We start from the raw sequence: 49940 nt of genomic DNA on the forward strand, positions 1-49940 counted from the left end.
CGCTCACCCGGGCCGCCCCGGCCACCGGGCCACCGGGCCCCCGGGCCGCCCCGGCCACCGGGCCGCCCGCTCACCCGGGCCGCCCCGGCCACCGGGCCACCGGGCCCCCGAGCCGCCCGGGCCCCCGGCTGTCCGGGCCATCCGGGCCACCCGGCATGCCGCCCCGGGTCGGCCGATGCCCCGGTCGGGCGGCTGGGCGGGACGGCGCGAGTCGGCGGGACGGGGGCGTCGGTCCTGTCGGTGGCGACAGCGCGGAGGCCTCTCAGGTCGCGACGGTCGCGTCAGCCGCGTGAGCCGACTCAGCTGCCTCAGCCCCGTGAGCCCCCTGAGCCCCCTGAGTCCCCTGAGCCGTCTCAACCGCGTGAGCCGTGTCAGGTGTCTCGGCCCCGTGAGTCGTGTCAGCTGTCTCGGGGGTGATTGCCGCGTTCAGGTCTGCCAGCAGCAGTTCCCCGTTGATTGCTGCGGCGGCGCGGTAGCCGCGGCTGGCTGCGTTCACCACCTGTTCGGCGAAGCCGGAGACGTTGCCCGCCGCCCACAGCCCGGGGACGGTCGTGAGGCCGCGTGCGTCGATGACCGGGTACGCGCCGAACGGCGACTCGGCCAGTTCCGCGCCCAGCTGCTCCAGCAGGCCGTTCTGCGGGACCGCGCGCGGCGCGACGAACAGGACCTCGCGGTCGTACGACTTCCCGTCCGCGAGCCGGACCCCGGTGAGCCGGTCGTCCTGGACCGTCAGCCCGGCCACCTCGCCGGGTACGACCCGCACCCCGGCCGCCGCCAGCCGGCGCAGGTCGTCGTCGGCCAGTTCCTTCTCGGCGACCGTGTGCAGGAAGAACGTCACGTCCTTCGACCACTGGGTCACGATCAGCGCCTGGTGCACGCTGAGCGGCGTGGTCGCCAGCACGCCGAACGCCTGGTCGCGGACCTCCCAGCCGTGGCAGTACGGGCAGTGCAGCACATCCCGGCCGAACCGCTCGGCGACGCCCTCGACCGGGGGCAGCTCGTCCTTGAGGCCGGTCGCGAGGACCAGCTGCCGGGCGCGTACGGTCCTGCCGCCGGCCAGATCGACCGCGAAGTCCTCAGCCTTGCGGGCCGCCACCGCCCGGTCCCGGACCAGCTCCACGCCGTACCGCGCGATCTCCTCCCGGCCCTTGGCGAGGAACTCGGCGGGCGGCATGCCGTCCCGGGTCAGATAGCCCTGCATATGGGCGGCGGGCGCGTTGCGCGGCTCGCCCGCGTCGACGACCAGTGTCCGGCGCCGGGCCCGGCCCAGGACCAGGGCCGCGGACAGGCCCGCCGCACCGCCGCCGATCACGATCACTTCGTATGCGTGTACGTCCGCATCGGTCATGGTGACCACCTCCACCGAGACCGTGCCCCGGACCCTTCGGGATTGACAAACGTCTTTGCCGATCCTGCAATACGGGGTATGAGTGCCGACGACGTTCTCGCTGAAGTGGGCCCCCGACTGCGCCGGATCCGGAAGGAGCGGGAGGTGACCCTGGCGACGCTGTCCGAGGCGACCGGCATCTCCGTCAGCACGCTGTCCCGGCTGGAGTCCGGGCTGCGCAAACCCAGCCTGGAGCTGCTGCTGCCGATCGCGCAGGCCCATCAGGTGCCGCTGGACGAACTGGTCGGCGCGCCGCCGGTGGGGGACCCCAGGGTGCGGGCCAAGCCCGTCGTGCGGCACGGGCGCACCTTCTGGCCGCTGACCCGGCAGCCCGGCGGGCTCCAGGCCTTCAAGGTGCTGGTGCCGCAGAGCGAGGAGGAGCCGGAGCTGCGCACCCACGAGGGCTACGAGTGGCTGTACGTGATGTCCGGGCGGCTGCGGTGTGTGCTCGGCGAGCACGACGTGGTGCTGACGGCGGGGGAGGCGGCCGAGTTCGACACCCGGGTACCGCACTGGTTCGGGTCGACGGGGGACGGGCCGGTGGAGTTCCTGAGCCTGTTCGGTCCGCAGGGCGAGCGGATGCACGTACGGGCGCGGCCTACGCGGGCGTGACGGACCCGACTGTTCCCCGACTGTTTCCCGATCGGCAAGCGACCGCTTAGTATGCCCTGGACCAGGGTCGGACGCAGCAGTCCCGTGGAGGCACCGCATGCAGGCATGGCAAGTGCACGAGAACGGCGAGCCCGGTGAGGTGATGCGGCTCCAGGACGTGGAGCGGCCCACTCCCGGCGACGGCCAGGTGCTGCTGAAGGTGCGGGCCGCCAACATCAACTTCCCGGACGTGCTGATGTGCCGGGGCCACTACCAGGTCCGCCCGCCGCTGCCCTTCACCCCGGGCGTGGAGATCTGCGGCGAGACCGAGGACGGCCGCCGCGTGATCGCCAACCCCGCGCTGCCGTACGGCGGTTTCGCCGAGTACGCCGTCGCGGACGCCGTCGGTCTGTTGCCCGCGCCGGACGTGCTGGACGACGCCGAGGCCGCCGCGCTGCACATCGGCTACCAGACCGGCTGGTTCGGCCTGCACCGGCGGGCCGGGCTCGAAGCCGGCGAGACGCTGCTCGTCCACGCTGCCGCGGGAGGCGTCGGCAGCGCCGCCGTTCAGCTCGGGAAGGCGGCCGGGGCGAGGGTCATCGGTGTCGTGGGCGGCGCCGAAAAAGTTTCCGTGGCACGGGAGTTGGGCTGCGACGTGGTCGTCGACCGGCGCGCAGAGGACGTCGTCGCCGCGGTGAAGGAGGCCACCGGCGGCCGGGGCGCGGACGTCGTCTACGACCCCGTCGGCGGCGAGGCGTACACGCAGTCCACGAAGGTCGTCGCCTTCGAGGGCCGGATCGTGGTCGTCGGCTTCGCGAGCGGCTCCATCCCCAGCCCGGGGCTCAACCACGCCCTGGTGAAGAACTACGCGATCCTCGGCCTCCATTGGGGCCTGTACAACACCAAGGACCCGAAACTGGTCCGGCACTGCCACGAACAGCTCACCGAACTGGCCACCCGGGGTGCCATCAAGCCGCTGGTGAGCGAGCGCGTGCCGCTGAGCGGAGCCGCGGCGGCCGTGCAGCGGGTCGCCGACGGGGTCACCACCGGCCGGGTCACCATCGTGCCGGTCTCGGGGAACGGAGCCGCGGCATGACCGACGCCGCTGAACTGGGGCGCCGCACCGCCGAGTTGCTGGCCGCGCACCCGCCCGCCACCACCGACCGCCTCGACTTCCTCAGGGCCCGCTTCGACGCCGGGCTCGCCTGGGTGCACTACCCGGAGGGCCTGGGCGGACTCGGCGCCCCGCGCTCCCTCCAGATCGTCGTGGACGCCCAGCTGGAGGCCGCCGGCGCCCCCGACAACGACCCGCGCCGCATCGGCATCGGCCTGGGCATGGCCGCGCCGACGATCCTGAAGTACGGCACCGAGGAGCAGAAGCGGCGGTTCCTCAGGCCCCTGTGGGTGGGGGAGGAGGTCTGGTGCCAGCTGTTCAGCGAGCCGGGCGCCGGGTCCGACCTCGCCGCCCTCGGCACCAGGGCCGTGCGGGAAGGCGACGACTGGGTGGTCAACGGGCAGAAGGTGTGGACGTCCAGCGCCCATCTCGCCCGCTGGGCCATCCTCATCGCCCGCACCGACCCGGACGTGCCCAAGCACGCGGGCATCACCTACTTCGTCTGCGACATGACCGACCCCGGCGTCGAGGTCCGGCCGCTGCGCCAGATCACCGGCGAGGCCGAGTTCAACGAGGTCTTCCTCACCGACGTCCGGATCCCCGACTCCCGCCGTCTCGGCGCGACCGGCGACGGCTGGCGGGTCGCGCAGACCACGCTGAACAACGAACGCGTCGCCATCGGCGGTATGCGGCTGCCCCGCGAGGGCGGCATGATCGGCCCGGTCGCGAAGACCTGGCGCGAGCGCCCCGAACTGCGCACCCACGATCTGCACCAGCGGCTGCTGACGCTGTGGGTCGAGGCCGAGGCCGCCCGGCTCACCGCCGAACGCCTGCGTCAGCAGCTCGTCGTCGGCCAGCCCGGACCCGAGGGCGCCGGCATGAAGCTCGCGTTCGCCCGCCTCAACCAGGAGATCAGCGGCCTGGAGGTCGAACTCCGCGGCGAAGAGGGCCTGTTGTACGACGACTGGACCATGCGCCGCCCCGAACTGGTGGACTTCACCGGGCGCGACGCCGGCTACCGCTACCTCCGCTCCAAGGGCAACAGCATCGAGGGCGGGACCAGCGAGGTCCTGCTGAACATCGTCGCCGAGCGCGTCCTGGGGCTGCCCTCCGAGCCGCGCACCGACAAGGACGTCGCGTGGAAGGACCTGTCCCGATGAGCACACAGGCCGATCTTCTCTACTCCGAGGAGGAAGAGGCGCTGCGGGCCGCCGTACGGGACCTGCTGGCCGACCGCTGCGACCCCGCCGGAGTCATCGCGCGCACCGAGTCGGACGCCCCGCACGATCTCTCGCTGTGGAAGGCGCTCACCGACGGAATGGGCCTCGCGGGCCTGCTGATCCCGGAGGAACTGGAGGGCCAGGGCGCCACCCACCGCGAAGTCGCCGTGGTCCTGGAGGAGTTGGGGCGAGCCGTCGCGCCGGTGCCGTATCTGACGAGCGCCGTCGTCGCCACGGAGGCGCTGCTGGAGTGCGGAGCCGACGATCTGCTCACCCGGCTGGCGTCCGCCACGTCGATCGGCGCGCTGGCGGTCGGACTGCACACCACTCCGGGCGCCGCCTTCACGACCGTACGACTCGAAAACGGAGTCCTGCACGGTGAGTTGACCGGCATCGCCGACGCGGCCGCCGCAGACCTGCTGCTCGTCCCCGCGGACGACGGCGGCCTGTACGCGGTCGAAGCCGCCGCTGTGACGGTCACCCCGCAGGTGTCCCTCGACCTGACCCGCCCCCTCGCGACCGTCACTCTGTCCGGTGCCCCCGGCCGCCGCCTCGGCGACGCGGGACCCGCCGTCCGCCGCGCCCTGCGGGCCGGTGCCGGACTGCTCGCATCCGAGCAACTCGGGCTGGCCGACTGGACGTTGACCGAGACGGTCCGCTATCTGAAGGAGCGCAAGCAGTTCAACCGGCCCGTCGGCGGCTTCCAGGCGCTCAAGCACCGGCTCGCCCAGCTGTGGCTGGAGACCGTCAACCTCCGGGCCGTCGCGCGTAACGCCGCCGACGCGCTCGCCACGGAGACGGACGTCGAGGTGGCGGTGGCCGTCGCCCAGGCCTACGCGGCGGGGGTCGCCCTACACGCCGCCGAGGAGGCGGTGCAGTTGCACGGCGGGATCGGCATGACCTGGGAGCACCCCGCGCATCTGTACCTGAAGCGGGCCAAGGCCGACTCGATCGCGTACGGAACGGCCGGCGCCCACCGGGAGGCGCTGGCCGAACTGGTCGACCTCCGGTCCCCGTGACCGTGACCGTGATTCGGTGAAGCCCGCCCCACCTGGGGCGGGCTTTTCCGTGCGGCTGCGCGGAAGGAGTGAACAAGCGACGGCCTTCCGGCCAACTCCTGGCATGTACAGGTTCTTTGGAGCCCGGACAGCCTCATACTCCCTGTGGTTCCGACCCGCCCCACAGGGAGGCAGAACATGGCCCTCATCACCCGCCGCGGTGCCCTCACCACCTTCGGCGCCACGCTCGCCGCCGTCCTCGCCCCGCCGGCCGGCAGTGCGTTCGCCGACAGCCGGAAGCACGGCCCCCGCCCGTTGCGGCGCGCCCACGCCCACAACGACTACGAGCACCCCCGCCCCCTCTTCGACGCCCTCGACCACCGGTTCGGCAGCGTCGAGGCCGACATCTTCCTCGTCGACGGCGAACTCCTCATCGCCCACTCCGCGGACCAACTCGACCCCACCCGCACCCTGGAGTCGCTCTACCTCGCCCCGCTCGCCGCGCGCGTCAAGGCCAACCACGGCTCCGTGTACCGGGGTTACCGGCAGCCGCTGCAACTGCTCATCGACATCAAGACCGAGGGCGCCGCCACCTACCTCGCGCTCGACGAGCAGCTCAAGCGCCACCGGCACCTCTTCACGACGTACGCCCACGGCCGGGTCCACCCCGGCCCGGTCACCGCCGTCATCTCCGGCGACCGCGCGGCCCGCGTCCCCATGGAGGCGCAGACCGTCCGCCGGGCCTTCTACGACGGACGCCTCACCGATCTCGGCACCAGCGAGGCCTCGTTCGCCTCACTGATCTCCGACAACTGGACGCTCAACTTCACCTGGCTGGGCGCCGGTACCTTCCCCGCAGCGGAGCGGCGGAAGCTGCGCGGGATCGTGGACACGGCACACGCACGCGGGCAGCAGGTCCGCTTCTGGGCCACCCCCGACCTCGCGGGCCCCGAGCGCGACGCCCTGTGGACGGAACTCCTCGCCGCCGACGTCGACTACCTCAACACCGACGACCTGGCCGGCCTGGAAGCCTTCCTCGACAGCCATCGGACGGCTTAGGCAACACCACCCGTTCGGCGGACGGGTCAGCCGCACGGACGAACCCTCCGTTACGCCACACTTGCGGCCGAATGCCGCGAAAGCGGACGTGGCGGAGGAGGTCGACGTGTTCGTTTCCATTTCCGTGGTGCTGTTGCTGCTGATCCTGGCGGTGGTCTTCACGCGCAGCGGCGGGCTGAAGGTGTCACACGCGCTGGTCTGTCTGCTGCTCGGCTTCTTCCTGGCCGGCTCGAGCATCGCGCCCACCATCAACAGCGGCCTCACAGCGACGGCCGACATCGTCGCCGGTCTTCGCCCGTGAGGCCGCTGCGGGTGCTGCGGGTGCCGTACGGCTGCTGACGGCTACTGGCTGAAGACGCCGACGCCGTTGGACACCAGACGTTCGGTACCGTCGGACGGATGGTTGCGGACCGTGACCCTGGTCGAACCCGAGGGCCGGGCGACCAGGGTCGACGAGCCGCCGCCGTCCAGGCTGAACCCCTCGGTCGCGCCGAGGCTCTGGAGGGCGGCGGCGAGTTCGGCGACCGTCATGCCCTTGCGGTACGCGGACCCGCCGTCCAGCGCGAGCAGGAACACCCGTCGGCCGCCGTCGCCGATGCCCACGGCGGTCCGTACCGTCGTGGCGGTCTGGTTCAGTCCCGCCAGCGGCCGGCCGCCCGCCAGGACCGGGGAGCCGCCGACGGCGAAGCCGAAGGCGGTGCCCGACCCGGACGCCAGTCCCTGACGCACCGTCACGGTGTCGCCCAGCTTGAACTGTTCGAGGCTCTCCGCGCCGGCCTCCCGTCCGACGAGCACCGTGGTGTCCGCGGCGATGGCCCCGCTGCCCGGGGTGGTCGAGACCGACACCACCCGGTCGTCCTTGACCGTCACCTCGTAGGTCTCGGAGCTGCACGGGTCGGCCCGCTTGGCGTCCGTGCCGCAGGTGGCCCGCCTGCGCGAGGCGGTGCCCCAGTCCGAGGTGAAGGCGCCGACCGAACCGACCGGCAGCGCGTACTGGTTGAGCCCGCCGAGGGCCAGCCGCTGCGTCGAGCGGGTGACCGTGCCGGTGAGGGAGAGCGTGTCCAGCCGGGCCCGGCCGTCGGTGCCGACGCCGACCACGGCCCTGGTGTCGGTGCCCGGCGGCATCTTCGGCCCGAAGCGCTGTCCGTTCGGCACCGCGCTCTTGAGCACCTTGCCGTCGGCGACCGCCGGGCCCACGCTGGAGTAGGTCGGGCTGACGCCGGGATGCTGGGTCTCGGAGATGTTGAAGAAGTCGCCGTTGATACCGCCGACCGCGTTCTGGCCGTTGGCCAGCGCGGACACGGCCGCGCGGGAGGCGACCTTCCCCGGGTACAACAGCCCGACGCGCACATGGGAGTTGGTGAGGTCGACGTTGAGTACATGCGCATGCGTGACCCCGGCCGTGGCCGGCACGTCGTACTGACGGTATGTCACGCCCGCCGCCACGGTCGTCCAGGTGTCGGCGGCGGCAGCTTGGCCCGCCCCCGCGATGCTCGCTCCGGCCAGTGTGCCGAGTGCCGTGAGCAGCGCAAACGTCGTCCTGCGTGCCCCGGACCAGTTCTGATGTGGTGTCACAGACGCCCCTGCGTAGTGATGGGCCGCAACTTTCTCAGGACAACGGTGCCAAGGGCCGGACGGTGAGGCGGGGGCATCACAAGAACGGGTGATAAGTCACATGACCGCAAGGGTATTTGTCGGTCATTCGGGTGCGCCGGGAGCCGGCGCGTAAGCGGTGAAGCGGACCGGCGCGTGGTCGATCGGCAGGTCCGGGCGCCAAGCCGTCAGGGACTGTGCGCTGCACACGAACAGGGCCGGCGGCAGACGGTCCAGCGGATACCAGCGCCAGTCGCCCACACTCTCGCCCGGCTGGTCGCCCGGCTCGCCCCGCCAGCGCTCGACGACGGCGCCGACCGTCATCCGTACGACCCCCTCGACCCGGTCCAGACTGTGCCCGAGCAGACGTACGTCGGAGGGCTCCGCCAGCAGCCCGGTCTCCTCCCGCAGCTCCCGCACGACCGTCTCCTCCAGTGACTCCCCGGGCTCCACCGTCCCGCCGGGCAGCTCCCAGGTGCCGCGCCGGTGACGGCCCAGCAGCAGCCCACGGGGGCCGTACAGGATGGCCCCGACCCCGATCGCCGCGTGCGCGACGGGCGGACGCGCGGTGCGTGGACGGGTGGAGATCCGCAGGGGGCGGCGGGCGCGGAACACACGGTAGGAGGCGGGGTTCGTCCGATCGGCGGGTGCGGTGACGGACTCGACGCGCTCGATGTGCAGCCCGTGCTCGGCGAGGAGTCCCTCCCACACGTCGGTCGCGAGCACCCACATCCGGACCGTGGCCTCGCCGCCGCCCGCGAACCGCAGGATCTCGGGGCGGGCGACGATCTCCGAAGTGGGCCCGTCACCACGGGAGTTGGTGTGCAGCACCGAGAAGCAGAGCGTGCCGCCCGGCGTGAGCGCGGTCGCCAGGGCCGGCAGCAGCCGACGGGGATCGACGTACGGGAAGGCGTTGACGGAGTAGATCACGTCGTACGGCTCCGAGGACCGCAGATGGTCGACGGCGTCGGCGTGGAGGAGCCGCAGCCCGGGCAGCGAGCCGTAGCGCGCGCGGGCCCGTTCGATCTGCCCCGGCGCGGAGTCGACCCCGTCGACGGTGGCGCCGTACGCCCGCACGAGCCGGGCGGCTTGCCGGCCCGTCCCGCAGCCGAGGTCGAGGACCCGCCGCCCGCCGAGTTCCCCGAGGAACTCCTCGTCCGGCCCCGCGCCGGGGAACCCCCAGTCGATCCGCTCCGCGTCCGCCAGGACCGTTCCGCGCCGCAGGTGGTGAGCGGCGTACGCCTGCCAGGCGGCGGTGTTGACGAACTCCGGGGAATCGCGTCCGACGCACGATTCGGAGTCGTCCGGGCTGGGGATCTGCGGCATCAAGGTACCTCCTGTGCGTCGTACGGGTGTGCGGCGTCTCCGCCGCCGGAGGTGGACGGCGGTCCCGGCGCTCGCCGCCGTGCCCGCGGCCCCGGACCGCCTTGGCTCAGCCCAGCGTGTCCATCAGAGTGGTGACATAGGCATCCAGCCGCTCCTCCACGGCTCGCGCCGTCAGTTCTGTCCTCCCTGCCTCCCGCCATGGCTGCGACACCGACCGCACTTCCTCGGAGAACGCCAGCCCGTCCCGCACCATCCAGTACAGCCGCTCGCTCGCGGCCGCGGCCAGCACCCCGCCGGCCTCCTCGTACGCCTCGGCGAACCGCAGACCCCACGCCGGGCCGTGCAGCAGCGCGAGATTGGCGGAGCAGTGCGCCACATCGAGATCCGCCGGGCCCCAGGAGGCAGTCGCCCAGTCGACGACGCCGGTGATCCGGGCACCGGCCGGCTGTGGGGGCGGCACCTCGAACAGCACGTTGCCGGGGTGGAAGTCCCGGTGCAGGAATCGCCCTTCATGGGGCGGCGCGGGCCCCCGGATCACGTCGATCGCCGCGGCCCATGCCGCCGCGTCGGCGCCCTTCGGAGTCACGACGGTGTCGGCGGTCGTCAACGTCACGTACTTCCGGGGCCGTTCGGCGGGTCGCAGCGCGTGGATCGCCACGAGTTGACGGGCCAGCAGAGGGATGCGCGCCTCCACTCCCTCGTCGTCGAGGACCGTCCGGCCCGTCAGATGGGTCATCAGGAGCGATGGATACGCGCAATGCGCGGCGGTCGGATCGACCGCGACCAGTCCAGGAGCCGGCACGTCGGTCCCCGTGAGCAGGGTCAGGGCGCCGGCCTCCCTGTCCAGCCAGTCCTCGGCGTGCTCCACGTCGACGAAGCTCCGCAGCACCAGGTCACGGGTGCCTCCGTCCGGCGTGCCGATGGTCAGCCTCCGCATTTCGGCAGTGATGCCGCCGTGCAGCGCCTCGGTTCTGACGATCCGTTCGCCGACATCCAGGTGTCGGCGCACCCAAGCCAGGGTCGACGGCCGGACAGCCGCCGCCTCGTCGTGGTTGGTCACCGTGCCACCCCACCATCCGGACGACGGCACGCGCAAAGGCTTTGCCGGGGCGTGCGCTGTGGGGTCCGGACTCGTGCGCTGACGGGCACGGCCGGTGCCTCGTGCGGTCCTAGCGTCGGTGGCCTGCGGCCGGGCGGACGGTCGTACGCACGAGGGCGGTACGAGAGGCGTGGGCATGAACGAACAGGTGGACGTGGATGTGGTCGTCGTCGGCCTGGGGCCGGGCGGCGAGTACGTCGCGGGCTCGCTGGCCGAGGCCGGTCTGGACGTGGTGGGCGTCGAGGCGGAACTGGTGGGCGGTGAGTGCCCGTACTGGGGCTGTGTGCCGAGCAAGATGATGATCCGGGCGGCGAACCTGGTGGCGGAGACGTGCCGGGCCCCCGCGCTGGCCGGTCCGGCGACCGTGCGGCCGGACTGGTCGAGGGTCGCCGACCGCATCCGCCGCGAGGCCACCGACGACTGGAACGACCAGGTCGCCGCGGAACGTCTGGAGGCCAAGGGCGGACGCCTGGTCCGGGGCATCGGACGGCTCGCAGGAGAGCGCCGGGTGACGGTCGGCGACCGTACCTTCGAGGCCCGCCGGGGCGTCGTCCTGGCCACCGGCGGACGCCCCCGGATCCCTCCTGTCGAGGGCCTGGCCCAGACGCCGTACTGGACCAACCGGGACGTGATGGCCGCGAAGGAGCTGCCGGGGTCGTTGACCGTCCTCGGCGGGGGCGCGGTGGGCGTCGAACTCGCCCAGGTCTTCGCCCGGTTCGGCTGCCGGGTCACCGTGGTGGAGGGCCAGGACCGGCTGCTGTCCCAGGAGGAGCCGGAGGCCGGGGAGTTGGCGGCGGACGCGCTGCGGGCGGACGGCGTGACCGTGCTGACCGGAGTGAGGGCCCGTCAGGTCACGTATGAGGGCGGTGGGTTCGGCGTCCACGTGGACGGCGAAGTACTGCGCGCGGAGCGCCTGCTGGTGGCCACCGGACGGTACGCGGATCTGGGCGCCCTCGGCGTGGAGACGGTCGGGCTCGACCCGGCGGCGCGGGCCGTCCCGACGGACGGGCGGATGCGGGCGGCGGACGGCCTCTGGGCGGTGGGCGACATCACCGGACGCGGGGCGTTCACGCATGTGTCGATGTACCAGGCGCAGATCACCGTCCGCGACATCCTCGGGCAGCCGGGGCCCGAGGCGGACTACCGGGCCCTGCCCCGGGTCACCTTCACCGACCCCGAGATCGCGGCCGTGGGCGTCACCGAGCGCCAGGCCCGCGAACGGGGTCTGCGGATCCGTACGTCACTGGTCCGGCTCTCCTCCTCGACCCGCGGCTGGATCCACGGGCCGGGCGGCGAGGGCTTCCTCAAGCTGGTCGAGGACGCCGACCGGGGTGTCCTGATCGGCGCGACCTCGGCGGGCCCGGCCGGCGGCGAACTGCTCTACGGCCTGAACGTTGCCGTCCACGCGGAGGTCCCCGTCGACCGGCTCCGGCACATGATCTACACGTACCCGACGTTCCACCGGGCGGTGGAGCCGGCACTGGCGGCTCTGGCCTGAGGTGTCGTAGGGATGTGCTAGCGCACCGGGTGTCTGCTCATCACGGACACCCGGTTGAACGCGTTGATGGTCACCGCGACCCAGATGACGGCCGAGATCTGGTCGTCGTCGAGCACCTCCCGCGCTTCGGCGTACGCGGCGTCCTGCGCGGCGGCGTCGGAGGGTGAGGTGGTCGCCTCCGCGAGCGCCAGGGCCGCGCGCTCCGGTGGGGTGAAGAGGTCGGTGTGCCGCCAGGCCGCCAGCACCCCGAGGCGACGCGTCGTCTCGCCCGCGCGCAGGGCCGCCTTGGTGTGCAGGTCGAGACAGAATGCGCAGCCGTTGACCTGCGATACGCGCAGATTGACCAGTTCCACGAGGGTGCGTTCCAGACCGGCGTCGGCGGCGGTCGCCCGCACGGCCTCGGACGTCTGGACCAGCGCCTGGTAGGCCTTGGGGCTCTGCTTGTCGATGAAGATCCGGTGAGGCGTCGTAGTCATAGTTGAATCATCCAACCACTGTTGCCGGTTCAGGTGAGCAGAGTTGGTCACAGGACGAGCAGAAGCTGACAGTCCGGCGACCAGAGTTCTGCTTGCTCGGGGGGCGGGCTACGGCCGAAGCCGTTCCGCTATGACGTCCGCGAGGGCGGCCGGCCGTGACAGGAACGGCGAGTGCGAGGTGTCGAACTCGACAACCGTCGTCGGCTTGGCCGAGAGGGCGTCGATCTCGCTGACGAAGAGACGCTGCAAGTCCGGCCGTATCGCGTTGTCCCTGGCACAGACGACGTAGCTGTGCGGGACCGGACCATACCGCTCGGCGGTCACCTCGTCGACGTCGTCGTTGTAGAACGTGTCACGGACGGCGGCACGCCGGTCGCTGTCGCCGGTGTCGTAGCGCAGCGCACCGACCGCGGCCGGGTCCGCCGAGAGACCGCTCGCCACGCGTTCTCCCGCGTTCTCCGGCAGGAAGGTGTACTGCACCGCGGGCACGCCGTTGACCGGGGCGAACGCCGTCACGTACATGAGTTCGGCGAGGAGTTCCGGCGCCTGCTCGGCGGCGGCGGTCGCCACGACACCGCCCATGCTGTGCGCCACGACCAGACACGGCCGGCCGGACCCGATCCGCCGCACCTGCTCGACCAGCTCCGCCGTGACCGTCGAGGTCCACGGCGACCGAGGCAGCGAACCGTCCACCGCCGCGCCCTGACGGTCGGCGGGCGTTGGGCTGGCAGCAGGCCGAGTAAGCGGATGCCCGTTCGATGGCGGTGCCCTGGCGGGTAGCCCTACACCCCGGGCGCCCTGCCGTCGTGGGACGGCGGTGCCGTCGAGTTGCGGACCACGAGGTGGGTGCCCACCTCCATGTGGTCCATGAGCAGCCGCTGCCCCTCGATGAGGGACAGCAGCGCGCGGGCCGCCTTCTGCCCCATGTCGTGCAGCGGCTGACGCACGGTGGTCAGCCCGGGGAAGCTCTGCGCGGCCTGCGGAAGGTCGTCGAAGCCGACGACCGAGAAGTCGGCCGGCACGGTGAGGCCGCACGCCCGCGCCGCGTCGATGGCGCCGAGCGCCATCAGATCGGCACCGGCGACGATCGCCGTCGGACGGTGATCGGTGATCAGCCGGGACGCGGCCCGGAACCCGCTGGCGTAGGAGAAGTCGCACGAGGCGACCAGCTGCTCGTCGACCTTCAGCCCGGCGAGCCGCATCGCGTCCTCGAAGCCCTGGAAGCGGATGGACGTGCTCTCCAGGTCCTCCTCGCCGCGCAGATAGGCGATCCGTGTGTGGCCCAGGTCGATCAGGTGCTGGGCGCCCTGGCGCATCCCGTGGTAGTTGTCGACGCTCAGCCGGGGCAGCGGTACGTCCAGGCGCCGCGGGTCGATGATGACGCAGGGCAGGTTCTGCCGGCGCAGCAGCCGCACCGTCTCGTCCTCCAGGACGGGAGCGATCATGAGCACCCCGTCGACGAGGCCGCGCGCCAGGAACTCGATCCGGTCCTTCTCCCGTACCGCGTCGTGGTACGAGGCGTTGACCAGCAGTTCCTGCTCGACGCTGGCCAGCTCGTCGGCGACGCCGCGCAGGATCTCCAGTCCGTACTGACTGGTCAGGTCCAACGCGATCAGGCCGATGAGCCCGCTGCGGCCGGCCTTGAGGTTGCGTGCCGAGACGTTCGGCCGGTAGCCGAGCCGTCCGGCCACCTCCATGACACGGCGCCGCGTCTCCTCGGACGCCCCCGGCTTGCCGTTCACGACGTTGGACACGGTCATCGCGGAGACACCGGCCTCCTCGGCCACCTGCGCGATGGTCACCCGCCCTGCCACCCCAACTCCTTCGCTAGGCCCGCGCTGACATTAGAGCCCGCGCACCCTCGTCCTCGCCACACAGTCGAGGAAACTTTAACGATAAGTTGCGGCGGCCGTCAATGAAGTCGGCCACGGAAAGTTACGTATAGATGTCAGCTAAGTTTTGCGTTACAGTCCCGGCCATCGGCGCGTAACGTTCGCCGCAACTCGGGTCGACCGGCCCCCTTTCGCACGTATCGGTGCGGTACCCACCCGGTGCCGGCCGAACGGCTCAAAACCCCTTCGGACATGACTAGTCGGTGCGTACCGACAGGTGAGGTGTGCAATGAAGCGCTCTGGGAGACGTCTCGCGGTCGTCACCACGGTCACCGCCATGGCGGTGTCGCTGGCCGCGTGCGGCGGCGGATCGTCCGGTGCCTCCGCCGACGGCACCGTGACCCTCCACGTGGAGGCGTGGAAGGGCGGCGGAGCGGAGCCCGCGAACGTCGCGGAGATCAACAAGGCCTTCGAGAAGGCCAACCCGAAGATCAAGGTCGACTTCGAGTACACCACCGCGGACCCCACCTACACGCAGAAGCTCCAGCCGGAGCTGCTGGGCGGCAAGGCCGGCGACGTGATCATGGTCGACGCGGACAAGATGAAGAAGTGGGGCGCCTCCGGCTACCTCGCCGACCTGTCCAGCGAGTCGTGGGCGAGCCGGATCACCCCCGACGCCAAGGCCTTCGCGCAGTCCGACGGCAAGACGCTCGCCATGCCGATGGAGCTGATAGGCATCGGCCTGTACGCCAACATGGACCTGCTGAAGAAGGCGGGCATCACCGAAGTCCCCGCCGACTGGCCGACGTTCCTCGCCGACCTCGCCAAGGTCAAGAAGGCCGGCATCGACCCGATCGCGCTGCCCGACAAGAGCGGCTGGACCGGCAGCTCCGTCTTCCAGGCCGCCGGATCGACCCTGGTCTACCAGCAGAACAAGAAGTGGGACGCCGACTTCCTGGACGGCAAGGCCTCCTTCGACCCCGACTGGAAGGCTTCACTGGAGCAGCTGAAGACCCTGGAGGACAAGGGGTACGTCGACTGGAAGAACGAACTCGGCGTCGACGAGTGGGCGCAGGGCCCGCAGGACTTCAGCGCCGGCAAGAGCGCCTTCTGGTACCAGGGCGCCTGGCAGGTCTCCAACATCAAGAAGGCCGGCTTCCCGGTCTCCTTCGCCCCCTGGCCGGGCGGCGCCGCGGGCACCAAGCCCAACGGCATGCTCTTCTCCGGCACGATGTGGGCCGTCAACTCCCAGTCCAAGCAGAGCGACGCGGCGCGTGAGTACGTCAAGTTCTGGTCGCAGAACCAGAACCTCTCCAAGTACCTCGAGGCCGAGCACGCGGAGTCGCCCTTCACCGGCGGCCTGACCCCGGAGAGCACCGAGACCACGGCCTTCACCACCGCCTTCAAGGACGGCCGTTACCGGATCATGCCGTCCAACTCCTGGTACGGCTCAGCGGCCGAGACCGCCATCGGCTCCAAGATCCAGGCCTATCTGCTGGGCAAGGCGTCCGCCGCGCAGACCCTCAAGGACACCCAGACCGCGGCGTCCGCGAAGTAACCCGGCACCCCTGATCGGTCGTGGCGGGTGGGGGGTGGGGCGGGGGCAGCGGTTCACCGACCGCCCCCGCCGCCCCCCAGCCCCCCACCCACGGCCCTTCCGGGCAAGAGGAGGATCCCCGTGTTCCACCGACGGCGCGCCACGATGGCCGCCTTCCTGCTTCCGGCGATCGTCGTGTACGGCGTGTTCATGCTGTATCCGCTGGCCCGTGGCGTCTATCTGAGCATGACCGACAGCCTCGGCGGCCCGATCGCCGATTTCGTCGGCACCCAGCAGTACCGCGCCATGGCCGACGACTCGGCCGTCTCCGCCGCCCTGTGGCACACCGTGCTGTACGCGGCCGTCGTCGTGGTCGTGCAGAACGGCCTCGGACTGCTCTTCGCGAGCATGCTGTTCCGCCGGCCGAAGGTCCGCAAGGCGCTGAGTGTCGTCCTGCTGACGCCGACGCTGATCTCCCCGGTGATGGCCGCCTTCATCTGGTCGTATCTCTTCGCCCCCACCGGCGGCATCAACGCGCTCCTCGACCTGGTCGGCCTGCACGGTCTGAACCACGTCTGGCTCGGCGACACCTCCACCGCCCTGTACTCGGTGGCCGCCGTCAACATCTGGATGTTCACCGGCTACTCCTGCGCGATCTTCCTCGCCAGCTACATGAGCATGCCCGCCGAACTCCTCGAGGCCGCGGCCCTGGACGGCGCGAGCGGCTGGCGGCGCTTCCTCAGCGTCGAGTGGCCGCTGCTCGCCCCCGCGCTCACCGTCAACGTGACGCTCAGCCTCATCGGCTCGCTGAAGGTCTTCGAGTTCCCGCTCGTCCTGACCAACGGAGGTCCCGCCGGAGCCACGGACACCCTGACGCTGCTGGTGTACCGGAACGTCTTCGGCGGCGGGAAGTTCGCCTACGGCGTCGCGCTGTCGGTCGTCCTCCTCGTGACGGTGGTCGTCCTGTCCAGCGCCACCTCCTCCCTGCTCCGGCTGCGCGAACGACGCATCTGAGGAATCCGATGAATCCGACGCATCTGACGTATCCGACGCATCTGACGGCAACTCACGGAATCTGACGGATCGCCACCATGACTTCAGACACCACCGCGCCGGACGTCCCGTCGGTCTCCGGGACCCGGCCCGCCACCCGCCTCCCCGCCGGGGGTACGACGTCCAGGGCGCCCGGCAACCCGCTGCGCCGGCTGACCGGCGGCCTCGGCACCGCTCTGCTCTGCCTGGGCACGCTGCTGTTCGTCCTGCCGTTCCTCTTCACGGTCGTCACCTCGCTGCGCACCGCGGCCGACGTGGCCCGCTCCCCGCTGGGCATCCCGCACTCGCTGACCCTGAAGAACTTCTCCGACGCCTTCAGCCAGATCCACTACGGCTCCAGCACCCTCAACACCCTGCTCATCACCACCCTCTCGTGTGTGGCGATCACCGTGATCGGCTCGCTCGCCGCCTATCCGCTCGCCCGGATCACCCAGCACTGGTCCACCGCGGTGTACCGGCTGTTCATCCTCGGCACCTCCGTGCCGGTGTTCGTGGTGGTGGCCCCGCTGTACCTGCTGATGCGCGATCTGAACCTGCTGGACACCTACACGGGCGTCGTCCTCATCTACACGGCCCTGAACCTCCCGGTCGCCGTGTTCTTCTACACCAGCTTCATCCGCTCCATCCCGGCCGACCTGGAGGAGGCCGCGGCACTCGACGGCTGCGGCGCGTTCCGTACCTTCTTCACGATCATCCTGCCGCTGCTGCGCCCGGTCACCAGCACGCTCCTGACCTTCGTCTCCCTGCAGATCTGGAACGACCTGCTGGTGCCCCTGGTCTTCCTCCAGGACCCGGGCAAGCGGACCGTCATGGTGAACGCGTACTCGTTCATCGACCCGCACACGGTGCAGCCGACCACCCTGTTCCCGGCGGCCCTCCTCGGCGTCCTGCCGCTGCTGGTCATCTTCGTCTTCTTCCAGCGCCAGGTGGTCGCCGGCATGTCCGCCGGCGCGGTCAAGTGACGACCCCCGCAGCGGCCCCCTGAACCTGCCTGCCCGCCGACCCCCCTGACGACCTCACCGTCCAGGGGCAGGCACCGCCCTGCCCTGAAGTCCCGGAAGGACCCTCCACCGATGTACGTGGTCTCCTACTTCACCAACGCCGAAGAGGCGCTCCACCTGGCCTACAGCCACGACGGCGAGGAATTCGCGGCGGTGAACGGCGGTCGGCCCGTGCTGCGCGGCACGGTCGGCACCGGCCGGCTGCGGGACCCGTTCATCGGGGTGGGCCCCGACGGTCTGTTCCATCTGCTGGCCACCGACGGCTGGACGAGCCCCCACATCGTCCACGCCACCTCGGCCGACCTGCTCACCTGGTCGGACCAGGAACTCCTGGAAGGCATGGCCGGCGTGGAGGGCGCCCTCAACGCCTGGGCGCCGGAGTTCTTCCTGGACCGCGGGACCGGGCTGTACCACCTCGTCTGGTCGTCGGTCGTCGAGGCCGGGAGCACGGCCGAGGGCCGCGACTTCGAGCACGTGGGCCAGAACCACCGCATCTGGCACTGCACCACCGAGGACTTCAGAGCGTTCTCGGCGCCCGGCCTGTTCTTCGACCCCGGGCACTCGGTGATCGACGCCACCGTGCGGGAGCGGGAGGGCGGCGGATTCCTCATGGCCTACAAGGACGAACGCGGCACCAACGACCTCGCCACCGCCCACAAGGACATCCATCTGACCACCTTCGAAACCCCCGGCGGTCCGTACACCGCCACCGCGGGACCGGTCACCCCCTCGGTGGTGGAGGGGCCGTCGATCTTCCGGCGCGGAGGCGAACTGGTGATGATCTTCGACCACTACCTCGAAGGGCGGTACGGGGCGGCCCGCAGCAAGGACGGCGTGGACTGGGAGCCGGTCGCCCTGGCCCTGCCGTCGGGCATGCGCCACGCCTCCGTCCTCGAAGCGCCCTCGCTGACCTCCCTCGCCCCGCGGTAAACCGGCCGCCCCGCCACAGTCCCCGGGCCGGCCCGCTTCGGCCGGCCGCCCGGTGCAGGAAGACCCGCGTCGCATCCCGCGGCGCGGAGGACACTCCACCCAGCAAGGAGCGCCGCAATGAAGCGTCGCAGATCGGACCGCCCGGGAGTCCGGGCGTCCCGGGTCCTCACCCTGCTCGCCACCCTGGTGGGCGCCCTCCTCCTCCCGGCCCACACCGCCCTGGCCGCGGGCACCGCCTACTACGTCAACTGCTCGGCCGCCAGCAACGGCAGCGGCACCCAGGCCAGCCCCTGGAACGCCGTGAGCAGCGTCAACGCCACCACCTTCGCCGCCGGCGACAGCATCCTCTTCGCCGCCGGCACCACCTGCACCGGCCAGCTCACCCCCGGCGGCTCCGGCACCTCCGGCAGCCCCGTCACCATGGGGTCGTACGGCAGCGGCGCCAAGCCGGTGATCGACGCGGCCGGCGCCACCGGACCCGTCATCCACCTCCTCAACCAGCAGTACTGGGAGATCGGCGGCCTGTCCCTCACCAACGCGGCCTCCTCGCCCGCGTACCGCTCCGGCGTCCTCGCCGAGAACAGCTCCGGCGGCGTCCTGCACCACATCCGGGTGCACGACATGAACATCCACGACATCAGCGGCTGGGCGGGCGGCTGGTACGCCACCAACGCCGGCGTCGGCGTCCAGACCGACCACACCACACCCGTCTCCACCTGGGACGACGTGGTCGTCGAGAACAACACCTTCGACCACGTCGACCGTATCGCCGTCGCGGTCACCCCGGACGGCGACGGCCAGGGCACCGGCCTGACCACGGGCACGGTCATCCGCGGCAACACCATGACCTACGACGGTGCCGACGACATCCTCGTCGTCAAGAACGACGGCGCCCTCATCGACGGCAACAAGGCCGGCTACGGCGGCGCGAAGAACACCTGCCCGCCCTCCGGCCAGTACTGCAACGGCGCCTCCGCCGGCATCTGGATGTCCGGCAGCTCCAACACCGTCGTCCAGAACAACGAGGTCTACTGCCACGTCAACGGCGCCGACGGCACCGGCTACGACGTGGACTGGGGCAACCACAACACCACGTTCCAGTACAACTACAGCCACCAGAACCTCGGCGGCTTCATGCTGGTGATGCCCCCCTTCACCATCGCCAACGAGCCCACCTCGACCGTCCCCAGCGACGGCACGGTGATCCGCTACAACATCAGCGAGAACGACGGAACCAACGCGGGCTGCCCCACCTCCGGCACCCCGACCCACGGCACCGGCGTCTTCCACTTCGTCGGCAACATCCCCAACCAGAGCGGCAGTTCGGTCGCCGTCCCGCTCATCTACAACAACAGCATCTACGTCAACAAGAGCGGCCTCAACACCCCGGTCCTCTACTCCCGCCGGGGCGGCAGCGTCACCGGCACACTCTCCTTCCGCAACAACGCGGTCTTCAACTACGGCACCGGCGGCTACTTCACCACCAGCTCCGGATCCGTCTACTCCAACAACCTCTTCTACGGCACCCACCCGTCCTCCGAGCCCGCCGACGCGGCGAAGGTCACGGCCGACCCCGAGTTCCGCAACCCGGGCAACGCGGGCACCGCGTCCTCGTACACCGGCGCCAACGCCTACCAGGTCCACCCCTCCTCCCCGGTGATCCGGGCCGGAGCCGTCATCAGCGGCAACGGCGGCAAGGACGCCTTCGGCAACACGGTCTCCGCGACGGCCGCGCCCAACATCGGCGCCTACAACGGCACCGGCGGCAACCTGCTCTCCAACGCCGGCTTCGAGACGGGCTCCCTGAGCCCCTGGACCCAGGCCAGTGGCAACTCCTCGTCCGTGACCGGTGCGGGCGCCCGCACCGGCGGCTACGGGCTGACCACCACGGCGAGCAGCAGCGGAGCCAACCAGGCCCTGACCGGCCTGAGCCCCAACACCGCCTATCTGCTGACCGGTTGGGCCAAGGTCGCCACCGCGGGCGAGACCCTCGCGGTCGGTGTGAAGAACTTCGGCGGCACGGAGACGTTCACCAACATCGCCACGACGTCGTTCGGCCAGGCGGCCGTCCTCTTCACCACCGGCTCCTCCAGCACGACGGCCACCGTCTACTGCTGGAAGAACGCCGGTGGCAGCGGGGCGGGTTACTGCGACGACCTCGCGGTGGAGCCGCTGTCCTCCGCCACCAACGCGGTCACCAACCCGGGCTTCGAGACCGGCGCCCTGACCCCCTGGACCCAGAGCACCGGTACGGCGTCCAGCGTGGTCGCGACCAACGCCCGCTCCGGCACGTACGCGCTACAGACCGGGGTCAGCTCCAGCGGTGCCATCCAGACGGCGAGCGGGCTCACCTCCAGCGGCACCTATCTGCTGGCCGCCTGGGCCAAGGCGGCCACCGCCGGTGAGGAGGTCGCGGTCGGCGTGAAGAGCTTCGGCGGCACGGAGACGTACCTGCGGACCTCGACCACGTCCTACGCCCAGCAGCCGATCTTCTTCACCACGGGCGCCACCACCACCTCGGCCGCCGCCTACTGCTACAAGAACGCCGGTTCGGCGGCCGGTTACTGCGACGACTACACCCTGGTCAAGCTTCCCTGACGGTATCCGCCCGCTGGGCAGAAAGGTTTCTCCTCCAGCTGGGTTCCCCCCACAGCAGGCGGGCCGGGTTCGCCCGGCCCGCCTGGTCGTGCCGGTCCCCGCGCCGGACTCAGGCAACGGCGTCGCGCAGCAGATCCCGCAGCGTCAGTGCCGCCGGCAGCGGGGCGGCGGGCAGCGCCACGTGGACGGTCCGGCGCACGGCCGGATCGGTGAGGCGGCACAGGACGAGTTCGTCGGGGACCGCCCGGGTGGCCAGCGAGGGGACCAGTGCCACCCCGAGCCCGGCGGCCGCGTAGCCGAACTTCCCGGTCCACTCCGCGATCCGGATGATCTTCCTGGGGGTGAAGCCCGCCCGCGCGCAGGCGTCGGCGAGCATCGTGGGACGGTCGCCGTACGCGCTGTGCAGCCATGCCTCGTCGCGCAGTTCACGCAGATCGACCGTCCCGGCTCCGGCCAGGCGGTGCCCGCGCGGGAGAGCCACGAACAGTTCGTCCTCGCACAGCACGGTCGTCGTGACACCGTCGGCCGACGGCAGACCGGACGGGTAGTCGCTGACGACGGCGAGGTCCAGCGCCCCGTCCGCGAGACGCTCCATCAACGTGTCGGTCCAGCCCTCGACCGCGACGACCTCGACATCCGGGCAGGAGTGCTGGAGCGCCCGCAGGGCGGTGGGCACCAGCGAGATGTTGGCGGTGGCGAACGCGCCCAGGTGCAGCAGCCCGCCGTGCCCCGCGTGCAGCACGGCCAGCTCCCGCTCCGCCCGCGACAGCCGGTCGAGCACCTCCAGGGCGTGCCGGTGCAGCGTACGGCCGGCGGGATTGAGCCGTACGCCCCGAGGGAGCCGGTCGAACAGCGGGCCGCCCGCCTGCTGTTCCAGCGCGGCGATCCGCCGGGACACCGCGGACTGCGTGTAGCTGAGCCGGACCGCCGCCTTCGTGAACGATCCGGTCCCGGCAACGGCCACGAGCAGCCGTAGCGCGTCGATCTCGAACATGTGCCCAGCGCCTCCAGAATCCCTCTCCGGCCGTCATCCTCCCCCGACACATTCCTCCGGCGCATGGGTTCCATGCAATCCAGTCGCTGGCGGAATGCTTCGCGGCGCCCTAACGTCGTTCACGCGGCGGGGCCCCGGCGGGGGAGGGGCTCCGCCGCTCCAGTGGCCCATCAGACGTGAGGGGGAAGTGTGTTGCTGCCATGGGGAGTTGGGACGGGGTGGCTCCGGTGACCCGGGGGTCCGGGCTCGCGTTGCCGGCGATGCTGGCCGATCTGGAGGCACTCGTGCGCTGCGAGTCCTTCTCGGCCGACCACGCGGCGGTGGCGCGCAGCGCCGAGGTGGTGGGCGCCCTGGGGAGGAGGCTGCTGGGGGCCGGGCCGGAGACGATCGTGATCGACGGTGCGACCCATCTGCGGTGGACCTTCGGCACCCCGCGGGTCCTGCTGCTGGGACACCACGACACGGTGTGGCCCATGGGCTCGCTCCAGCACCACCCCTGGTCCGTGGCCGACGGGATCGCCCGCGGCCCCGGCGTCCTGGACATGAAGGCGGGCCTGGTGCAGATGTTCCACGCACTGGCCTCCCTGCCCTCCCCGGACGGGGTGTGCGTGCTGGTCAACGGGGACGAGGAAGTCGGCTCCGCGACCTCCCGGGAGCTGATCGAGGAATCGGCGCGGGGACGCGTGGCCGCCTTCGTACTGGAGGCCGCCGCGGACGCCGGGGGTGCGCTCAAGACCGCTCGCAAGGGCACTTCGCGGTATGACGTCGTGGTGCGCGGCAGGGCCGCCCACGCGGGTCAGGAACCGCAGAAGGGCGTCAACGCGGCGGTGGAGGCCGCCCACCAGGTGCTGTCCATCGCCGGTATCGGTGCCTCGATGGGTGCCGTCGGCGGCGCCCACCCCGTCCTGGGCCTCCCGACCGTCACGCCCACCCTGCTGTCGGCGGGCAGCACGCGCAACACGGTGCCCGCGCTGGCGCGCGTCTCGGTGGACGTGCGGGTGCCGACGCCGGCGGCGCAGGACCGGGTCGACGAGCTCATACGGGGGCTCACCGCCCGGACGCCCGGAGCCCGGCTGGAGGTGCTGGGCGGCAGCCAACGGCCGCCCATGGAACCGGAGTCCTCCGCCGAACTGTTCGCCCTCGCCTCCCGGCTCGCCGCCGAACTGGGCCAGGAGCCGCTGCGCGGGCTCGCCGTCGGCGGCGCCTCGGACGGCAACCACACCGCGGCGGTGGGCTGCCCCACACTGGACGGCCTGGGCGCCGTGGGCGCCGGCGCGCACGCGGACACCGAGTACGTCGAGGTCGCGCGGATGGTCCCCCGCGCCCGTCTGCTCGCCCAACTCATCACACGGACACGGACACGGACACGGTGACGGCAAGGCCGTGACCGGCGTGGTCGGGCGGCCGTGTCGCGCGTCCGGTTCAGGCGAGGTCGACGTGGTGGCGGGGAGCCGACCAGTCGGCCGCCGCCCGCACCGCGCGCTCCACGTCCTCGTCGAGCAGCAGCCGCCCGGCCACGAGATCCTCGGCCGCGGCCCTGATCGCGGCGACGTAGCCCGCCGAGTCGCCGTAACGCTCCCGCACGCTCGGGCGTGGATCGCCGGTGATCAGCCGCTCGTCCTCGGTGGCGGCGAACGGCAGCGTGCTCCCGCTGAACTCGTGCAGCGCGCCGTGGCCCTGGCCGCGGGCACGGGTGTTCCACCCGGTGTGGGTCCCGAGCGGAGCGGCCACCATGGGGGCGCGGACGCCCGCCGTCTCGTTGCCGTCGGCGTCGACGGCCGGCACCAGCACCGTGTACCGGCGCGTGGGATCGGGCACCGGCGGCACGCGCGTACGGTCCACGAAGGGCAGCTCGCTCGGTCCGTGGGGCCGTAGGGCCGACGGCACCGCGGGGAACCGCCGTGACCACTCCGCCATGGTCACCAGGGTGCCGTCGGCGACGGTGGGCACCGCGCTCGGCGGCGGCTCCACGCCCTCGCTCACCCAGGCGTCGAGCGCGTCGAGGACGGCCCGGAACAGGGCCGAGGTGGCGACGACGTTCGAGAGGTGGTTGCAGACCCCCTTCGTCGGCGGCGCCGGCACCGGATCGGCGACATGCGGGCTCGACGACCAGAGATAGCCGCGCACGTTGGGCGGAAAGCCCAGGTCACGGCCGTCGGTCGTGGTGTGCGTCAGTGAGCCGCGGCGCTGCCAGTACTCCGTCGAGGTCTGGGTGTGCAGCACCTTGGGGTCACTGGCCCGCTTCATGACCGCGTCCCGGGCTCCGGTCAGATGGTCCACCGACTCGGCGTAGGCGAACGGGAAGGTGTCGGCCGGGTTGAGGTGGTCCTCGTACTGCTGACCGCCCGGGACGGTCAGGTTGGCGAACCGTCCGGTGTCCAGCCGGCCCGCACCGGAGACGTGCGGGAGCAGCCCGTCGAACACGCGTCGGCCGTCGAGGTCCTCGTTGAAGCCGTGGTGGACGAAGTCGCGGATGGCCCGGCCGGTCTGCGAACGCCCCCAGCCGTAGGCGTACTCGACCGGGCCGGCCGGCTCCGACGGGTCGTGGCGCAGATGCCCGACCAGGTCCCGGACGGCGACGAGGCCGAGGCCGAGGACGAGCGGCGCCTCGGCCTCGTAGGTGAGTTCGTGGATCCAGCCGGGCCGCAGCCCGCCCTCGACGTACAGATCGCCCCGGCTCGGCACGACGGCGAGGGCCTGGCCCTGCACGTCCCGCCCGCCGCCCTGGACCCGGGCGAACCGCCAGGCGGTACGCGGCACTTCCTCCGGCGGGCTGTACGGATAGCGCCGCCGGGTGAGCCGGGCGGTGCGCTCACCGGCCTCGCTCACCGGCGAGGAGCGGGTGTTCGCCCAGCGGGACAGCGGGAGCGACGCGGTGGGCTCCTGCACGATGAACTCGGCCGTGGTCAGGCCCCGTACGGGCTGCCCGCCCCGCGTCGCCACCGGGAGGTCGAGCAGCAGCCGGCCGTCTCCGGGCAGCAGGTCGCCCTGCCAGGCGCCGAAGACGACCGTGTATCCGCGCCGCATCAGATAGCCGTTGCCGGCGTCGGCGAGGGTGCGCGGACGGTTGGTGTGCGAGGCGTCGCAGAAGTACTGGACGGCCCGTTTGTTGCCCCGGTTGCCCCAGTCGAAGAACAGCCGCCGCCGCCCGCCGTCGACCGGCCGGAGGATCTCCACGTCCCCGGAGAACCGGACCAGGCCGGTACTGTCGCGCGGCGCGAGCCCGAGGTCGACGACACTACGGTGGGCCGGCGCGTCGGGATCGACCGCGTAGTGCGCCGTCGCGGTGATCACCTCGTACGCCCCGGTGCCGGTGAAGCGGTGACCGCCGGCGAACGGCTCGCGCGAGTGGATCTCCAGCCGGACCGGGCTCACCGGCCCGCCCCGTGCAGCTGTGCCGCCCGCGGCCGCCAGCCCAGCTCGGGCGCGATCAGATGCCGTACGTCGTGCAGGATCTGTTCGTAGTCGGCGCGCCGGAACTCGTAGGGCAGTTCGAGGCGCAGCTCCGGCACGGCGGCGACCGCCGGATCCGCCGTCAGCTGCTCCAGGATCTGCTCGGCGGTGCCGACCACGTCCGGGGCGAACAGGGTCCGCTTGGGTCCCTGCGGTGCCAGGGTGCGCGCGTGCCGGCTCGCCGCGTACTCCCGGTAGCGGGCCCGGGTGCTCGCGTCGGCGCTGTCGAAGGGGACGATCACCCGCCCCAGGGCCACCCGGGTCGCCGTCCGGCCCTCGGCGAGGGCGTGCCGGTACTCGGCGAGCAGGTGGAGCTGGGCGGTGGTGAAGTCGTCGGTGCCCTCGCCGGCGACGATGTTGCCCGTCAGCAGGTTCAGGCCCTGCTCCCCGGCCCACCGGGCGGAGCGCCGGCTGCCCGCGCCGTACCAGATCCGGTCCACCAGGCCGGGGTTGTGCGGTTGCAGCCGGGGCCGCTGGGTGTTGCCCGGCGACTGGATCACCGTGTCAGGGCCGCCGAGGTAGTCGCCGCGCAGATGGTCGACGACGCGGGCGATCCTGCCGTAGGAGAGGTCGAAGCCGCGCCAGTCGCCGTCGTGCACCAGGTCGCCGAGGAGTTCGGCGTGGGGCATGCCGGTGCTGAACCCGGCCTGGAGCCGGCCGCGGGAGAGCACATCGGCCAGCGACAGGTCCTCGGCGAGCCGGAACGGGCTCTCGTAGCCGATCGGGATGACCGCGGTGCCGAGCTCGACCCGCTCGGTGCGCTGGCCGGCCGCGGCGAGGAACACGGCGGCCGAGCCGACGCCGTGTTCGAGATGACGTTGCCGGATCCAGGCGCCGTCGTAGCCGAGCCGTTCGCCGTACTCGAACAGCTGGAGGGTCTCCTCCAGGCCGGGGTACGGGTCGTCGTCGGCGAAGTTGCCCGGCGTGAGAAAGGCCAGTGAACCGATTGTGGGCGTGCTCATGCCCCGCCTCGCTCGCGGGGGATCCGCTCCCCGGCCTCGATCGCCACGGGCAGCCTGTTCTCCGCCGGCGGCAGCGGGCAGGTGGCCAGGTCGGTGTAGGCGCAGGGCAGGTTCGTCGCCCGGTTGAAGTCCAGGACGACCGTGCCGTCGGCGGCGGGCGGTTCGAGCGCGAGTGCGCGGTTGGCGGCGTAGGTGGTGACGCCGGAGGTCGCGTCGGTGAACAGCACCAGCAGGCTGCCGGGGGAGTGCCCGGGGAACGCGGTCAGCGCCAACTCCCGCCCGTCCAGCTCGAATTCGATCCGGCCCGGTGCGTCGTACACATGCTCGAGGCCCTCGACCGCCGCGCCGACGGTCGTCGGCCGCGGCGCGTCGAAGGGCGTGTAGCGGCCGGTGACCGCCCAGCGGGGATGCGGCGGGTAGGCCGGCGTTCCGGTGAACGCGGTCCGCAGCGGGGCGTCCGGGTGGCGGGGGCGGACGATGTCGTGGCCGCCCCGCTTGGCCACCTCGATCACCGCGTCGCCCCACACCGCGTTCACCCCGCCGCGCTCCGGGAGCACCCCGAAGCGGTACTCGCCCCGGACGGGCGCGCCGTCGACGACCAGTTCCTCGCCCTCGTCGAGGACCACGACGACCCCCTCGGCGCCGGTCGTCCAGGCGCCGGGGGCGTCCGGGAAGCGCTGCGGCTCCTCTCCGAGCCAGTGCAGACCGGTGATCGCCAGGAAGCCGTGCGGAGCGGCGAGCCGTCCTTCCTGCCGGGTGTGCCACTCCTCCCAGCCGATGGTGAACGCGTGCAGGTCTGCGGGTGTGTCCTGAACGGTCATGCGTGCTCCTTGGTTTCCTGCGGCCCGGTGGCGGCCGACGCGTGGAGGCCGCCGGGGATCGCCGCGAGCAGTTCACGGGTGTAGGTGTGGGCGGGGCGGGTGAACAGGTCCTCGACGGCGCCCGTCTCGACGATCCGGCCCGCCCGCATGACGGCGACCTGGTGCGCGATCTGGCGTACGACGGCCAGGTCGTGCGAGATGAAGAGGTACGCCACCCCGATGTCGGCCTGCAGTTCGGCGAGCAGGTCGAGGACCTGGGCCTGGACGGACACGTCGAGCGCGGACACCGGTTCGTCGCAGACGACCAGGTCGGGGGAGAGGGCGAGGGCCCGGGCGATCGCGACACGCTGGCGCTGACCGCCGGACAGTTCCGCCGGGCGGCGGTCGAGCATCGAGGCGGGCAGCGCCACCCGGTCGAGCAGGTCGCGGGCCCGGTCCGTCCGGGAGGCGCGGTCGCCGACCTTGAAGGCGCGCAGCGGCTCGGTGATCACCTCGCCGATGGAGAAGCGGGGGTCCAGCGAGGCGTACGGGTTCTGGTAGACGAGCTGGGCCCGTCGGCGCAGCTGCCTGGCCTGGGCCCCGCGGGCGGTCGTCACGTCGTCGCCGTCGAACAGGACCTGCCCGGCGGTCGGGTCGGTCAGCCGCAGCACCAGGCGGGCGGTGGTGGACTTCCCGGAGCCGGACTCGCCGACCAGAGCCAGGGTCCGGCCGCGGTGGAGGGTGAAGCTGACGTCGTCGACCGCGCGGAGGGTGCGGGCCGAGCCCTCGGCGGCAGGGAGCTTGAACTCCTTGACCAGGCTGCGGACTTCGACCAGCGGCCTCGCCCCGGGGTCGGCGGGCGCGGCCACCGTGGCCCGGGGGCGGGCCGTGGTGAGGCTGGGGGCGCTGGCCAACAGCCTTCGGGTGTAGTCGTGTTGCGGGTTGTCGAGGATGTCGCGGGTCGGACCGGCCTCGACGACCCGGCCCTCGGACATGACCACGATCCGCTGCGCCCGGTCGGCCGCGACGCCGAGGTCGTGGGTCACCAGCAGGACCGCCGTGCCCGACTCCTCGGTGAGATGCTGGAGATGATCGAGGATCACCTTCTGCACGGTGACGTCCAGGGCACTGGTCGGCTCGTCGGCGATGATCAGCCGCGGTTCCCCGGCGATGGCCGTCGCGATCAGGGCCCGCTGCCGCATCCCGCCGGACAGTTCGTGCGGGTACTGCCGGGCGCGGGCGGCGGCGTCGGGCAGCCCGGCCCGGTCCAGGATGCCGACCGCCCGCGCCCACGCGGTACGGCGGGTGGCCAGCCGGTGGATGCGCAGCACCTCGGCGACCTGCTCACCGATGCGTTTGACCGGGTTGAGCGACACCGTCGGGTCCTGCGGGACCAGGCCGATCCCCGTGCCGCGTACGGCGCGCAGTTCGCGTTCCGTCAGCGCGGTGAGGTCGTGCCGGCCGAAGCGGACCGTGCCGGCGTCGATCCGGCCGCCCGCCGCCAGCAGCCGGATGACGGCGTGCGCGGTCGTGCTCTTGCCGGAGCCGGACTCGCCGACCACCGCGGTCACCTGGCCCGGCCACACGTCGAGGTCCACGCCTCGCACGGCCCGTACGGTGGTGCCGCGGGTGCGGTACGACACGGTCAGGCCGCGTACCTCCAGCAGTGCTGCTTCCTTCGTCACGGTCTCGTCCGTCCCGGCCGCGGCCGCGTTCGTCGTGGGGTCGGTCATCGCCGGCCGGCCCATTCGCCGTCGAGTGCCCGGGCGATGCGGTTGGTGGCCAGCCCCGTCGCGGCGATGGCCAGTCCCGGCAGCGCGGTGAGCCACCAGGCGTTGGCCATGTAGTTGCGTCCGTCGGAGATCAACGTGCCCCATTCCGGCGCCGGCGGTGGCGCCCCGTAGCCGAGGAAGCTCAGCGACGACACGGCCAGGATCGCGGCACCGAAGTCGAGGGTGGCCAGCACGATCACCGGTCCCGCCGCGCCCGGCAGCACATGCCGGCCGAGCACCGAGTACCAGCGGGCCCCGCACGAGCGGGCCGCTTCCACATAGACCGCCTGGCGCACCCGCAGCACCTCCGCGCGCGTCACCCGGGCGAAGCCGGCGACGCTGGCGATGCCGACCGCGACGGCGACCTTCACCGTGCCGTAGCCCAGCGCGGTGACCAGGGCCAGGGACAGGAACAGCGCCGGGATCGACAGCAGTACGTCGACGAAACGCATCAGCACGTCCTCGACCCAGCGGCCCACGAACCCGGCGACCAGACCGATCAGACCGCCGACCACGAAGGCGACCACCACCGCGATCAGCGTCGCCTTCAACGACAGCTGCGCGCCGTGCACCACCCGGGAGAACACATCCCGCCCCAGCTCGTCGGTGCCGAACCAGTGCGCGCCGCTCGGCCCACGGAAGTTCTCCGACGGCACCCCCTTCAGCGGGTCCTGGGAGGTGAACAGCCCCGGCCAGAAGGCGGCCAGCACCACCAGGACCAGCACGAGCACCGAGGCGACAAGGCCGGGGCGGCGCACGAGGAACGACAGCAACCGCCGCGGTCCGGCGCCACGCCCCGGCACCGGACCGGCCCCCGGTTCGTCGGCCGGCCGGGCCGGGCCGGGCACGGCGTCGGCGGAGACGCCGTCGGCGAGGGTCTGGCTCATGCGGGACTCACCTTCACCTTCCTGGCCGAGGCCACCACGATCCGCGGGTCGAGCAGCGGATAGACGAGGTCGACGATCAGATTGGCCGTCACGAAGATCAGCGCCCCGAACACCACCACGCCCTGGACCAGCGGGATGTCCTGGACGGTGACCGCGGCGGCCGTCACCCGGCCCAGGCCGTCGCGGGAGAACACCGTCTCGACGACCACCGAACCGGCGATCAGCTGCCCGGCCAGCAGACCGACGATCGTCAGCGCCGGCAACGACGCGTTGCGCAGCGCGTGCCGGAGATGGATACGCCACCGGCCGGCACCCTTGGCGCGGGCGGTCTCCACATAGGCCTGGTCCAGCGCCGTGAACAGGCTCTTGGCCAGCACCTGCGCGACCAGGGCGCCGGTCGGGATCGCCAGCGTCAGTGCCGGCAGCACCAGGCCCTTCAGTCCGTCGTTGCCGAAGGCGGGGAACAGCCGGGCCCGGAAGGAGAACACCTCGACGAGCAGCAGTCCGACCCAGAACGTCGGCACCGACACCCCCAGCGGGGGCAGCGACAGCAGCAGCTGCCGCAGCCACCGCCGCGTGGTGTAGGTCGCCAGCACCGCCAGGCCGCCGCCGAGGAGCACCGCGAGCAGCAGGGCCGCCCCCGTCAGTTGCAGCGTCTGGGGCAGTGCGTCGGCCAGGGTCTCGGTCACCGGCCGGCCGGTGGAGACGGAGTCACCGAAGTCCCCGCGTACCGCGCGGCCGAGGTAGTCGGCGTACTGCGCCAGGACCGGCTTGTCGAAGCCGTACTGGTGGCGGAGGGCCGCGAGTTGCGCCGGATCGACCTGCCCGGTGTCCGCGCCGGCGCCGGCCATCGCCGAGACCGGATCGCCGGGCAGGAAGTCCAGCACGAGGAACGTCACCGTGTAGGCCGCCCACAGCACGCCGACCGCCTGCGCGAGACGTGTGATCACATAGCGGCGCATGCGTCAGCCGATCCAGGTGTCGTGCAGCTGGATCCGGCTGGAGGCGTCGAAGTCCAGGTCGTGCACCTTCTTCGACACGCCCAGCTGCGTCTGGAGCTCCACCACGGGCACGACGTACGCGTTCTGCACGATCAACCGCTGTGCCTGCTCGACCAGTTGCTTGCGCTGGGCCGTGTCGGTCGTCGCCGCCTGCTGGTTCAGCGGGGCGTCCAGATCGCCGGCCGGCAGGTGATAGAAGTTGGCCAGCTGGGTGGAGTACTGGCTGCGCAGGATGTCGGGGTCGGCACGGGTCAGGTTGCCCCACACCGCGTCGAAGTCACCGGACTGCAGCGTCGTGGCGAACTGGGTGATCTGCACCTGCTGAAGCTTCACCTCGACACCCACGGCCTTGAGCTGCTGCTGGATCAGCTCCAACGCGGGCTGGTTGGTGGCCGAGTTGGGGAACCACTTGACGGTCAGGCTCAGCTTCTTGCCGTCCTTGGTCCGGACGCCGTCGCCGCCCGCCTTCCAACCGGCCGAGTCCAGCAGGGACTTGGCCTTCGCCACGTCGGTGGTCAGGTCCTGGCTCAGGTCCGTGTAGTCGGGGGTCGTGTGCGCCAGGATGCTGGTCGCCGGCTTGGTGCCGGTCGGGAAGACCGCGTCGACGATCTGCTGCCGGTCGATGGCGAACTCGATCGCCTGACGCACCTTCACATCCTTCAGTGCCGGACGGGAGTTGTTCAGCCCCAGGTTGAACACCACGCCGGGATTGGCCCGTTGCTGAAGGTTCACCTGGCCGCCCTTGAGAGCCGCCTCGTTGGCCTTGCCGACGCTGCTGATCGCGTCGACCTGGCCGGACTGCAGGCTGCCGGTGCGCACCCCGGCCTCGGGCACCACCTTGAACACCAGCCTGTCCAGGTACGCCTCGCCCTTCTTGCTCCACAGCGAGGAACCCCAGGCGTACTTGGCCCGCTTGGCGAGGGTGATCGACTGGTTCTGCACATACTGCTTCAGCACGAACGGCCCGGAACCGACCACGCCCTGGCTGCACTTGTCCTGCGGGTTCTTCTTCACGCTCGCCGAGGACTCGATGCCCAGCGAGTGGGTCGCGGTCGCCTGGAGGAACTGCGCGTTGGCCTGCTTGAACTTCACCCGGACCGTGAGCGGGTCGACCACGGTGGTGGACTCCACGCCGCTCAGATAGCCCTGCGCCAACTGGCCGAGCGCGCCGAGCTTCGGCACCGCGTCGAAGTTGTCCTTGACCACCTGGGCGGTCAGCGCGCTGCCGTCGCTGAAGGTGACTCCCGACCGCAGATGGAAGGTGAAGGCCGTGGTGTCCGCGCTGATGTCCCAGCTCTTCGCCAGCCAGGGCACGATCTTGCCGGTCTTGGGGTCCTGGTCGGTCAGGGAGTCGACGACCTGACGCAGCGAGTAGATGGTGTCGTTGCTGGCCACCTGCTGCGGGTCGACGCAGCCGGCGTCGGAACCCACCGCGAAGGTCAGGGTGCCGCCGGCCCTGGGCTGCCCGCCGCCGCTGCTCGAACTGCCGTTGTCGCCCGACGAGCAGGAGGTCAGCAGGACGCCGCTCGTCACGAGTGCGGCTATGGCGGTCAGAGGGGTCGATCGGGAATCCGTACGCGCTCTCACGGAATGGGTTCTCCTGCTCCGAGGGCATCTTTCAGCGCGCACGTACGGCGTGCCGAGCATGGCGATGCGTGAGGAAGGTGATGAAGGGGAAGGGCGCGTCGGCGTGGCCGACGGCAGCCCTGAGGAAGCCCGCAGAGAACGTCTGCCGGACTGGGAGAAAAGCAGGGGGAGAGAAGATCAGCTGTTACAGAGACAGCTGGTGATGCGCTGGAGGTCGATGTGGCGGCGCGAGAATCCGGAGAACGACGCCGTGACCACGATGGAGGAACCGGGGTAGCCGCTGTGCCGCATACCTGTCCTCTCGATGACACTCAATGCCACGTGTGATCTTACGGAGCGGTGCCGCTTTCCGTCAATATCGAGACTGAGGCGGACAACTAGCGGCACCGAACCGACTTGTTCTGACCGATTTTGATCGCCGCCCAGCTCGCGAGGCCCGCGCCGGTCAGCCACTCCTTGGCGACCGTGCTCGCGTACTCGTAGACCAGGGGCGTGAACCACAGCCCACCCCTTCTGGTTGGGTTCGGTTGATCCGGAGGGGAAATCATGTCGTTTTCAACCTTCACGTGCACTTGGTGTTTGTCGGGGTCCGTGTTCTGGTCCGCGTCCTACTTCGCGGGGTCCTGCGGCGGAGCACCGCTGAGCACCGTCAAGGACTACATCGACAACCAGAAGCGCCCAGCCTGACCGTCACCCCGAAGACACAGTGATCTCCGGCGCTTCGCGCCTCGGGGCCGAGGATCGCATTCCTGCCCTGCCTGAAGGCCGGGACCTCTGCGGAGAACAAGGGATGGACAAGATCGTCGTCGACGACTGGGGCCAGGCCCACGCCATGCTTCTCCGGCAGCGCCAACTGCTCGCCGTGGAGGCCGTGGTGGCCGCACAGGCCGTGGACCTGGCGGCACCGCCCACGCTGGGAAGGGGACCACGGCTCCTGCACCGCGCGATCCGGGACATCCTGGACTCCGACGAGGTCCGCGGCACACTGCGCGCCCTGGCGGCAGCAACGTCATGACGAACGCCCCCCTTCATCGGCTGCCCCGGGCAGGCTCGCCTCGACGCGGGAGAGCTGGGCGGTCAGGCTCGCCAGCCACACCTCCAGGTCGATCAGCGGCAGGGGCGGCAGGGGCGGCAGCGGCGGCAGGGGCGGCGCGGGCGGCCGTACGGGTTCCGTGGGCGGGCGGTCCGGCGGTGGCCGCTCCCCGAGGCACAGGGCGGCCAGCCGGTCGGCGGTCGCGGCCGCCGCCCGGGCATCGGCCCGGGCGCGTTCCACGACGTCCGGCGGCAGGGCGCTCGCGGGCAGGTCGAAGCGGGGCAGCGACTGGGCGCCGAGCAGCACCTGGTGGGCCGAGATGAGCAGACCGTGCCAGTCCGCGCTCACGGCCGCGCCGGCGGCCGGCTCGCTGCGGAACTGGGCGTAGGCCGACTCGGCCAGCCGCAGCCGGTGCAGCGCGGGGAACGTCGGCGGGGGAGACACCGATCCCGGCGGCACGGCCGTCAGCACCTCGGCCGTGCCGTTGATCAGCGGCCCGCACGCGCGCAGCAGCCCCGCCATCGTCCGGCGCACCTCCCGGCGGGCACCGGCCGGCCAGGCGAGCATCGCGCACAGCAGACCGATGACGCTGCCGGTCACCACGTCCACGATCCGCGCCTCCGCCAACTGCCAGGAGGCCGGGGCGATCTGGGCGAACGCGGTGGCCACGACCAGCGTGAACAGCCCCTGCGCCCAGGCGATGCCGAGCAGCGGCCCGAGCGCGAAGGCGGCCAGCATGCCCGGCGCGAGGAGCGCGGCGTCGACCTCGGTGTGGTGCCCGACCGCGACGAGCAGGGCGCCCGCCGTCACGGCACCGACGAGAGTGCCGGCCACCGCCTCGCGGATCGCCGCCCAGGTCTGCCCGACGGTGGTCCTGCTCAGGGTCAGCACCGCCAGCAGTACCCAGAACCCGTGGGTCAGCTCGAGCGAACCGGCGACCAGCCGTGCCGCGCCGAGGGCCAGGGCGATCCGGACGGCGTTGTGGAACTGCACCGAGCGGAACGTCATGTTGCCGACGATCCGGCGCAGCCACAGCCGGGACGTGGACGCCTCCGTGTACCAGAACAGCTCGCGCGGCTCGATCGGCCCGGTACGCCGCCCGTCGAGGGCGACCCGTACGGAGATCTCCAGAATCCGCACCGACTCGGCGACGGCCAGCAGCGCGCCCTGCCGCCGCAGCACCGACGCCTGTACCGACGTCTGCCCTACGCGCATCCCCTGGAAGGCGTCGATCGCCTCGTCCATGTGCTGCGGACCCGGTGCGGCCCGGCCCGTCCGCAGCCGGGAGACGGTGTCGTCGCACAGGGCCACGATCCGGGGAAGCAGCCACCGGGACGCCGTATCGGCGGGGGCCCCGAGGTGCCCTGCCTCGCTCAGGCGGGCCAGTTGTTCGAGCAGTCGGCGGGCCGCCGAACCCGCCTGGGAGAGGCCGCGGACCGCGCGGCCCGGCCCCGCGGGGCGCTCGGCGGACGGCACCTCGGACAGCCGCAGCCGCGCCCCCGCCGCGCGCAGCACCTCGGGCGGCAGGACGGCACGCCCGGCGAGGGTGTCGCCCGCCGTCGCCACGGCCGTCGCGAGGCTGCGCCGGTACGTCTCACCCCTGGGCCGTGGCAGCAGGAGCACCTCGCACAGCGCCAGCAGCACCACGCCCACGGCGAGCCCCGCCAGCCGCAGCCCCAGCGTCTGAGGTGCGTAGGGCGGGAAGCAGGCCAGGATGTAGAAGAGCTGGAGTCCCGGCGCCGCCCCGGCCGGCCGGGGGCCCGCGACGGCCGCGAAGGCCAGGAGGAAGCCGACGGCGAGCATCCCGAGCACCGCCGCCCAGGTCCGTACCGCCAGCACGGTCCCCAGCGTCACCAGCACCAGACCCACCGGCAGCGCCTTCAGCATCACCGCGGCCCGCTGCCGCCCGGACCCCGGGACCGAGGACAGCAGCCCGAGAGCGATGGGCGCGAACAGCGCGTACAGCGCCAGGACCGGTTCGTCGAGCCCGTAAAGGAAGCCGTAGAAGCCCGCGGACGCCGCCAGGGTCACCCGCAGCGAACGGCACAGGATCTCGGCCCGCTCTGCCCCGCCCTTCACGGCCGGCCCCTGCCCCGCGTCGCACGCGCCGCCAGGGCGTACCCGAGGGCCGGACCGTCGGCCAGGCCGAGCTGCCGGGGCGCCGACGGGTCTCGTGGGTCCGGGACGCACTCGTACGCCGCGGCCGGCGAAGACTCAGCGCGCATGAGCACGTTCCTCTCGGGCGGACCGCCCGCACGGCCCCGCCCCCTCATTGTCGGCCGACCCCGTGCGGGCCGCAGCCGGGACACCCGCCCCTGGTCGGCGCGATGGCCCGAGAAGCGCAGGCCGGGGCTCGGTGCCAGGCTGGAGGGACACCGGATCGCGAAAGGGCATCGCCATGATCACCACTGACTTCGCTCCAGGCTCTCCCTGCATGCTCGACCTCGGTGTTCCGGACGTCCCGGCCGCCGCGGTCTTCTACGGCGCGGTCCTCGGCTGGGACTACGAGTCCATGGGCGAGAGCGAGGAGATGGAAGGCGGCATGTTCCGGAAGGACGGCAAGATCGTCGCGGGACTCGGCAGACTCACAGAGGAGGGCGCGCGCCCGGCCTGGATGATCTACTACAGCGTCACCGACGCGGACGCCACGACCCGGGCCGTGGAGCGAGCGGGCGGCACGGTGCGGGTGGCGCCGCTGGACCTCGACGACTGGGGCCGTATGGCGCAGTACAGCGACCCGTTGGGCGGCCAGTTCGCGGTCTGGCAGCCGGGGAAGAGCCCGGGCGTCGAGCTGATGGACAAACCGGGCTCGCTGTGCTGGACCGAGCTGTACACGAGCGACGCGACGGCCGCGAAGGAGTTCTACGGCGGTCTCTTCGGCTGGCAGTTCGGCGACATGCCGCTCCCCGGCGGCGGGGCGACATACACCCTCATGACCCCCGCCGGGCTTCCCGAGGACCGTATGCACGGCGGCCTCATGGAGCTCACCCCGAAGGACCTCTCCCTGACGGACGGGCGCCCCTACTGGCACCCGGTCTTCGCGGTCACCGACTGCGACGCCGCCGTCGCCCAGGTCACCGAGAACGGCGGCAGCGTGCAGATGGGCCCGGAGAACGCGGAGGGCGTGGGCCGGCTCGCGGTCTGCCTCGACCCGGCGAACGCGGACTTCGTCCTGCTCGCGGAGAACTGAGGAGTACTGACGGAGAACTGAGGAGTACTGACGGAATACTGAGGAGAACTGAACAACTCGGTTTGCACAAACCCGGGTTACGCTCCTGGCTCGATCGTGAACGGTCGGTACCGACGGAGAGCAAGGGCCATGAGCACGGACTACGTCGCACTCGTCAGAACGCTGGGCGCGCAGGCCGATCCGGGGCGGCTGCTGCGGGACGTGACGACGCTGGCCGGCGAGCCGCGCAGCCGGCGGCGGGCGCCCGAGGCGATGGCCCGGGCCGAGGCGTATGTGAAGGACGAACTCCGTGCGGCGGGCTGGCACGCGGAGAGCCGCCCCTTCGTCCGCCGCTGGCAGTTCGGGGTCACCGACCACCGGGGAACGACCCCGCTGCCCCTACGCGTACGGCTGTATCCCGAACTGCGGGGCGCCAACATCGTCGCCGAACTCCCGGGCGCGGCGGCCGGCCCCCGGGTCGTCCTGGGCGCCCATCTGGACACCGTCGACGCGAGTCCGGGCGCGGACGACAACGCCTCCGGGGTGGCGGTCGTCCTGGAGGCCGCCCGGCTGCTCGGGAGACTGCCGGTCCCGCCGGACGTCACGCTCGTCCTGTTCGACATGGAGGAGATCGGGCTGGTCGGCGCCCGGGCCGCGGCCAGGGAGCTGAGCGCGGCCCGTCGGATCGAGGGCATGATCTGTGTGGAGTCGGTCGGTTACTACGCCGACGGGCCGGACACCCAGGCGTTGCCGGCCGGTTTCGGGCTGCTCTTCCGCGACGTGGCCGACCGGGTCCGTGCCGCGCGGCACCGCGGCGACTTCGCCCTCGTGGTGCACCGGCGGTCCTCGCGCGGGGCGGCCGAGTTCTGGCGGCGGGCGGCGGCGCGGTCCACTCCCGCGCTGCCGAGCCTCGCGCTGTGCGACCCCCGCCCGGACGGTCCGCTCGGCGCGCTCGCCGGACTGGCGGTGCCGCCGCTGAACAACCTCGGCCGCAGCGACCACGGCGCGTTCTGGGACCGGCGGATCCCGGCGCTGATGCTGACCGACAGCGCCAACTTCCGCAATCCGCACTATCACCAGCCGACGGACACCCCGGCGACACTCGACTACGACCGGCTGGCGGCGGTCACCACCGCGACCGCGGCCACCGCCGTGTACTGGTCGCACGCCGGAGCCCGCGCCGGCGCCACGGCCGACGTGCCGTTGCCCTGAGGAAACCCTCACCGCGAGGAAACCCTCACCGCTTCCTGGCGATGTCGTCGGAGCGGCACACGAAGCGGGCGGCGCCGCCGGTCACCTGGAACAGGAAGCCGCCGCTGTCGTCGCCGACCTGGAAGTACTGCGAGGTGGCGTCGAAGCTCACCAGGCGGGTGATGCCCTGCCAGGGGCGGCGCAGGAGCTCCGAGCGCAGGGCGCTGCGGCCGTCGTCGCCGACGGAGGCGAGGCCGTGGGCGGCGAACCGTACGGCGTCGTACGCCTCGGCCGCCCAGGGGCCGGGGGCGCGTCCGTGGCGCGCGCGGAACGCGCCGGCGAACGCCTTCGTACGGGAGTCGGCGCTCGCGTCGGTGTAGCTCGTGCCGATCCGCCAGCCCTCGCCGTCGGTGAGGAAGGGCCCGTCGAGGACGTGTTCGCCCGCGACCCGGGCGCCCCGGTGGCCCGCGTCGCGCAACGCGCGGGCGCAGGCGGCGGCGCGGTCGGGGCGCACCCCGGCGAACAGGACGGCGTCGGCGGGGCGGGCGGCGATGCGGCGCGCGGCCCCGGTGAAGTCCTCGTCCGCGGCGACCTCCTCCACCGCCGTCTCGCTGTCTAGCTTGCCGTGCACGGTGGTGATGCGGACCGTGGCCAGGCTCTCCACCTCCGTGGCCAGATCGTGCACGACCACCGTGCGGGCGGGTTGCACGGCCCGGTTGAGATAGCGCAGTACCGCGTGCGGGCCGATGGTCCGGGTGGCGCGCAGCACGAGCGCGGTGGTGGTGTTGACGGCGTTGAGGTCATCGGTGTCGGCACGGGTGATCAGCACGGTCAGCCGGGCCGTCGTGCACGGGGGCACGGCGGCGGGCACCGTCGTGTTCCCGCCCGCGGCGATCACCACGGACACGTCCGGGTCGGCGGCCAGCCGGGCCGCGGCCTTCGCGGAGCCCGCCGCCGTACCGCCGTCGTCGGCCGTGCGCAGCACCAGGTCGAAGGCGCGCCGGGCGTCCTCGCCGTGCTGTTCGACGGCGAGCCGGGCGCCGCGCTCGTGGTCGGCGAAGAACGGGTCGTCGGGGCTGCCCAGCAGGGCGACCACCTGGCGGGACCGCCGGGCGGAACCGGTGCCCGCGGCCCCACCGGGCCGCCCCCACCGCCACCACGCCCCCGCCCCCGCCGCCGCGGTGACACCGAGCGCGGCCCCCGCGACGAGCAGGCGCCGCCGGACGGGCGAAGGCGGCGCGTCCACGGGGGAGGGCCCGGCGATCACGGTGGGGTCGGGCACGGGCAGGTCGAGGACGCGTGCGGCCCGCACGGCGACCAGGGCCGGCAGCCCCTCGGGCAACCACCCCTCCACGGCGAACTCACCAAGCGCGTCCCGGAGTTCACGTGTGCTCGGGCGCCGCTCGGGTTCCTTCGCCAGACACCGCCGGACGATCCCGTCGAGGCCCTCCGGTACGCCGTCCAGGTCCGGCTCCTCCCGCACGGTCCGGTACAGCACCGCCGCCGCGCCGCCGGTGCCGAACGCGGGCCGGCCGGTGGCCGTGTGGGCGAGGACGCAGCCCAGCGAGAAGACGTCGCTGGGCGGACCCACGGTGTGCCCGCGGGCCTGCTCGGGCGAGAGATAGCCGGGGGAGCCCACGACGGTGCCGTCCGTGGTCAGCGCGGTCGCGCCCACGGCCCGCGCGATCCCGAAGTCGATCAGACGCGGCCCGTCCACGGCCAGCAGCACGTTCGCCGGCTTGACGTCCCGGTGGACCAGACCGGCCGCGTGCACCCCCTCCAGCGCCTCGGCCAGCGCGGTGCCCAGGCCGCGCAACTGGGCCTCGGGCCAGGGGCCGTGCAGCGCCACGGCCTCGGCGAGGGACGGTCCCGGCACATAGGCCGTGGCCAGCCACGGGGAGGGGGCCTCGGCGTCGGCCGCGACCACCGGCACGGTCCACCGCCCGGTGAGCCGCGCGGCCAGCTCCGCCTCGCGGCGGAAACGCGCGCGGAAGCCGGGGTCGTCGGCGTACTCGGCGCGGATCACCTTCAGCGCGCACCACGCGCCGTGCGGCGAACGCGCCAGATAGACGACACCCATACCGCCCGCGCCGAGCCGCCCCGCGAGCCGGTGACCGCCGATCACGGACGGATCGGAGGGCAGCAGCCGCTCCATCTCACCCGCCTCCGGCCGCCGTGCCGTCACGCACCGGCCCGAGCCGCCCGGTTCAGGTCGCCGAGCGATCCCAGCTGCCGGAAGCGCCCGCCGCGCACCACGTGGACGAAGGTGGTGTCCGCCCAGGCCTTCCCGCTGGGGTCGTACTGGTGGAAATCGCCGAACGTGTACGTCCGGACGACGCCCTCGTACTTCGCCTTCGCCAGCCGCCCGGCGAGGGCGGACCGCACCGGCCGTCGGCGGGCCCCCGCCGGGACCGTGCGGGCGAACTCGGCGAGCAGCATCCGCACACTGTCGTACGCCTCCGTCGCGTACGGCTCCGGAGCGGATCCGTAGCGGGCCCGCCACGCCGCGGTGAAGTCCTTGGCCCGTTTTGTCGTCAGTACGGACGGGTCCACGGCCGCCGTGACCACGAACCACCCCTCGCCGGCGGCGCCCGCCCGCGCCGGGAAGTCCGAGCCGTACAGCTGGTGCTGCATCCAGCGCGGCCCGGTGAAGCCGGCCGCGGCCAGCGCCCGGGCCGTGCGGACGGTGGCGTCCAGCGGGCCCAGGTACGCCATCGCCCCGACCTCGGCGGCGAGGAGTTCACGGACCGCCTTCGGACCGTCGCCCGTCCCCGCCGCGACGACGCGGGGGACTACCTCGGCGCCGAGGGCGTCGCGCCAGTCGCGGACCAGCAGGCTGCCCTGGTCCTGCATGGCCGCGCCCCCGTCCTGGTCGATCACGACGCCGGCCCGCACCACCTGTCCGCTCACGAACGCGTGGAGAGCGATCCAGCCGCCGAGCGCGGCGTGGGCGGCGCCGGTCTGGAACGAGACGTTCTTCGACACGACGAAGTAGTCCTGCTGGCCGGTGCTGCTGGACACATGGGTCAGCCCCGCGGCGCCGTAGACGCCCGCTGCCGCCCGCATCGGGACCTCGGCCACCGGTCCCAGCACGGCGACGACGTCCCGGTCGGCGGTGAACGCGCGGGCCACCTCCTGGGCGCTCGCCTCGTCGCCCCGGTCGGCGCGGACCTGCACCGTCAGGTCGTAGGCCCGCTTCGGCGCGGCGTTGTGCTGGGCGACGGCGAGCCGGGCGGCGCGTTCGGAGGCGCGGCTGACGGCGGCGTCGGCCGGGTCCGAGGTCGTGTGCACCCCGAGGACGTACACCGGACGCCCGCCGCTCTTGGACGGCTTCTCGTCGTCCCGCGACGCCCAGACCGCCGCCCCGGTCCCGCCGCCCGCGAGCAGCAGGGCGCCCCCGGCGAGCAGCAGACGACGGCGTGCCGGGTGCCGGGCGGGGGCGTCCGCCTGCTCGTCCACGACGGTGGGCTCGATGTCGGGCAGGGCGAGGCCCTCGGCGGCGCGTGCGGCGACCATCCGGGCGACGGGGTCGGGGAGCCAGTCGCCGGGGGCCGCCACGGCGTCCTCGGCGAGCAGCCGCCGGACCTCGTCGGCGGTGGGCCGCGCGTCGGGCTCCTTGGCCAGACAGCGCTCGACCAGCGTCCGCAACTCGCCTTCCGTGCCGCCGAGTTCCGGCTCGTCGTGGACGGTGCGGTACAACAAGGCATCCGGTGTCCCGGTGCCGAACGGAGGGGTGCCGGTCGACGCGTACGCCAGCACACAGCCCAGCGCGAAGACATCGCTCGCGGGCTCGGCAGGCCTTCCCCGGGCCTGCTCCGGGGCGAGGAAGCCGGGGGTGCCGACCACCATGCCGGACGCGGTGAGCGCCGTGTCGTCGGCGGCGCGCGCGATACCGAAGTCGATCAGCCGCGGCCCGTCCGGAGCGAGCAGGACGTTGCCCGGCTTGACGTCCCGGTGGACGAGCCCCGCCGTGTGAACGGCGTCCAGCGCCTCGGCCAGCCACCCGCCGAGGACGCCCACGGCACGCGCCGGGAGCGGACCGTGCGCGGCGACCGCCTCGGCGACAGACGGCCCGGGGACGAACGCGGTGGCCAGCCACGGCTCACCGGCCTCGGCGTCCGCGTCCAGGACGGGCACCACCCAGGGGCTCTCCACCCGCCGGGCCAGGTCCACCTCCCGAGCGAACCGGGCCCGGAAGTCCTCGTCACCGGCGCTCTCCCCGCGGATCACCTTGACCGCCGCGAGCGCCCCCGATTCGGTGCGCCCGAGATAGACGACGCCCATGCCTCCCGCGCCGAGCCGCCGCAGCAGCCGGAACCCCGCGATACGGGACGGGTCGGACGACCGCAGCGGTTCACTCACCGGAGGCCCCCTTCATCTCGGTGGCCTTGCCCCGGCGGTCGATCTCGGCGGCGACGAGGCTCACTCCCTGGGCCGTGTCGGTGGTGACGGTGTCGTCCTCCTCCTCGCTGCGGCCCGCGCCGTGCCGCGTGGTCGCGGCGACTGTGACCGGCCCGACCCGGAACTTGAACCAGTCGAAGGGATGCGCCTTCCCCCCTCCGCCGCCGTCGATCCACGCCCCGGTCTCGGTGAGGTCGTCCTCGCCGATCGCGGACCGCCCGTCGGCGAACACGTCGAGCCGGGAGTACAGGTCGCGTACCTGGTCCGTGGCGTTCAGTTGCTGCTCGGGGCAGCGCAGCGCCGACTCCAGCGCCCCGGCCATGTCACGCCGCGCCGCCAGCGCGTTCTCGTGCACGGTGACGGTCAGCGACACGTACACCGGCCCCTTGCCGCCCCGCTCCGGCAGCTCGAACGCCCGGGTGAGGCTGGCCAGTACGGTGTCCGGCAGGGCCTCGCGCCGCCACAGACAGTCCGTACCGAGTACGGCCCACTCGGCCGGGTCGCTCTCGAAGGGGACGCGTTTGCGGTAGCCGGTGCCGAAGTAGTCGGGGCGCACGTCGAGTTCACGCACGAAGGCGACGGCCTCGGCCCGGGTGTCCGGCGCCCGGTCCTCCGCGAGCGTGTACGGCTCGGCGACCGGCGACGGCGAGGCGGTGGGTGAGGCGCCGGCGCTCTTCCCAGGGGTCTTCTTCGCCTCGGGCTCGCTGTCCGGTCCGTCCGTGCACCCCGCCATCAGCAGCGCCCCCGCCGCGACGGCCAGGGCTGGTCTCCACCCGGCCATGAATCCTCCCGACCGTACGCCGACACCCCTCGTACGCAGTGTGGCGCACGGGACGGGATTTGGTGGGCAACTGTCCTTACGGAAAAGAGCAGTTATGGATTCGTTGGGTCAGCCGGCGCCGAGTGCGATCGCGGCGGCCGGGCAGACCGCCGCCGCGTCCCGGACGGCGGTGTGGTGGTCCTCGGCGGGGGTGGGGTCGAGCAGGACGACGATGCCGTCCTCGTCCCGCTGGTCGAAGACCTCCGGCGCGGTCAGGACGCAGTTCCCGGCGCCGCAGCACCTGTCCTGGTCCACGGTGACCTTCATGGCCGGTCCCTTCTCGGAGCGGTTCACCATCGGACGGGCACCTCCCGCAGCCCGCCCACGGTGAGGCCCTCGACCTTCCGCAACTCCTCGACCGGTACGGCCAGTTCGAGGCCCGGCAGGGTGCGCAGCAGGACTTCCAGGGTGACCTGGAGTTCGGTGCGGGCGAGGGACTGGCCGAGGCAGGAGTGGGCGCCCGCACCGAAGGCGAGATGGGGGTTGGGGCTGCGGGTGAGGTCCAGCTCGTCGGGGTCGGCGAAGGCCCGCTCGTCGCGGTTGGCGGCGGACAGACCGCAGAACACGGTGGTGCCGCCCGGGACTACGGTGCCGTCGACCTCGAAGTCCTCGGTCAGATAACGCCGTACGCCGTAGCCGCCGAGGTTGGCGTCGGTGCGCAGCACCTCGTCGACGGCGGTGCGCACCAGGGCGGGGTCGGCGAGCAGCCGCTCCCAGCGGCGGCGGTCCGCCAGCAGCGTGGCGACCATCTTGCCGATCATGTTGGCGGTGGTCTCGTGCCCGGCGACGAGCAACGCCATACCGGTGTCGCGGAGTTCGGGATCGGTGAGCCCTCCCTCGCCCTCCTCGCGGCTCTCCTCGATCAGCGTGCTGATGATGTCCTCGCCGGGTTCGGCGCGTTTGGCCGAGACCAGTTCCGCCATGTAGGTGAGGAAGTCGGCGTGGGCCGCGCCGGTCTCTTCCCTGGTGTAGCGGTCGACGTTGAGGAAGGCGTCGGACCAGTAGGAGAAGCGGTCGCGGTCCTCGACGGGGGCGCCGAGGAGGTCGCAGATGACGTAGACCGGGAGCGGGAAGCCGAGGGCCGCCTTGAGGTCGGCGGGCGGGCCGCCGGCGACCATGGCGGCGACGAGGGTCTCGGCGGTGCGGGTCATCCCGGGGCGCAGGGCCGTGACGCGTTTGGCGGTGAAGTACCGGCCCACGTGCCGCCGCCACCGCTGGTGGCCCTCGCCCTTGGTGGGGAGGGAGAGCGAGGAGCTGTTGCTGGTCGAGACGCCGCCGGCGTCGTCGGGGGCGATCCGGGCGCTGTCGTCCTCCGGGGTGGGGCGGGCGAAGCGGGGATCGGAGAGGAGTGCTCTGACGTGGTCGTAACGGGTGAGCAGGGTGCCGGTGTCGCCGCTGGGGAGTTCGACGGTGGCCACCGGGCACCGGGCGCGCAGGTTTGCCCACTCCGGCGGCGGGTCCAGCGGACCGTCGGTGGGCAGAGGCAGGCGGACGACGGGGTCGTTCTGGCTCATCTGGCCGTTCTGGCTCATCTGACCTCTCCGTGAAGGGGGGACTGAATCGGAGGGGATTAAATCGGAGGGTTTATTTCAACGTAGTGCTGGGCCGTTCCGTCCTCAAGGGACTCCTGGAGGTGTGGCCTGAACCGGCCGTTTCGCTGCGCAGGCTTTCGCCGCCCGGCCTCGACGACCCGGTCGGGGATCCGTGCCGGCCTGCGGGACGAGCAGGTGAGCGCGACGCGTGAGGCGCTGCTGGTCACCCAGTGACCCGGCGCTGTACGCGGTCACGGCCGAGGAGTTCGAGGCGGCCACCGGTCTGATCGATGCCGTCGTCGCCGTTGGGCAGGCGCCCGTCACCCGTGAGGACTGACCGCAGGCCGCCCTGGGTCGGAGGTCGCCCCGGGCCGGCGGCCGGTGCTGGTCGTGTGACCGCCGCCGGGGGGACGCTCCGGTGCCGGTGCCGGTGCCTCAGGCCGCCGGTGCCGGCTCGTGGCGCCAGAAGCCCGAGAAGGTGATGCGGTTCTTCGACAGGCCGGTCCGGTGCAGATGCCTGCGCCCCTCGGTGGCGAGGTGGGACTCGCCGACGACGAAGGCGTAGCCCGCCGCGTCCGCCCGGGCGAGCCGGCGGAGTTCGGCGAGCGCGGCGGTGCCGGGCACCGCCTTGCTGTCTTCCCGGACGACCCAGGTGATCGACATGCCGGCCGGTGCGTCGAGCGGGCGCCGGTCGGCGGCGGTGGGTACTTCCTGGATGAGCCGGCCCACGGCGCGGCGAGGCAGGGAGCGCAGGATGCCCATGGTGGCGGGCAGTCCGGTCTCGTCGGCGACGACGATGACCTCGGAGGCGTCCCGGGGGCAGTCGAACAGCAGGCCTTGGTCCAGCACGGCGAGCGCGTCGCCGGGGCGGGCGGCGCAGGCCCAGATCGCCGCCCTGCCCTCGATCTCACCCGTGGGGCCGCGGTGGACGACGAAGTCGATGTCCATCTCCGCCGCCTCGGGACGGAAGCCGGCCACCGTGTAGTTGGCGCAGTGCGGGCGCTCCTCCTCCGGAATGGCCAGGTAGGGCTGCCACCACCGGGAACCGGTGAACTCCGGCAGTCGCAGGCTGCTTTGGTGGGGGAGCTGGAGGAAGAGCCGGAACCAGTGGTCGTAGCCCAGCCAGGGGAACTCGGCGAGGTCCGTCCCGGTGACGGTCACCCGGTGCATGGAGGGGGACACCCGCTCCGTGCGGACGACGTGGGCACGGAACATCCTGGGTTGCTGCGGCATGAGCCGGTCGATCTTCGCCATGCAGTTAGGTTAGCCTAGCCTTACTGTATGGGGCGCGACCGCGGTGACGACCGCGCCCGTCGCGGCGGCACTCGCCCTGGGCGTCCTCGTCGCCGTCGCCCGGCGCACCGAACTCGACCTGGTCTCGCTTCGACGACGACACCCCGAGACTGCTCGGCCTGCGGCCCGCCACCGCCCGGCTCGGGCTGCTGGTCGTCGGCGTCCTGCTGAGCGCCAACGCGGTGGCCGCCGCGGGCACCATCGGCTTCGTCGGCCTGGTCGCCCCGCACGCGGCCCGCGCACTGGTCGGCCGCCGACACGTCCGGGTCGTCCCGGTCGCGGTCCTCCTGGGCGCCGCCCTCGTCTGCACCGCCGACCTCCTCGGCCGCACCGTGATCGCCCCGGCCCAACTCGGTGCCGGCCTGATGACCGCGGCCATCGGCACGCCGTACTTCCTCTGCCTGCTCATCCGCACCCGACGCCAGCGAACCCACGGGCCACACCCGCCCTGCCGTGCCCGGAGCCGCGATCCGCCGATCTCCCCGGTGCCGGTCTGCAGCGGCACGGACCGCGTATCTCCCGTCGTCCGCGCACACGCCGATCAGCATCTGCCCGAGTTCCGGGTCAGGCTCGGCTTGGTCGGCGGTTCCTCGAACTGGGGGGCGATACCCTTCCGTTGAGCGAGATCACTCTCGTCACACCCTCACCACCAGAGAACGGCATGCACGCGACCTCCAGCAACTGCAGAAGGAATCAGGAAGAGGAGGAGGGCGTCGGATGAGCCGTTTCACCGGGCCCTTCGCCCGGCGCCGTGGCGGCGGCGGCCGGACGCCGTCGCCCGCGGAACGGGACCAGGTGGAGAGCACCGGGCGGGCCCCCGCGACCCGGGTGCTCGTCGAGGACCACGACGGTCTCCTCCTGCTGCGACGGGCCACCGACGACACCCTGCACCCGGCCGACGTCGCCGATCTCTCGCGCACCCTGCGCCCGCACGACGGCACGGTCACCGTCGTCGTGGGCGCCGAGGGCGACACCCCCGGAGCCCTGTGGCCGCGCCTCGGTGAACTGCTCGACTCCCTGCGGGAGGACGGCATCCGCTCGTTACGGCTGGTGATGGCCGGGGCCGGCCGGGACACCGCCGGCCGGCCCGCCTTCGCCCGGCGGCTGGCCGAGGAACGGGGCCTGGAGGTCGAGGCCCCCGACGGACCGGTGCTGGTGGTCCCCGGCGGATCGTTGTTCGTCCCGCCCGGCGACGGCGGCTGGTGGCGGTTCGCCCCCGGCCGGGCCCCCGCACTCCTCGGGCCGCGCACCCCCGCCCCGGTCTGGCAGCCCGCGCTGCGCGGGATACCGGCCGCCGCCGTGGCCGGCTGCGTCGTGCACCAGATCCCGGCCGGACTGCTGATCCGCCCGGTCGAGGCCACCGCACCCGACGGCGGCGACCTCTTCCACGCCGTACCGGTCGACCCCCGGCGCCCCGCGGTGATCGTCGGCGTGCCCTGGGGCGAGGACGTCTCGGCGGACGACGTCGTCCGCCTGCTCAAGGCGCTGCCCGACGAACTGCGCGGACGCGTACGGCTGGCCCCCGGCGGCCGGCGCGACCTGCTGCCGCTCGCCCGGTCGCTGGCGTCCGCCCTCGACGCGGAGATCGAGGTCACCACCGGCCTTCCGCTGTTCGCCGCCGAGGGCCCGCTGGGCGAGCACGGCGTCCGGTCGGTGCTGGCCGGACCGGACGGTACGCCGCGCTGGGTGCCGTTCGTGGACGCGGTGCTGTGCGTTCCGGCACGGGACGCGGAGCACCCCGCCCCGCCCCGGCTGCTGCGCTGGTTCCCGCCGCTGCGGGACTTCCACGACGCGGCGGACGGCGAGGTGGCGCTCTCCGAGGAGTGGCGGGCCGGAGTCACCCGGGCCGGACTGTGGGTGGGACCGAACGACGACGGCCCCGTCCCGCTCGCCGCACGAGCCGTGAGCGGTGAGGGCCCGGTCGTCGAGGTGGGCCGCCCCGGGGAACGCCTCACCCCGTCCCTGTGGCCCCTGCTGGCCCGCGTCCTCACCGGCCTCTCGGCGGATCTCCGGAGCCGCGCCACGCTCCAGGTCCACGCGACCCCGCCGGACGGCGGTCGCGCCCTGCGGGCACTCGCCGCCGAGCAGGGTCTGAGCGTTATCCGGTTCGCCTCCGCGCCGGCACGGGGTTCACGCCCCGCGGCCCCGGGACTCCGCCGCCCCCCGACACCGGCGCTCCGCACGGGCACCGAGCCTGCGGCCTCCCGCCCGAGTCCGCCGACGACCACGACTCCGGCTGCGACCCCGACCCCGGAGCGGGTCACCGCGACACCAGTACCGGCAGCGGCATCGGCCCCCGCGCCCCGTCCGAGGACGTCGCTCGTCTCCGGGACGGCGTCCACCGCGGCCGTCGTCCCGGACGTACCGAACGCATCGGACACCACACCTGAAACACCGGAGGCCGAGCCGACCCAGGTGCCCCCGCGCCCGCTGCCCACCGTGCCGGTCTCGCCACGGCACCGCAGCACCGCGCTGGAGCGCACCTCCTTCCTCAAGCTGGCGGATGGCGTGTGGGGCAGGCACAGCGAGGCGGTGAACCGGGTGCTGGCGGGGATGCCCGCGCTGCGCGGCGGTGAACAGGAGGCGGCACGGGCCGACCTGATCGCCGTACGCATGTATGTGCGGGGCGGCGGAGACGAAGGCGGCCTGGGATACGAGGAGTTGGCGCGGTCGTTGCACGCGGGCGAGGAGCGCCTCGTACCGTATGCCGCCTGTCTGGCGTCCGGGTTGGCGCGGCTGCCCTCCTACCGGGGGGCCGTGCTGCGCGGAGCCGCTGCGGACGCCGGTCACGAGCGGCCGAGCCGGGGCCAACTCCTGCGGGATCCCGCCCCGTTGAGCGGCGTGTCGCTCGACCCGGGCGGTAGGGAGACGATCCCCGGGGTGGCGTACGCGATCTGGTCGATCACGGGACGCCGGGTGCGGCAGGTGCAGGAGGACGAGGGGAACGAGGTCGTCTTCCCGCCCGGCACCGCCTTCCGCGTCCTCGACGTGCGCGACGGTGAGGGCGGCCCGCTGGTGCTGCTGCGCCAACTGCCCGACGCCGGCACGGCCGCGACGGTGTTCGGGGACGCCGACGACACCGCACTCGCCCGTCTCGACCACAGCCTCGCCCACCGCCTCGCCCCGGGCCGGGGCAGCTGGCCGGACCGGTGCGCCGGCCCGGTCGGCCACGGCTGAGACCACCGGCGCCGGCACATCCCGATCGACACATGACGGACCACGACAGGAGCAGCAGGGCCATGTCTCCCCAGCAGAATCCGGACCGGACGACCCCCGCCGTATCCGTGCGGAGAGCGACCGCACTCCCGGCGCCCGCCGACGACCCCGGCCCGTACCTGCCCCCGCCGGCCACGGAACCGGCGCCCGCTACCCGGACCACCGCCCCGGAGCCGGAGACCCGCCCGACGCCCACCTCGACGAACCCCACGACCCCACCGAACCTGCCCACCCCGACGCCGACACCCGCCCCCGCTCCGACGCCCGCCCCGGCTTCGACGGCCGCGTCCGCTTCGATGCCCGCTCCGGCTTCGACGGCCGCGTCCGCTTCGACGCCCGCCCCGGCTTCGACGGCCGCACCCGCTTCGATGCCCGCCCCCGCTTCGATGCCCGCCCCGGCGCCGACGGCCGCACCCGCTCCGACGGCTGCACTGGCTCCGACACCCGCCTCCGCTCCGACACCCGCCTCCGCTCCGACACCCGCCTCCGCTCCGACACCCGCCTCCGCTCCGACACC

Annotated in this window: 43 protein-coding genes and 2 pseudogenes; 20 read left to right on the forward strand and 25 right to left on the reverse strand. The window is 72.6% G+C overall.

Going from position 1 to position 49940, the window contains the following annotated elements:
* Positions 1 to 262 precede the first annotated feature (262 nt).
* Complete coding sequence (locus ACFPIH_RS52990) at positions 263 to 1348, reverse strand: NAD(P)/FAD-dependent oxidoreductase (protein ID WP_381168960.1); 1086 nt, start codon at positions 1346 to 1348, stop codon at positions 263 to 265.
* A 78-nt stretch (positions 1349 to 1426) separates the two neighbouring features.
* Here ACFPIH_RS52990 and ACFPIH_RS52995 point away from each other — a divergent pair, with 78 nt between their 5' ends.
* The 6 genes from ACFPIH_RS52995 (at position 1427) to ACFPIH_RS53020 (ending at position 6670) form a co-directional block, all read left to right on the forward strand.
* Complete coding sequence (locus ACFPIH_RS52995) at positions 1427 to 1999, forward strand: helix-turn-helix domain-containing protein (protein WP_381168958.1); 573 nt, start codon at positions 1427 to 1429, stop codon at positions 1997 to 1999.
* Positions 2000 to 2096: 97 nt separating this feature from the next.
* Complete coding sequence (locus ACFPIH_RS53000) at positions 2097 to 3074, forward strand: NADPH:quinone oxidoreductase family protein (RefSeq protein ID WP_381168956.1); 978 nt, start codon at positions 2097 to 2099, stop codon at positions 3072 to 3074.
* The gene (locus ACFPIH_RS53005; RefSeq protein ID WP_381168954.1) at positions 3071 to 4252 is read left to right on the forward strand and encodes an acyl-CoA dehydrogenase family protein; all 1182 of its coding nucleotides are present in this window, start codon (positions 3071 to 3073) and stop codon (positions 4250 to 4252) included. Before ACFPIH_RS53000 ends, ACFPIH_RS53005 begins: the two co-directional genes overlap by 4 nt.
* Complete coding sequence (locus ACFPIH_RS53010; protein WP_381168952.1) at positions 4249 to 5331, forward strand: acyl-CoA dehydrogenase family protein; 1083 nt, start codon at positions 4249 to 4251, stop codon at positions 5329 to 5331. Before ACFPIH_RS53005 ends, ACFPIH_RS53010 begins: the two co-directional genes overlap by 4 nt.
* Positions 5332 to 5508: 177 nt before the next feature.
* Entirely contained in the window at positions 5509 to 6369 is an 861-nt protein-coding gene (locus tag ACFPIH_RS53015; RefSeq protein ID WP_381168950.1) for a phosphatidylinositol-specific phospholipase C/glycerophosphodiester phosphodiesterase family protein, read from the forward strand.
* A 106-nt stretch (positions 6370 to 6475) separates the two neighbouring features.
* Positions 6476 to 6670, forward strand: a complete 195-nt coding sequence (locus tag ACFPIH_RS53020; protein WP_381169212.1) for a hypothetical protein — start codon at positions 6476 to 6478, stop codon at positions 6668 to 6670.
* 41 nt (positions 6671 to 6711) lie between these two features.
* Here ACFPIH_RS53020 and ACFPIH_RS53025 read toward each other — a convergent pair whose 3' ends face one another.
* The 3 genes from ACFPIH_RS53025 to ACFPIH_RS53035 form a co-directional block, all read right to left on the reverse strand.
* Positions 6712 to 7944, reverse strand: coding sequence for a phosphodiester glycosidase family protein (locus ACFPIH_RS53025; protein ID WP_381168948.1), 1233 nt, complete (start codon positions 7942 to 7944; stop codon positions 6712 to 6714).
* Positions 7945 to 8067: 123 nt separating this feature from the next.
* On the reverse strand, positions 8068 to 9288 hold the full coding sequence (locus ACFPIH_RS53030; RefSeq protein ID WP_381168946.1) for a bifunctional class I SAM-dependent methyltransferase/NUDIX hydrolase: 1221 nt from the start codon (positions 9286 to 9288) through the stop codon (positions 8068 to 8070).
* Positions 9289 to 9394: 106 nt separating this feature from the next.
* A complete protein-coding gene (locus ACFPIH_RS53035) occupies positions 9395 to 10348 on the reverse strand; it encodes a phosphotransferase family protein (protein WP_381168944.1) in 954 nt (317 codons plus the stop codon).
* A gap of 175 nt (positions 10349 to 10523) precedes the next feature.
* Between ACFPIH_RS53035 and ACFPIH_RS53040 the strand changes: the two genes are divergently transcribed.
* Complete coding sequence (locus ACFPIH_RS53040; RefSeq protein WP_381168942.1) at positions 10524 to 11885, forward strand: dihydrolipoyl dehydrogenase family protein; 1362 nt, start codon at positions 10524 to 10526, stop codon at positions 11883 to 11885.
* A 17-nt stretch (positions 11886 to 11902) separates the two neighbouring features.
* On the opposite strand, the gene ACFPIH_RS53045 is transcribed toward ACFPIH_RS53040, so the two are convergent.
* From ACFPIH_RS53045 to ACFPIH_RS53055, 3 genes are all read right to left on the reverse strand, one after another.
* Positions 11903 to 12361, reverse strand: coding sequence for a carboxymuconolactone decarboxylase family protein (locus ACFPIH_RS53045; protein ID WP_381168940.1), 459 nt, complete (start codon positions 12359 to 12361; stop codon positions 11903 to 11905).
* A 108-nt stretch (positions 12362 to 12469) separates the two neighbouring features.
* A complete protein-coding gene (locus tag ACFPIH_RS53050; RefSeq protein ID WP_381168938.1) occupies positions 12470 to 13054 on the reverse strand; it encodes an alpha/beta fold hydrolase in 585 nt (194 codons plus the stop codon).
* Positions 13055 to 13143: 89 nt separating this feature from the next.
* Positions 13144 to 14175, reverse strand: a complete 1032-nt coding sequence (locus ACFPIH_RS53055; RefSeq protein ID WP_381168936.1) for a LacI family DNA-binding transcriptional regulator — start codon at positions 14173 to 14175, stop codon at positions 13144 to 13146.
* 307 nt (positions 14176 to 14482) lie between these two features.
* Between ACFPIH_RS53055 and ACFPIH_RS53060 the strand changes: the two genes are divergently transcribed.
* The 5 genes from ACFPIH_RS53060 to ACFPIH_RS53080 all read left to right on the forward strand — a co-directional run bounded on the left by ACFPIH_RS53060 (position 14483) and on the right by ACFPIH_RS53080 (position 21312).
* On the forward strand, positions 14483 to 15751 hold the full coding sequence (locus tag ACFPIH_RS53060; RefSeq protein WP_381168934.1) for an ABC transporter substrate-binding protein: 1269 nt from the start codon (positions 14483 to 14485) through the stop codon (positions 15749 to 15751).
* A 120-nt stretch (positions 15752 to 15871) separates the two neighbouring features.
* Positions 15872 to 16744: a carbohydrate ABC transporter permease gene (locus tag ACFPIH_RS53065; RefSeq protein ID WP_381168932.1), complete on the forward strand. Its 873-nt coding sequence runs from the start codon at positions 15872 to 15874 to the stop codon at positions 16742 to 16744.
* 77 nt (positions 16745 to 16821) lie between these two features.
* The gene (locus tag ACFPIH_RS53070) at positions 16822 to 17745 is read left to right on the forward strand and encodes a carbohydrate ABC transporter permease (protein ID WP_381168930.1); all 924 of its coding nucleotides are present in this window, start codon (positions 16822 to 16824) and stop codon (positions 17743 to 17745) included.
* 111 nt (positions 17746 to 17856) lie between these two features.
* Complete coding sequence (locus ACFPIH_RS53075; RefSeq protein ID WP_381168928.1) at positions 17857 to 18714, forward strand: glycoside hydrolase family 43 protein; 858 nt, start codon at positions 17857 to 17859, stop codon at positions 18712 to 18714.
* Between the two features lie 117 nt (positions 18715 to 18831).
* Positions 18832 to 21312: a carbohydrate binding domain-containing protein gene (locus ACFPIH_RS53080; RefSeq protein ID WP_381168926.1), complete on the forward strand. Its 2481-nt coding sequence runs from the start codon at positions 18832 to 18834 to the stop codon at positions 21310 to 21312.
* Between the two features lie 109 nt (positions 21313 to 21421).
* Here ACFPIH_RS53080 and ACFPIH_RS53085 read toward each other — a convergent pair whose 3' ends face one another.
* Positions 21422 to 22306, reverse strand: coding sequence for a LysR family transcriptional regulator (locus ACFPIH_RS53085; RefSeq protein ID WP_381168924.1), 885 nt, complete (start codon positions 22304 to 22306; stop codon positions 21422 to 21424).
* A 260-nt stretch (positions 22307 to 22566) separates the two neighbouring features.
* Between ACFPIH_RS53085 and ACFPIH_RS53090 the strand changes: the two genes are divergently transcribed.
* Complete coding sequence (locus ACFPIH_RS53090) at positions 22567 to 23679, forward strand: M20 family metallopeptidase (protein WP_381169210.1); 1113 nt, start codon at positions 22567 to 22569, stop codon at positions 23677 to 23679.
* A gap of 49 nt (positions 23680 to 23728) precedes the next feature.
* On the opposite strand, the gene ACFPIH_RS53095 is transcribed toward ACFPIH_RS53090, so the two are convergent.
* The 9 genes from ACFPIH_RS53095 to ACFPIH_RS53135 all read right to left on the reverse strand — a co-directional run bounded on the left by ACFPIH_RS53095 (position 23729) and on the right by ACFPIH_RS53135 (position 33334).
* A complete protein-coding gene (locus ACFPIH_RS53095; protein WP_381168923.1) occupies positions 23729 to 25681 on the reverse strand; it encodes an alpha/beta hydrolase domain-containing protein in 1953 nt (650 codons plus the stop codon).
* The gene (locus ACFPIH_RS53100; RefSeq protein WP_381168921.1) at positions 25678 to 26721 is read right to left on the reverse strand and encodes an LLM class flavin-dependent oxidoreductase; all 1044 of its coding nucleotides are present in this window, start codon (positions 26719 to 26721) and stop codon (positions 25678 to 25680) included. Before ACFPIH_RS53100 ends, ACFPIH_RS53095 begins: the two co-directional genes overlap by 4 nt.
* Positions 26718 to 27542, reverse strand: a complete 825-nt coding sequence (locus tag ACFPIH_RS53105; RefSeq protein WP_381168919.1) for a DUF1684 domain-containing protein — start codon at positions 27540 to 27542, stop codon at positions 26718 to 26720. The genes ACFPIH_RS53100 and ACFPIH_RS53105 overlap by 4 nt, the downstream gene beginning before the upstream one ends.
* A complete protein-coding gene (locus ACFPIH_RS53110) occupies positions 27539 to 29254 on the reverse strand; it encodes a dipeptide ABC transporter ATP-binding protein (RefSeq protein ID WP_381168917.1) in 1716 nt (571 codons plus the stop codon). The genes ACFPIH_RS53105 and ACFPIH_RS53110 overlap by 4 nt, the downstream gene beginning before the upstream one ends.
* Positions 29251 to 30180, reverse strand: coding sequence for an ABC transporter permease (locus tag ACFPIH_RS53115; protein ID WP_381168915.1), 930 nt, complete (start codon positions 30178 to 30180; stop codon positions 29251 to 29253). The genes ACFPIH_RS53110 and ACFPIH_RS53115 overlap by 4 nt, the downstream gene beginning before the upstream one ends.
* Positions 30177 to 31142 carry an ABC transporter permease gene (locus ACFPIH_RS53120; RefSeq protein WP_381168913.1) on the reverse strand — a complete coding sequence of 322 codons (966 nt, stop codon included), beginning with the start codon at positions 31140 to 31142 and terminating at the stop codon, positions 30177 to 30179. Before ACFPIH_RS53120 ends, ACFPIH_RS53115 begins: the two co-directional genes overlap by 4 nt.
* 3 nt (positions 31143 to 31145) lie before the next feature.
* The gene (locus ACFPIH_RS53125) at positions 31146 to 32768 is read right to left on the reverse strand and encodes an ABC transporter substrate-binding protein (RefSeq protein WP_381168911.1); all 1623 of its coding nucleotides are present in this window, start codon (positions 32766 to 32768) and stop codon (positions 31146 to 31148) included.
* 177 nt (positions 32769 to 32945) lie between these two features.
* Positions 32946 to 33059, reverse strand: coding sequence for a putative leader peptide (locus tag ACFPIH_RS53130; RefSeq protein WP_381168910.1), 114 nt, complete (start codon positions 33057 to 33059; stop codon positions 32946 to 32948).
* 86 nt (positions 33060 to 33145) lie between these two features.
* Positions 33146 to 33334 carry a hypothetical protein gene (locus ACFPIH_RS53135; protein WP_381168908.1) on the reverse strand — a complete coding sequence of 63 codons (189 nt, stop codon included), beginning with the start codon at positions 33332 to 33334 and terminating at the stop codon, positions 33146 to 33148.
* A gap of 16 nt (positions 33335 to 33350) precedes the next feature.
* On the opposite strand from ACFPIH_RS53135, the pseudogene ACFPIH_RS53140 reads away from it, so the two are divergent.
* Positions 33351 to 33455: pseudogene (locus ACFPIH_RS53140) on the forward strand (transposase); the annotation flags it as partial.
* Positions 33456 to 33558: 103 nt separating this feature from the next.
* On the forward strand, positions 33559 to 33783 hold the full coding sequence (locus ACFPIH_RS53145; RefSeq protein ID WP_381168906.1) for a hypothetical protein: 225 nt from the start codon (positions 33559 to 33561) through the stop codon (positions 33781 to 33783).
* Here the strand turns inward: ACFPIH_RS53145 and ACFPIH_RS53150 are convergent.
* Positions 33778 to 35880 carry an FUSC family protein gene (locus ACFPIH_RS53150; RefSeq protein ID WP_381168904.1) on the reverse strand — a complete coding sequence of 701 codons (2103 nt, stop codon included), beginning with the start codon at positions 35878 to 35880 and terminating at the stop codon, positions 33778 to 33780. The genes ACFPIH_RS53145 and ACFPIH_RS53150 overlap by 6 nt on opposite strands.
* Entirely contained in the window at positions 35877 to 36026 is a 150-nt protein-coding gene (locus ACFPIH_RS53155) for a hypothetical protein (protein ID WP_381168902.1), read from the reverse strand. The genes ACFPIH_RS53150 and ACFPIH_RS53155 overlap by 4 nt, the downstream gene beginning before the upstream one ends.
* A 173-nt stretch (positions 36027 to 36199) precedes the next feature.
* Here ACFPIH_RS53155 and ACFPIH_RS53160 point away from each other — a divergent pair, with 173 nt between their 5' ends.
* Positions 36200 to 36991: a VOC family protein gene (locus tag ACFPIH_RS53160; RefSeq protein WP_381168900.1), complete on the forward strand. Its 792-nt coding sequence runs from the start codon at positions 36200 to 36202 to the stop codon at positions 36989 to 36991.
* A 129-nt stretch (positions 36992 to 37120) separates the two neighbouring features.
* A complete protein-coding gene (locus ACFPIH_RS53165; RefSeq protein WP_381168898.1) occupies positions 37121 to 38182 on the forward strand; it encodes a M28 family peptidase in 1062 nt (353 codons plus the stop codon).
* Between the two features lie 25 nt (positions 38183 to 38207).
* On the opposite strand, the gene ACFPIH_RS53170 is transcribed toward ACFPIH_RS53165, so the two are convergent.
* From ACFPIH_RS53170 to ACFPIH_RS53190, 5 genes are all read right to left on the reverse strand, one after another.
* A complete protein-coding gene (locus ACFPIH_RS53170) occupies positions 38208 to 40316 on the reverse strand; it encodes a protein kinase domain-containing protein (RefSeq protein ID WP_417801389.1) in 2109 nt (702 codons plus the stop codon).
* A gap of 26 nt (positions 40317 to 40342) precedes the next feature.
* Positions 40343 to 42523: a bifunctional serine/threonine-protein kinase/ABC transporter substrate-binding protein gene (locus tag ACFPIH_RS53175; protein WP_381168894.1), complete on the reverse strand. Its 2181-nt coding sequence runs from the start codon at positions 42521 to 42523 to the stop codon at positions 40343 to 40345.
* Positions 42516 to 43343 (reverse strand): hypothetical protein, encoded by an 828-nt coding sequence (locus ACFPIH_RS53180; protein WP_381168893.1) that lies wholly within the window; start codon positions 43341 to 43343, stop codon positions 42516 to 42518. Before ACFPIH_RS53180 ends, ACFPIH_RS53175 begins: the two co-directional genes overlap by 8 nt.
* A 108-nt stretch (positions 43344 to 43451) precedes the next feature.
* Entirely contained in the window at positions 43452 to 43649 is a 198-nt protein-coding gene (locus ACFPIH_RS53185; protein WP_381169208.1) for a ferredoxin, read from the reverse strand.
* A gap of 23 nt (positions 43650 to 43672) precedes the next feature.
* Entirely contained in the window at positions 43673 to 44896 is a 1224-nt protein-coding gene (locus tag ACFPIH_RS53190) for a cytochrome P450 (protein WP_381169206.1), read from the reverse strand.
* 226 nt (positions 44897 to 45122) lie between these two features.
* Here ACFPIH_RS53190 and ACFPIH_RS53195 point away from each other — a divergent pair, with 226 nt between their 5' ends.
* On the forward strand, positions 45123 to 45251 hold the full coding sequence (locus ACFPIH_RS53195; protein WP_381168891.1) for a hypothetical protein: 129 nt from the start codon (positions 45123 to 45125) through the stop codon (positions 45249 to 45251).
* 98 nt (positions 45252 to 45349) lie between these two features.
* On the opposite strand, the gene ACFPIH_RS53200 is transcribed toward ACFPIH_RS53195, so the two are convergent.
* Positions 45350 to 46168, reverse strand: a complete 819-nt coding sequence (locus ACFPIH_RS53200) for a siderophore-interacting protein (RefSeq protein WP_381168889.1) — start codon at positions 46166 to 46168, stop codon at positions 45350 to 45352.
* Between the two features lie 55 nt (positions 46169 to 46223).
* On the opposite strand from ACFPIH_RS53200, the pseudogene ACFPIH_RS53205 reads away from it, so the two are divergent.
* Both ACFPIH_RS53205 and ACFPIH_RS53210 read left to right on the forward strand, forming a co-directional pair.
* Positions 46224 to 46629: pseudogene (locus ACFPIH_RS53205) on the forward strand (iron chelate uptake ABC transporter family permease subunit); the annotation flags it as partial.
* Between the two features lie 295 nt (positions 46630 to 46924).
* Entirely contained in the window at positions 46925 to 49384 is a 2460-nt protein-coding gene (locus ACFPIH_RS53210) for a hypothetical protein (RefSeq protein ID WP_381168887.1), read from the forward strand.
* The last annotated feature ends 556 nt before the right edge of the window (positions 49385 to 49940 follow it).

This window comes from Streptomyces vulcanius (assembly GCF_042653945.1).
Lineage (GTDB): Bacteria > Actinomycetota > Actinomycetes > Streptomycetales > Streptomycetaceae > Streptomyces > Streptomyces mangrovi.

Bases quoted from the DNA above. Each gene is read 5' to 3' on its own strand.
- ACFPIH_RS53090 (WP_381169210.1), top strand. From the start codon at position 22,567: ATGCTGGCCGATCTGGAGGCACTCGTGCGCTGCGAGTCCTTCTCGGCC.
- ACFPIH_RS53120 (WP_381168913.1), bottom strand. From the start codon at position 31,142: ATGCGCCGCTATGTGATCACACGTCTCGCGCAGGCGGTCGGCGTGCTG.
- ACFPIH_RS53130 (WP_381168910.1), bottom strand. From the start codon at position 33,059: ATGCGGCACAGCGGCTACCCCGGTTCCTCCATCGTGGTCACGGCGTCG.
- ACFPIH_RS53015 (WP_381168950.1), top strand. From the start codon at position 5,509: ATGGCCCTCATCACCCGCCGCGGTGCCCTCACCACCTTCGGCGCCACG.
- ACFPIH_RS53155 (WP_381168902.1), bottom strand. From the start codon at position 36,026: ATGCGCGCTGAGTCTTCGCCGGCCGCGGCGTACGAGTGCGTCCCGGAC.
- ACFPIH_RS52990 (WP_381168960.1), bottom strand. From the start codon at position 1,348: ATGACCGATGCGGACGTACACGCATACGAAGTGATCGTGATCGGCGGC.
- ACFPIH_RS53200 (WP_381168889.1), bottom strand. From the start codon at position 46,168: ATGGCGAAGATCGACCGGCTCATGCCGCAGCAACCCAGGATGTTCCGT.
- ACFPIH_RS53000 (WP_381168956.1), top strand. From the start codon at position 2,097: ATGCAGGCATGGCAAGTGCACGAGAACGGCGAGCCCGGTGAGGTGATG.
- ACFPIH_RS53170 (WP_417801389.1), bottom strand. From the start codon at position 40,316: ATGGAGCGGCTGCTGCCCTCCGATCCGTCCGTGATCGGCGGTCACCGG.
- ACFPIH_RS53040 (WP_381168942.1), top strand. From the start codon at position 10,524: ATGAACGAACAGGTGGACGTGGATGTGGTCGTCGTCGGCCTGGGGCCG.
- ACFPIH_RS53160 (WP_381168900.1), top strand. From the start codon at position 36,200: ATGATCACCACTGACTTCGCTCCAGGCTCTCCCTGCATGCTCGACCTC.
- ACFPIH_RS53110 (WP_381168917.1), bottom strand. From the start codon at position 29,254: ATGACCGACCCCACGACGAACGCGGCCGCGGCCGGGACGGACGAGACC.
- ACFPIH_RS53010 (WP_381168952.1), top strand. From the start codon at position 4,249: ATGAGCACACAGGCCGATCTTCTCTACTCCGAGGAGGAAGAGGCGCTG.
- ACFPIH_RS52995 (WP_381168958.1), top strand. From the start codon at position 1,427: ATGAGTGCCGACGACGTTCTCGCTGAAGTGGGCCCCCGACTGCGCCGG.
- ACFPIH_RS53180 (WP_381168893.1), bottom strand. From the start codon at position 43,343: ATGGCCGGGTGGAGACCAGCCCTGGCCGTCGCGGCGGGGGCGCTGCTG.
- ACFPIH_RS53165 (WP_381168898.1), top strand. From the start codon at position 37,121: ATGAGCACGGACTACGTCGCACTCGTCAGAACGCTGGGCGCGCAGGCC.
- ACFPIH_RS53085 (WP_381168924.1), bottom strand. From the start codon at position 22,306: ATGTTCGAGATCGACGCGCTACGGCTGCTCGTGGCCGTTGCCGGGACC.
- ACFPIH_RS53210 (WP_381168887.1), top strand. From the start codon at position 46,925: ATGAGCCGTTTCACCGGGCCCTTCGCCCGGCGCCGTGGCGGCGGCGGC.
- ACFPIH_RS53045 (WP_381168940.1), bottom strand. From the start codon at position 12,361: ATGACTACGACGCCTCACCGGATCTTCATCGACAAGCAGAGCCCCAAG.
- ACFPIH_RS53005 (WP_381168954.1), top strand. From the start codon at position 3,071: ATGACCGACGCCGCTGAACTGGGGCGCCGCACCGCCGAGTTGCTGGCC.
- ACFPIH_RS53060 (WP_381168934.1), top strand. From the start codon at position 14,483: ATGAAGCGCTCTGGGAGACGTCTCGCGGTCGTCACCACGGTCACCGCC.
- ACFPIH_RS53100 (WP_381168921.1), bottom strand. From the start codon at position 26,721: ATGAGCACGCCCACAATCGGTTCACTGGCCTTTCTCACGCCGGGCAAC.
- ACFPIH_RS53080 (WP_381168926.1), top strand. From the start codon at position 18,832: ATGAAGCGTCGCAGATCGGACCGCCCGGGAGTCCGGGCGTCCCGGGTC.
- ACFPIH_RS53115 (WP_381168915.1), bottom strand. From the start codon at position 30,180: ATGAGCCAGACCCTCGCCGACGGCGTCTCCGCCGACGCCGTGCCCGGC.
- ACFPIH_RS53185 (WP_381169208.1), bottom strand. From the start codon at position 43,649: ATGAAGGTCACCGTGGACCAGGACAGGTGCTGCGGCGCCGGGAACTGC.
- ACFPIH_RS53070 (WP_381168930.1), top strand. From the start codon at position 16,822: ATGACTTCAGACACCACCGCGCCGGACGTCCCGTCGGTCTCCGGGACC.
- ACFPIH_RS53145 (WP_381168906.1), top strand. From the start codon at position 33,559: ATGGACAAGATCGTCGTCGACGACTGGGGCCAGGCCCACGCCATGCTT.
- ACFPIH_RS53105 (WP_381168919.1), bottom strand. From the start codon at position 27,542: ATGACCGTTCAGGACACACCCGCAGACCTGCACGCGTTCACCATCGGC.
- ACFPIH_RS53030 (WP_381168946.1), bottom strand. From the start codon at position 9,288: ATGCCGCAGATCCCCAGCCCGGACGACTCCGAATCGTGCGTCGGACGC.
- ACFPIH_RS53190 (WP_381169206.1), bottom strand. From the start codon at position 44,896: ATGAGCCAGAACGACCCCGTCGTCCGCCTGCCTCTGCCCACCGACGGT.
- ACFPIH_RS53075 (WP_381168928.1), top strand. From the start codon at position 17,857: ATGTACGTGGTCTCCTACTTCACCAACGCCGAAGAGGCGCTCCACCTG.